Raw genomic sequence first — 56,868 nt, forward strand, 5'->3', positions numbered from 1 at the left:
GCCAGCTTGACGTCGATGGGGAACGGGAAGATGTGGTCGACGCCGGCCTGGATGCCCACGATGGCCCGGCCGTCCTCGGCCTTCTGCGTCGGGATGGTGATCTGCCGCGCGCCCGTCGCGGGCTTCTTGCCCTGCTTCTCCGCCGCGGCCGCGTCCTTGGCGGGGATGATCGTGAAGACGGCCTTCTCGCCCGGCTTGTGCTTCGTGACGAGCTTGGCGACGTCGCCGCTCCGCTTGACCGCGGTGCCGTCCACGGCCCTGATCACGTCACCGGCGTGCAGCAGTCCGTCGGCCGGCTTGTCCTTGACGACGGAGGCGACCACGGTCTGGGTGGCGACCGGGATGTGCAGCTGGCCCAGCGCGGCGGTCTTGGCGCTCTCCTGGGACTGGGTGAACTCCTCGGCGTTCTCCTGGTCGGCCTGCTCGGCCGTCTGCCCCTCGGGGTAGAGCGTCTTGTGCGGGACCACGGCGTTGTCGTGGTCGAGCCAGCCGTAGACCGCCTCCAGGAGGTTCATCCGGTAGTCGGGGCCGGTGACGCGGACCGTGGTCATGTTGAGGTGACCGGTCGTCGGGTACGTCTTGCGCCCGGAGATCTGCAGCACTGCTTCGCCGTTGTGCTCACCGAGCGTGTTGACCGTCGGGCCGGGCGACATCTCGGCGTACGGCACGGGGATCAGCACTCCCGCGCAGAGCAGCGCGATCAGCATCAGGATCGAGGCGAGCAGCGTCGCGGTGCGGCGTGGCATGGAACGACAGTACGGGACGAGTATGACAACCGGCCCGCGGGGCCGTCCGCACGAGGTCGAACGCGCGTCCGCACGCGGGGGCGCCGGGCGCGGCGGCGCTTGCTACTGCGTACGGGTGAGCGGTCTCAGGCCGAGTCCGAGGCGGCCGGGGCGGGGTCCGGAACGGAATGCTGCTTCTCCATCGCGTCGCGGAACCGGGCGTAGCCGGCGAGTTCCGCGACGTCCCCGGTCTTGCGGTTCCGCAGGGCCCAGCTGCTCCACACCGCGGCGACCAGCCCGGCACCCACCGGAATCAGCAACCAGAGGAGCGCACCCATCAGCGACCTCCCTACCCCTTGTACGACCGCAATCGACGAATAAGCAGATTAACCATCTGCCAGGTCAACGCTCACGCGAGGGGGCCGGTTACGCAACCGGAACCCCCGCGCTCTCAAGAAGCGCCTACCCGCCCTGCCGCCACCCGACCCCACCCCAGAAGACAGCGCGCTACGCGCCGACCCGCCCTCCCGTCACCCGACCTCCACCCCCAGAAGACGGCGCTACGCGCCGACCCGCCCTCCCGTCACCCGACCTCCACCCCCAGAAGACGGCGCGCTACGCGCCGACCCATTCCTGGGTTCCATCCGCGAACGTCTGGTGTTTCCAGATGGGCACCTCGTGCTTGAGGTCGTCGATCAGCTTGCGGCAGGCGTCGAAGGCCTCGCCGCGGTGCGGGCAGGACACCGCGACGACCACCGCCAGGTCCCCGATCCGCAGATCTCCCACCCGGTGGACGGCGGCCAGCGCCCGTACGGGGAAGTCGGCGATCACCTTCTCGGCGATCCGGCGCATCTCCGCCTCGGCCGTCGGGTGCGCGGAGTAGCCCAGGGCGTCGACGTCGGCGCCGTTGTCGTGCGAGCGGACCGTGCCGACGAACAGGGCGGTCCCGCCGGCCGCCGCATCGCCCACGGCGGCGAACACCTCGTCCACGGACAGCGGGGTGTCGCGGATCGCCAGGAGCCGGATCGGGTCCGCCGCGGCGCGCTCACCGGGGTGGTCGCGGCCGGGCGTCGAGGAAGAGGGCGTGCCAGACATACCCCCATCGTGCCGTACCCGGGGAGCGCCGGGGAATGGCCGGATCCGCCGGGCGTCCCGGCACCGGTATGGAGACTCCTCCAGTACGCGTCCCGGGCGCCCCCGTCAGATACGGCGGCGGGCCTTGCGGGCGCGCCGTACCAGCGCGGCGGTGCCCAGCAGGGCGACGGTGGCGCCGGCCGCGCCCGCGGCGGTGGCGTCCTTGCGGCCCAGCCGGCGGCCGGCGACGGTGTGCCGTCCCGCCACCTCTTCGAGGAGCTCGGCGAGCACCTGCTCGTTCGTCCACTTCGGCCGCCAGCCCGCCTCGTGCAGCCGGCTGCCGCTGACCACCCAGGGGTGCATGGTGTACGCGAGGTCCCCGGCGGGCGACGGCGTCAGCCCGATCCGGTGCAGACGGGCCGCCGCGCCCAGCGCCACGGAGGACGGCAGCTCCATCCGCCGGATACCGGAGAGCTCCTCGACCTCCTCCTGCTCCAGCCAGCCGTCGCAGCCCACCGCCAGCTCGCCGTCGACCTTCTCCAGCGCGGCGTGCTCCAGCGCGCTGACCAGGTCCTCGACATGGCAGAACTGCCAGGCGGGCCGCGATCCGGCGACGACCAGGAGGCGGGGCGATTCGAAGTACCGGGTCAGCGCGGTGTCGGTGCCGCCCACCAGGACAGCGGGGCGCAGCACGGTGACGTTCAGGCCGGGGTGGGCGCGGGGTGCGCGGCGGGCCAGGTGCTCGATCTCCAGGAGGTCGCCGACGCCGGTGGCGTCCGCGGTGGCCCGCAGCTCGGCGTCCTCGGCCAGCGGCACGTCGTTGTCGGGCAGCGCCCCGTAGACCATGGCGGAGGTGCACAGCACCACCCGGTGGATGCCGGCGGCCGCGGCGGCGGTGAGCACGGTCTGGGTGCCGCGCACGTTGTAGGCGGTGCGGGCGGTGGCGTCGGTCTCCAGGTCGAGGTCGAGCGCCAGGTGGACGACGACGTCCGCGCCGCGCAGTTTGTCCGCGATGGCCGGATCGCGCACGTCCAGTACGTGCCACTGCGCCTCGGCGATGTCGCCGCGCCGCTCGTCGATCGCCACCACCCCCTTGACCTCGTCGGACGCGACGAGGGCGCGGGTGAGCAGCGCGCCGACCCCGGACGCGGCTCCGGTGACGGCGACGACGGGTCGGCGCAGTGGCCGGTCCGCGGCGCCGCCGGAGGCGTCGTCCGTCGTCTCGGTCGGGGCGGCAGCGTTTCGCGCTGCGCGAACGGTCGGATCTGGGGAACTCACCGGGCGTCTCCAGCGGTTGTCTTCAGTGCGGGCACGTACTGACGCGTCCGCACCAGGTGGCGTCCATCCTGCCCCAGCCACCGGGACGGCGAAGCACCGAGCCCCGAAGCGGTCCGGGTGTCTACGCTGGAGGTGATGTCGGGCAGTCGCCGTCGGCCACCTGGTCGGCGGCCCTACGAGCCGAGGAAACCCGTGAGTGACACCCCATTCGGATTCGGCCTTCCGCCGGAGGAGCCGGAGGACGGCGACAACGGCAAGCAGAAGGGCGGCCAGGGAGGTAGCCAGGGCCCCGCGAACCCGTTCGGGTTCGGCGGCGGGAGCGGCGGCGCGGACAATCCGTTCGCGGCGCTCTTCGGCGGCATGGGCGGTCCCGGCGGCGAGATGAACCCCGGCGATCTGGGCGCCGCCTTCCAGCGCCTGGGCCAGATGCTCTCCTACGAGGGCGGCCCGGTGAACTGGGACATGGCCAAGGACATCGCGCGCCAGACGGTCGCGCAGGGCGCCGAGGACGGCAGCAAGGACGCGAGCGTCGCGCCGGGCGAGCGGAGTGCCGTCCAGGACGCCGTGCGGCTGGCCGACCTGTGGCTGGACGGTGTGACGTCCCTGCCGTCCGGCTCCGCCTCCGTGGTGGCCTGGAGCCGCGCCGAGTGGGTCGAGGAGACCCTGCCGGTGTGGAAGGACCTGGTCAACCCGCTCGCCGAGCGCGTCGGGTCGGCGATGGGCGAGGTGCTGCCCGGCGAGATGCAGGCCATGGCGGGCCCGCTGCTCGGGATGATGCGCTCCATGGGCGGCGCGATGTTCGGCACCCAGATCGGGCAGGCGCTGGGTGTCCTGGCGAGCGAGGTCGTCGGTTCCACGGACATCGGCCTGCCGCTGGGCCCGGCCGGCAGGGCGGCGCTGTTGCCGAAGAACGTCGCCTCCTTCGGCGAGGGCCTCGGCGTGGCCGAGGAGGAGGTGCGGCTCTACCTGGCCCTGCGGGAGGCCGCCCATCAGCGGCTCTTCGCGCATGTGCCGTGGCTGCGCTCGCATCTCTTCGGTGCCGTCGAGGGCTACGCCCGCGGCATCAAGGTCGACACGACCAAGCTGGAGGACGTGGTCGGGCAGATCGACCCGCAGCACCCCGAGGAGCTGCAGAACGCCCTGCAGCAGGGCATGTTCCAGCCCGAGGACACCCCGGAGCAGAAGGCCGCGCTGGCGCGTCTGGAGACCGCGCTGGCGCTCGTCGAGGGCTGGGTGGACGCGGTGGTGCACGCCGCCGCCAAGCCGCATCTGCCGTCGGCGGACAAGCTCCGCGAGACCCTGCGTCGCCGCCGGGCCAGCGGTGGCCCCGCCGAGCAGACGTTCTCCACGCTGATCGGCCTGCAGTTGCGTCCGCGCCGGCTGCGGGACGCCTCGCGGCTGTGGGCGTCGCTCACCGACGCCCGGGGCCTCGACGGCCGGGACAGCCTGTGGGAGCACCCGGACATGCTGCCGACGGCGGCCGACCTCGACGACCCGGACGGCTTCGTCCACCACGAGCAGATGGACTTCTCCGAGCTCGACAAGATGCTCGGCGAGGCCGCCGGCGGCGGGAAGACCGAACCGGGCGCCGCCCCCAAGGAGGGCGACGGTCCGGACGCCGCCCCCGGTGAGGGCAAGGGTGACGGCGACCGGTGAGCCTGCACGAGGACGCGGCGCGGGTGCTCAAGGAGTGGCCCGCGCCCTCGCTGGATCAGGAGCAGCTGCGGCTGGACTACCTCGACCACCTCGCCGCCCATCCGGACGGCATGTGGAAGCCCTGCAAGGACGGACACCTCACCGCGAGTGCGCTGGTGATCGACCCGGTGGGCGGCCGGGTGCTGCTCACGCTCCACCGCAAGCTGGAGATGTGGCTGCAGATGGGCGGCCACTGCGAGCCGGAGGACGCCTCGCTGGCGGACGCGGCGCTGCGTGAGGCGCGGGAGGAGTCCGGGATCGCCCGCGGACTGACCCTGCTGGCCGGCGGCCCCGTGCGACTGGACCGCCACCGGACGCCCTGCGCGGTGCATCTGGACGTCCAGTACGCGGCGCTGGCGCCCGAGGGCGCGGTGGCCGAGATCAGTGACGAGTCGCTGGACCTGCGGTGGTTCGGCTACGACGAGGTGCCGGCCGTGGCCGACACGTCGGTGGTGCGCCTGGTGGAGCGCACCCGCGCCCTGCTCTGACGGGCCGTCAAGGTCCGTCACGGCCGACGCCCGCCCCCTTTGGAGGGACGGGCGTCGGACCGGCGTGGCACGGGCGTCAGTTGGTGAAGATGTTGCCCTGGTTGGCGCCCCGGGCGCCCTGCTGGCCCATCCCGAACTGGGCGGCCAGGCCGGAGCCGATGACGGCGTTCTGCGGCGGCAGCAGCTCGCTGGGCTGGACCAGCGCGTACCCCTGCCCGAGGAAGCTCAGCTCCCAGCCCTCGCCGGTGTTGCCGCGCCGCCGCCAGACACCCGAGGAGTGCGTCTGCGCCTGCATCTGGACGCGCAGCGACGCGGACCAGGCGACCACCGCGTCGGCGTCGGCATTGACGTACTTGTCGGGCGTGACCTGCAGCATCAGCGGCTGGCCGGAGGTCATCAGGGCGACCTTGCCCTGTCCGGTGATGTTGAGCTGGTACTTGCCGGTGCCCGAGATGCCGTACTGGCTGTCGACCGAGACGACCTCCCAGTGGAGGCCGGAGTCCAGCGCCAGGACGTAGGCGCTGTCGACGGTCAGGCCGTCGTGGTCGACGTCGACGACGTGCACGTACTGGGCGAGGTTGGCCAGATAGACGGTGCCCTGCCCGGAGACCCGCATCAGGTCGAGGCCCTCGCCGGAGTAGGCGCGGGCCCGCTGCTGGCCGGGCGTGGTGTAGTTGACGTCGAATTCCAGCAGCCCCTGATAGGCGACCATGCTGCCCTTACGGGCGAGGACGTCGTCGTGGCCCGTCAGGGCGACCCGCAGCAGCTGGCTGTTCTGCAGGGCGTAGCGGTCCTGGGTCTGTGCCTCGGTGAAGGCGAAAAGCGGACTCTGCATGGCGTGTTCGGTCCTCCCCCTCAGCCCCGGGCCCGGAGCCGGTCGGTGCTGTCCTCGCTGGGCTGGACGACGACGAACCCCTGGCCGGAGAAGCCGAGTTGGTACGCCTCGCCGCTGCCGCGGCCGATCATCGAGGACGCCTTGAAGCTGCGCTTGCCCTTCATCTTCAGGTGGGTCGACCAGGCGACCAGGGCGTCCGGGTCGACGTAGGTCTCGTCCTCGCCGCGGCCGCAGTCGACGACGACCGGCGTGCCCCGGGAGGTCAGCGCGACCCAGCCGGTGCCGGAGATCCCGACGTTGAACAGGCCCTGGCCGGCGAACTTCGCCATGCCCTTGACGCGCTGCACGCCCCACTGGAGGCTCGCGTCGAAGGCCAGGAGATTGGTGCCGTTGACGGAGAGCGCATCGCCGTCGAGGTTGATGCAGACCACGTCGGCGCCGTAGTCGGCGAGGTAGAGCAGACCGTCGCCGGAGCACTTCATCAGGGGCGCGCCCTCGCCGGTGAGCCACTGGGAGGCCATCTGGCGGACGGCGGGCGGGTTGGGCTCGTACTGGACGAAGCCCTCGTAGGCGATCATCGAGCCGGTGCGGGCGAAGACGTCCTGGCCGCTCTGCATGGCGATCTTCACCATGGAGCTGCCGTGGTTCTCCATCCGGGCGGCGGGCGGGGTCGGGACGTGGCCCGACAGCTGCTGCTGGTTCATGACGTGCGGGCTCCCTCAGACCTCGTAGGGCTGGACGACGATGAAATTGCCGGGCGCACCGCGGAACTGGAGGTTCACGGTCTCACCGGAGTGCCCCGGATAGGCGTGCCGGCGCAGGCTCACCTGACTGGAGATGATCACCTGGGAGCCGGCGGACCAGGCCACGACGGCGTTGGCGTCGGCGAAGGTGGTCGGGGTGACCGGCAGCACGACGGGCGTTCCCTGGGTGGTGACGACGAGGGTGCCGGTGCCCTGGAACTGCATGGTGAACAGGGCGCCGCCGGGGATGCCGTGGCCCTCGATCCGGCGGACCTCGTACTGCAGCGACTCGTCGAAGGCGAGGACGGACTCGGCGGACACGCAGATCGCGTCGCCCTGCAGCTCGATGGGGTGGACATGGGCGCTGTTCTCCGCGAAGAACACCTGGCCCTGGCCGGTGCAGCGCATCAGCTGCATCTCCTGGCCGGTGGCGTTGCCGACGATCCGGCCGCGGAAGCCGGCGCCCTTGTAGCTGAAGTCGACCTTGCCCTGGTAGAGCACCATGCTGCCCTGGCGGGCGAGCACCGGCTGGCCGTCGACACCGAGGTCGGCGCGGATCAGCTTGCCGTTCTGCGGCGTCCAGCGCTGCCCGGTGGGGGCTTCCTTGTACTTCTCCAGTACGACGCCGAGGCCGGGGCCGCCGCCCTGGGGGACTGCGGGTGCCTGCCCGCCGCCGTACGGGGCGCCCGCAGGCTGCGCTCCCGGCTGGCCGTAGGGAGCGGGCTGCCCCGGGAACTGGTCCTGGCCGCCGTACGGGGGCGCCGGCGGGGCCGGCTGGCCGGGGAAGCCGGCGGACGGCGGCTGCGGCGGGCCGTACGGGTTCTGGCCGGGCGCCGGCTGGCCGTAGGGGGCGGGGGGCGGCGCGGGCACGCCGGGCGGCACTCCCGGTCCTGCGGGCCCGGCGAGCGGTGCGGCGATCGTGGGCGCGCTGTGGACCTGCGGCGTCGCGGGCTGTGGGGCCGCGGGCTGCGGGTTCGGCGGCGCGGGGGCCGGCTGCGGGGCGGGGGCTGCGCCCTGGGGCGGGCCGAAGGACGGCGCGGGCTGTTCGGGCACGGGGGCCGCGGCCGGTGCGCCGAAGGACGGCGCCGGGGTGGCGGGCCCGGACGGCGGGGCGAAGCCGGGCACCTCCTGCGCCGGCGCGGCCGCCCCGGCCTGCTGGGCCTCGGCCTCCTCGGCGACCTCGCCGCCGAAGTTCTTCAGCAGCGCCTCCAGCCCGCCGTCGAAGCCCTGGCCGACCGCGGCGAACCGCCACACGTCCTTGAGGTAGAAGTCGCCGAGCATGACGGCGCGTTCGGTGCTGAACTCGCTGCCCGTGAAGGAGTAGCGGGCGACCTCCTCGCCGCCGGCCACGATCCGGAGGTAGCCGGGGCCGATCTGGGAGACCTGGCCCGGGCCGTCGAGCGCGGCGGTGAACGACAACTTCCGGATGTGCGACGGGATCTTGTCGAGGGTGACCCGGAAGGACTCGTTGTCGCCGGCCTGCGCGCCGAGCAGCTGGATGGCCTCCTCGGGCGATTTCGGCTGGTTGAAGAAGACGAAGTACCGGTCGTCGGAGAGCCGTTCGTCGGCGTCCAGGCCGAAACAGCTGATGTCGAAGGTCAGGCCGGGACCGCCGATCTGCACGCCGACGTACAGGTCCGTCCCCGCCGTGAGATCACCGATCCTGGCCTTGTGGCCCCGCTGGAATTCCCTGGCCATACGTAACGCCCGTCCCCCGCTCCCGCAGTGAGTTCCTGGGCGGTCAAGGCTAACCGCTGGCGGTGACAGCGGGCGATGCCGGGGCACGCGCGGCTTCCGGCCCGTCCGGGCACGCTATTCCCGGCGGGCCGCGGGCAGATGGGGCAGCCGATCGGCCGCAACCACCCCTTCGAGATAGCCGCGGGCCCGTTCCGTACGGGGATAGGGCTCCAGCAGCCGCCAGAACTCCGGGCCGTGGCCGGGCACGAGCAGATGCGCGAGCTCGTGCAGCAGGACGTAGTCGATGACGTACTCCGGCATGCCCTGGAGGCGGTGCGACAGGCGGATGCTGCCCTCCGCCGGGGTGCACGATCCCCAGCGGGTGTTCTGGTTGGTCACCCAGCGCACCGACACCGGCCGGGCGCGGCCGCCGAGGAACTGCTCCGACAGCCGCCCGGCGCGCTCGGCCAGCTCCCCGTCGCCGAGCATCCGCTTGCTCTCCTGGGCGGCGAGCCTGTCCAGCATCACCGTCACCCAGCGCTGCTCCTCGGCCTCGGACATCCGGGCCGGGATCAGCACGACGGTGCGGTCGCCCTCGCGGTACGCGGAGACCGTCCGCCGCCGCCGTGAACTGCGGCGCACCTCGACGGCGCTGGTGCCCGAACTGCGGGCCTTCTGGGTCGGGGAAGCCCCGCGCGAGGCGTCAGCGGCGCGGCGCAGGGGCGTCTCCCCAAGGCCGTGGGCGGAAGGGTCGGCGGGCACGCGCCCGACGTTACCCGCTGGCCCGGCGGGAAGTCCCGACCCGCGGTCGGTTCGCCGCCGAACCACTCCATGGCGGGCACAGCTCGTATGACAAATCCTTCCCCGGCCTGTGGATAACTTCGGCCCCGATCCGCGACAGGGCGCATGCTGAAGGCCGGACGACGAAGGACGGGGGCGGATGACATGCATCCGATGCTCAAGCCCGCGCTGCGGCGCGGCTGGCGGGACAGGGAAACGGTGCGGTTCGGCGTGGCGCCGGCCCATGCGATGGTGCTGGGGCCGCTCGACACGGCCACCGGCAGCTTCCTCACCCTGATCGACGGCACCCGCACCATGCAGCAACTCATCGACGAGGCCGCGTTACTGGACCTGCCACCGGATCATGTGCGGGGAGTGGTCGGGCGCCTCGGCGCGGCCGGGCTGCTGGAGGCGCCCACCGCGGGCGGCCCGGCGGCCGATGCCGTACGCGCCGACCGGCCCGCCCATGAGCAGCTGCGGGCCGACCTGGCCTCCCTCTCGGTGCAGCACCGGGAGCCGGCCGGCGCCCTGGGGCGGATGGGGGCGCGTCGGGCGGTCCGGGCGCGGATCAAGGGGCTGGGGAAGGTGGGCGCGCTGGTGGCCGCGCAGCTCGCGGCCGCCGGCATCGGCCGGGTCGAGGTGTTCGACGGCGGCAAGGTCGCGCCGTGGGACGTGACACCCGGCGGCCTTACCGCCGAGCGGATCGGTGAACCGCGCAAGGAGGCCGCGGAGCGGCTGGTCCACCACGCCTCCCCCTGGAGCCGCCGCCAGCGGCCCGCGGGGGTGCCGGTCAGCGAATCCGGCGAACCCGGTCTGTCGCTGGTGGTGCTCGCCCCGCGCGACGGGCTCGGCGCCTACGCCCCCGACCCCGTACTGTCCGAGCCGCTGCTGAGCGCCGGCATCCCGCACCTTTACGCCGGCGTGATCGAGGGCACGGGTGTGGTGGGCCCGCTGGTGCTGCCCGGCGGCACGGCCTGCGCCCGCTGCGACGAACTGCGCCGCACGGACGCGGAACCGGCCTGGCCGCGGCTGCTGGCCCAGTGGCGGTCGGGCCGTGCCGCCCCCGCGGTGCCGGCCTGCGACACCGCGCTGGCCACCACGGTCGCGGGCCTCGCCGCCGTCCAGGCGCTGGCGTTCCTCGACGGGGAACTCCCGCCGTGCACGGGGGCGCGGATGGAGCTGGCGCTGCCGTGTGCGGGCGTGCGCACGGTGCGGATCGAGCCGCATCCGGAGTGCGGCTGCGGGGCCGCCGCTTCGCTGTGTGCGGCAGGCGCCTCGGATCCTCGGCCATGACACGCCACAATGACGGGGTAACCCCGGTTGGGGGACAGTGTGAGTTGGAGGGGCGCATGTCTGATCTTCCCCGCAAGGCGGTCACCCGCACCGCCAAGCTGGCCGCGCTGCCACTGGGGTTCGCCGGCCGCGCCACCTGGGGCCTGGGCAAACGGATCGGCGGCAGATCCGCCGAGATCGTCGGCCGGGAGCTCCAACAGCGCACCGCGGAACAGCTCTTCAAGGTCCTCGGTGAGCTGAAGGGCGGGGCGATGAAGTTCGGGCAGGCCCTGTCCGTGTTCGAGTCGGCCCTCCCCGAGGAGATCGCCGGCCCGTACCGCGCCGCCCTGACGAAGCTTCAGGAAGCGGCCCCGCCGATGCCGACGAGCACGGTCCACGCCGTACTGGCGGAACGGCTCGGCGAGGACTGGCGCGAGCTGTTCGAGGAGTTCGAGGACAAACCCGCCGCGGCGGCCTCCATCGGCCAGGTGCACCGCGCGGTCTGGCACGACGGCCGCGAGGTGGCCGTCAAGGTGCAGTACCCCGGCGCCGGAAAAGCGCTGCTGTCGGACCTGGCGCAGCTGAGCCGGTTCGCCCGGCTGCTGGGCCCGCTCGTGCCCGGTATGGACATCAAGCCCCTGATCAGCGAGTTGCGCGACCGGGTCTCCGAGGAGCTGGACTACTCCCTGGAGGCGGACGCCCAGCGGGCCCATGCCGAGGAGTTCGCCGACGATCCGGACGTGTTCGTGCCGGCCGTGGTGCACCAGCGCGACCAAGTGCTGGTGACGGAGTGGATGGACGGCGTGCCGCTGTCCGAGGTGATCGCGGACGGCACGGACGAGCAGCGGGACCGCGCCGGCCAGTTGCTGGCCCGCTTCCTGTTCTCCGGCCCGGCCCGCACCGGACTTCTGCACGCCGACCCGCACCCGGGCAACTTCCGGCTGCTGGCCGGCGACTCCCCCGACTCCCCAGCCGAGGAATGGCGGCTGGGCGTACTGGACTTCGGCACCGTCGACCGACTGCCCGACGGACTGCCGGCCACGATCGGCGCGTCGCTGCGGATGACCCTGGACGGCGAGGCGGACGCGGTCTACCAGCTGCTGTGCGAGGAGGGCTTCGTCAAGGAGTCCATCGAGCTGGACCCCGACGCGGTGCTGGAGTATCTGCTGCCGATCATCGAGCCCGCGCAGGTCGACGCGTTCACCTTCACCCGCAGCTGGATGCGCCAGCAGGCCGCCCGGGTCGGCGATCCGCGCTCCCCCGCCTACCAGTTGGGCAAGCAGCTCAACCTGCCGCCCGCGTACCTGCTGATCCACCGTGTGACCTTGAGCACCATCGGCGTGCTGTGCCAGCTCGGCGCGACCGTACGGCTGCGGGACGAGCTGGAGGCATGGATGCCCGGCTTCGTCCCCGAGCACGAGCCCGCCGGCCGCGACCTCACCGGCAACGACCACGGCCCGGACGAGGACCCGGACGGCCCCGGTACGGGCATCGACGAGGAGGCCGCCCAAGAGACCACCGCCTGAGCTCCCGCCTGCCGTACCTCACCACCAGCTGGAATCCAGGCGTCCCTCGATGGCCCGGATGTTCTCCCGGGCACAGCGGTCGCAGAAGTAACGGCGCTCGCCGTTCTCGACGGAGCAGGTCCAGGTCGGCGGTGTGCCCTCGGCGACGGCGCCGCAGCCGGCACACACCGTCGTCCCGTCGGCCAACTGCGCCTCATGATGCGTCCTCTGGTTCACCATCCGACGATATCCCCGTCAACCCGGTGAACCGGGGCGCAACGCACCACGGGGCCCGCCCTGTCGGACGGACCCCGTGGAAGGTGGTGTCAGCGCCGCCCAATGCCGGGGGCACGGACCGCCCACCGCCCTACTGCATCACGGCCATGGCCAGCGCCCGGCGGGCACGGAGCGACGCCCGCTCGGCACGCCGCTGCATCCGCCGCGCGGCGGCGAGCCGGTGCCCCCTGCGTTCGGACTCGGCCTCCCGCAGGCGTTCATGCATATGCGCACGAGCCAGGGCTTCTGGGATGAGTTGCATGGCGAAGTTCCTGTTCTGACGCGACTCGATCGCGTCGGCGTTCACGGGGACGGGCGTGTCGGTGAAGGTCGGGTTCATCGTGAGGTCCTGCTTCTTGGGATCCCGTGTGAGGGGACGGTCGATCGTTCCTGCGCCGGTGGTGTTCATGCCGCAACCGGGTTCTTGCGCGGACGGCCACGCGGACGCTTCCGCGGCACGACAACGCCCTGGACGAAGAGCTCGCCACCCCAGACACCCCAGGGCTCACGGCGGTCCTTGGCGCCGGCGAGGCAGGCCTCCCGCACCGGACAGGACTGGCACAGCGTCTTGGCGTACTCGACGTCGGCCGGGGACTCCGCGAAGAAGACCTCCGGGTCGTAGGTACGGCACGGCACGGCGGCGCCGAGGCGGTCGATCTCGTCGTCGAGCTCGGTGAGGGGCAGCAAGGAGTTCTCCTGGGGGTCGGGCGGAGGGATCAGGTCGGTGGCTACGGACGGGGTGTGCGTCTTGAGTTGCACGGTGTGTGTTCCTCGTCTGTTGTGGCCCGCTGGTGGCGGGCATGTGGGGCAAACAAAAGGGCCGCGGATCCCGGTGTGGGTTCCGCGGCCCTGGAAGGTGCCGACCTGATCTGCCGATCAGGCTGGATCTCTCCAGGGTTCGAGGCCGCGGTAGGCCCACATCTCATGCTGCTTCTGGTACTGCTCCCGGGATTCGGCACCGTTGGCCGCCGCCGCGAAGGCAAAGGCATTCGCCTCGGCCGCCACTGCCACTGCCGCAGGTGCCCCGGTCGGTCGCGCGGTGCGCTCACTGCGCGTCAGCACAGCGAGGGACTCGGGGCGCGCGACCTCGGTACCGGAAAGGCGGCCGAAGCCGGACAGACCGGTGCCACGGAGCGAGGAGCCGAGCGTGCAGGTGGCGACGACCGAGCGATCGGTCATTTTGTTCGTCTCGATGAAGCTGATCACTGGGCTCGCCTCCTCTCGGCGTCTCGGTGGAACGGAAAAACCCGTTCCAGGGTGTTCAAGTACAGCACGGATCCATCGGATCTCGGAAGTTCCGTTGTCTCCGTTGCTCACGCAGGCTATGGGGCTGCGCTCCGCGCGCGCAAACTATTTTTCCGACGAGTTTTCCGCGCCGCCTCCGGACCCCTCGCCCGAGGTTCCCGTGAGCTCCTCGCCGGCGCAGATTGCCAGCACGTCGCTGCCGTACCGGTCGAACTTGCGCCGCCCCACACCTGAGATGACCGCAAGCTCCGATTCGGTTCCCGGCACCGCCTCGGCGATGGCCATCAGCGTCTTGTCCGTGAAGATGCAGTAGGCCGGCTGCCGGGACCGGGAAGCCTGCTCCGCCCGCCACGCGTGCAGCCGCTCGTACAGCGCCTCGTCCAGCTCCGACGGGCAGTCCTCACACCGCATCAGCTTCATCTCGCCGGCATCCGTCAGCGTGCGGTTGCACACCCGGCACCGGGCCGGACGACGGTGCCGGGGACGCTGCGGCGCCGCGGCCGCCGCCCCACCACGCTCCACACCGCGCAGCACCGCGCCCTGCGTACGACGCCCGCCCACCGCCCCGGAGCCCGGCCGCAGCCCGGTCAGAAAGCGGCTGGCACTGCGGGACACCCGGCCGCCCGGGGACCGCGCCAGCGACCACGACAGCGCCAGATGACACCGCGCACGGGTGACGCCCACATAGAGCAGCCGGCGTTCCTCCTCTATCTGCTCGTCCGTCCGGGCGTACGTGATCGGCATCATGCCCTCGGTCAGCCCCACCAGGAACACGGCGTCCCACTCCAGACCCTTCGCGGCATGCAGCGAGGCCAGCGTCACCCCCTCGACCGTCGGCGCGTGCTGCGCGTTGGCCCGCTCGTCCAGCTCGGCGACGAAATCCGCCAGCGAGGCCCCGGGCCGCGCACGGGCGAACTCCTCGGCGAGCCGCACCAGGGCGGCCAGCGACTCCCAGCGGTCCCGCGCCGCCCCCGAACCGGCCGGCGGTTCGCCCGTCCAGCCCATGTCGCTGAGCACCGCCCGCACCTCCGAGGGCAGGTCCGACGCATCGTCGAGCAGCGTGTCGTTGGCCCCGAAACGGGCGGCGCCGCGCAGTTTGATCCCGGCCTCGCGCACCTCCGGCCGCTCGAAGAACCGCTCGGCCCCCCGCAGCTGGTACGGCACACCGACATCGGCCAGCGCCTGCTCGTAGACCTCCGACTGGGCGTTGACCCGGAAGAGCACCGCGATCTCACTGGCCGGCACCCCCGACGCGATCAGGTCCCGGATCCGGCGGGCGGTGCCCTCGGCCTCCGCGGGCTCGTCGGCGTACTCCGTGTAGACCGGCTCCGGGCCGGACTCGCGCTGCGAGACCAGCTCCAAGCGGTGCTCGGCCGCGCGCCCCTTGGCCTGCGAGAGCAGACCGTTGGCCAGGTGCACCACCTGCGGGGTGGAGCGGTAGTCGCGGACCAGCCGGACGACGGTGGCGTGCGGATGGCGGGTGCGGAAGTTCAGGAGGTAATCGGGGGTGGCGCCGGTGAAGCTGTAGATCGTCTGGCTGGCGTCACCGACCACGCACAGACTGTCCCGGTCCCCCAGCCACAGATCCAGCAGCCGCTGCTGGAGCGGGCTGACGTCCTGATACTCGTCGACGACGAAGTGCTGGTACTGGGCACGGACCTGCTCGGCGATGTCGTGCCGGTCCTGCAGCACGCCGACCGTGAGCAACAGCACATCCTCGAAGTCGATGGCACCCCGGTCGCGCTTGAGCTGCTCGTAGGTGGCGTAGATCTGCCCCGTCTCGGCCGGGTCGCGCGGCGCCTCCCGGCCCGCCTTGACGACCGCGGCCGGATAGTCCGCCGGCACGGTCTGGGTGACCTTGGACCACTCGATCTCGGCCGTGACATCGCGCAGCTCATTGCGGTCCAGCCGGACCCGGCAGCGCGCACCCGCCTCGGCGACGAGCTGCGCCTTCCGCTCCAGCAGCCGCGGCAGCTCGCCGCCCACCGCCTTCGGCCAGAAGAACTGCAGCTGGCGCAGCGCCGCGGAGTGGAACGTCCGGGCCTGGACCCCGCCCGCCCCGAGCTGCCGCAGCCGGCCGCGCATCTCGCCGGCCGCGCGCGCGGTGAACGTGACGGCGAGCACACTCGCGGGCTGCAGGATCCCGGCCCGCACCCCGTACGCGATCCGGTGGGTGATCGCCCGCGTCTTGCCCGTCCCGGCACCGGCCAGCACGCACACCGGACCGTGCAGCGCCGTCGCTACCTCCCGCTGCTCGGGGTCGAGCCCGTCCAGCACCCCGTCGGCCGAGTCCGGGGCCGACGGGAAGAGAGAGGAGTCCGTTGCTGCTGTCACCCCGCCATGCTGCCAGGTCCACGGTGACGGCTGGGAAGCCTGTCCACAGCCCCGCCCCTGCGGTCGTACCCGTCACAGGCTCTGTGGACAGCCGGCGACGCGTGCGGACGATGAGTGCTTTGCTTGATCCAACGGCCGAACCGAGCAGGCGCGGGGAGGGCGGGGCGGGGCCGCCGGAGCTGGGGCTGGGGTGTGGATTGCTGGGGGTGGGGTGCTGGGTTCTGGGTGCCGGGTGCTGGGGGGTGAGGTAGTAGCGGGGTGTGGGCGCGGCTGGGGGGGAGGGGAGGGGGGGTGGGGGCGGCCCCCCGAAGGGGGCCCGGCGAAGTCTCCGTGGTTGCCGCCACCCCATGCCTTGTGATCCATCGCCGCCGCGCAAGAACTGCTCCGGGGAGGGGAGGGACGGGCGGGAAGGAGGGCCGGGGGGCCGACCCCGGCGGGGCCCCGCTGAAGTCTCCGGGAATTGCCCGACCGTCCCGTGCGTTGTGTCCGATGGCCGCGCCGAGTGGGCGGTACGAGAGACACGACTGACGAAGGAGCGCGGGGCGCATGGCGGGCACTGTGACGATGTACAGCACGACCTGGTGCGGTTACTGCCGTCGGCTGAAGAGCCAGATGGACCGTGAGGGAATCGCGTACACCGAGATCAACATCGAGCAGGACCCGGAGTCCGCGGCGTTCGTGGAGAAGGCCAACGGCGGCAACCAGACGGTGCCGACTGTGCTCTTTGCCGACGGGACGACGCTGACCAACCCCTCCCTGGCGCAGGTCAAGCAGAAGGTGGGCGTCGCCTGAGACAGGCCACCTACCGGCCGCGCCTGATGCAGGACGCCTACCGGTCGCGTGCGGGTCGCCTGCGGCCCGCACCTCGGGTCCCGTGAGGGCCTGCCCCCCCAGTGAGGGCCTGCCCCATAAAGGCCTGCCCCGCGGGGGCCTGCCCCATAAGGGCCTGCCTCGTGGGGGGCCTGCCCCATACGTGTATTGCTGAGGGCCGCCGGTCCGTTCCGTCGCGCAGTGACGGGACGGGGCGGCGGCCCTTTCCTGTGCGTGGGAGGCGTGCCTCGCTCGGCTCAGCCCGTCACGGCTTGGGCAGCGGCTTGCCGTACCAGAGCTCGATCAGGCGGGCGGCGATGGAGATGCCGTAGGGCGGCAGGACCTCGCCGGATTCGAAGGCGGCACGGAGGTCCTCGCGGGAGAACCAGCGGGCTTCTTCGATCTCCTCTCCGTCCACCTGGATCTCGGACGAGGTGGCGCGGGCCATGAAGCCCAGCATCAGGCTGGAGGGGAAGGGCCAGGGCTGGCTGGCGACGTATTCGACGTCGCCGACGACGACGCCGGCCTCCTCGTAGACCTCGCGGGCCACGGACTGCTCGACGGACTCGCCCGGCTCGACGAAGCCGGCGAGGGTGGAGAAGCGGCCCTCGGGCCAGTGGACCTGGCGGCCGAGCAGGGCGCGGTCGTCCTCGTCGGTGACGAGCATGATCACGGCCGGGTCGGTACGGGGGTAGTGCTCGGCGCCGCAGGCCGGGCAGCGGCGGATGTGGCCGGCGGCCGCGATCACCGTGCGTTCGCCGCAGCGGGAGCAGAAGCGGTGCAGCCGCTGCCAGTTCTCCAGGGCGACGGCGTGGACGAGCAGGCCGGCGTCCCGGGGTGAGAGGAGCAGGCCCGCCTCGCGCAGGCCGGCCGGGCGCGCGGACTGGTCGATGCGGCCGGGGAGGGTGTCCTTCTGGAGGGCGAAGTAGCTGATGCCCTCGTCGTCGGTGCCGAGGTAGTAGCGGTGGGCCTCGGTCAGCGGCGCCTCGAAGGACGGCGTCATGATCAGTTCGGTGCGGCCGTCGGGGGTGTCGTCGATCAGTGCCTGGCCGCCGGACACCACGAAGACGCGCGTCGTCGGGTGGCTCCAGGCCGCCGCCAGCCATGCCTCGTCGAGACGGTGGTGGGCGGAGCGGTCGATGCCGCTCGGCGCGCTGAACGTGATCGGCCGGTCGGCGGTGTGGTCGGTCCAGGTGGTCACTGCTGTTTCCAACTCCCCCTGTGGCGTGGGTGATTGCTGCGTACGGGCGCGGAACGGGACGGCGGGCGCGGTGCGGTCAGGTCCGCTGCCAGTTCTCCGCCAGGTCGCCCCACAGGTGGGCGGCGGTTTCGACGCCCTTCATCAGCAGGTCGAGTTCGACCTTTTCGTTCGGTGCGTGCCAGCCGTCGGAGGGGACGGAGATGCCGAGGAAGAGGACCGGGACGCCGAGGACGTCCTGGAGGTCGGCGGCCGGGCCGGAGCCGCCCTCGCGGGTGAAGCGGATCTTCTGGCCGAAGGCGCGTCCCATGGCGCGGACGACGGACTGGAGCGCGGGGTGGTCGAGCGGGGTGAGGCAGGGGCGGGTGGCGCCCCAGAAGGTGATCGTGTGCCGGATGCCGGGCGGGAGCTGTGCGGCGACCCAGTCGCGTACGGCCTGCTGGACGGCGGCCGGGTCCTGGCCGGCGACCAGCCGGAAGGAGAGCTTCAGCTGGGCGGTGGACGGCACGATGGTCTTGCCGCCGGGGCCCTGGTAGCCGCCGCCGATGCCGTTGACCTCGGCGGTGGGGCGGGCCCAGAGGCGCTCCAGGGTGGTGGTGCCGGCCTCGCCGAGGGTGGCGTGGGAGTGTGCGGTGCGCAGCCACTCCTCCTCGTCGAAGGGCAGCTCGGCGAAGAGTTGCCGTTCGCGGTCGGTGAGTTCGATCACGCCGTCGTAGAAGCCGGGGACGGCGACCCGGCGGTCGGCGTCGTGGAGTGCGGCGGCCAGCCGGGCGGCCTCGGTGGCGGGGTTGGGCACCGCGCCACCGAAGGATCCGGAGTGGATGTCCTGGTCGGGGCCGTACAGATCGATCTGACAGTCCGTCAGTCCGCGCATGCCGGTGCAGACGGTGGGGGTGTCCCTGGACCACATGCCGGTGTCGGAGACGATCACGGCGTCGCAGGCGAGGCGGTCGGCGTGCTTCTCGATCAGGGCGGGGAAGTTCGGGGAGCCGGACTCCTCCTCACCCTCGATGAGCAGTTTGAGGTTGACGGCGGGGGCGGTGCGGCCGGTGGCGGCGAGGTGGGCGCGGACGCCGAGGGTGTGGAAGAACACCTGGCCCTTGTCGTCGGCGGCGCCGCGGGCGTAGAGCCTGCCGTCGAGGATCTGCGGCTCGAAGGGGTCGGTGTGCCAGCCGTCCTCGCGGGCGGCGGGCTGCACGTCGTGGTGGCCGTAGACGAGCACGGTGGGCGCGGACGGGTCGCCGGAGGGCCATTCGGCGAAGACGGCGGGCAGGCCGTCGCCCTCGGTCTCCCAGATCTCGGTGGTCGGGAAGCCGGTGTCGGTGAGCTTGGCGGCGAGCCATTCGGCGCTGCGGCGTACGTCGGGGGCGCGGTCCGGGTCGGCGGACACGGAGGGGATGCGCAGCCACTCGGCGAGGTCGCCGAGGAAGGCGTCGCGGTGGCTGTCGAGGTACGCGCGGACGGCGCTGTCCGGGGTGGTGCTCATACGACCGAGCCTATCGGCCTTCCGGGGGAGGCCGGTCGTCGGTCTCGCCCAGCAGGATGCGTTCGAGTCCGGCGCGGCCGGGGAGGCGGGTGGGCCGGACGAGCTCGCCGGTGCGGACGTAGAGGAAGGCGGCGCCGACGGCGGACGGGGGCAGGCCGTGCCGTTCGGCCCAGGCGAGGCGGTAGATGGCGAGCTGGAGGGGGTCGGCGGTCTGGGTGCGGCCGGTCTTCCAGTCGATGATCTCGTAGCGGTCGCCGTCGGGGCCGCGCTCCTTGTAGACGGCGTCGATCCGGCCGCGGATCACCCGTCCGGCGAGGATCAGCTGGAACGGCGCCTCGACGCGGTGGGGGGTGCGGTGGGCGTAGGGGGTACGGGCGAACGCCTCCTTGAGGGTTTCCAGGTCGTGTTCGTCGGTGATCCGGTCGGCGGCGGGGTCGTCGGCGCCCGGCAGTTCGTCGGGGCCGAGCAGCGGGAGGGCCAGCTCTTCGAAGCGGGACTCGACCCAGGCGTGGAAGCGGGTGCCGCGGCGGGCACCGGGCTGGGGCGGGCGCGGCATGGGGCGGGCCAGCTCGCGGGCGAAGCCGTCCGGGTCGGCGGCGAGGCGGAGCAGCTGGGTGGCGCTGAGTGCGGCGGGCAGCGGGACCTCGCGGACGGTGGCGCGGGAGCGGCGCAGCTCGCCGGCGAGCGCCTCCAGGTCGCGGTCCCAGGAAGCGAGGATGCGGCGCTCCTCGGGGAGCAGCGGGTCCGGGCCGGTGCCGGCGATACGGGGCCGCGGGATCGCGACGGGCGCACCGGGTGCGCCGGGTGCATCGTCGTACGGGCCCGCCTCCGGATGCCGGCCATCCGGGGGCGCGCCCGCGTCCGGCTCCTCGAACGGCTCGCCTTCCCCGTACGGGTCCCCTTCCCCGTACGGGCCCCCTTCCCCGTACGGGTCCCCTTCCCCGAACGGCTCGCCTTCGCCGTACGGGGCCCCGTCCTCGAAGGGGTCCGCCTCGGGCCGGCCGTACGCGTACGCCTCGTCGTCCTCCGGGATGCCGTACGGGTCGGCCTCCCACTCCTCCTCCGGCGGGGCCGGCGGCCACTCCGGGTCGTACGCGGGAGAGGGCGCGCTGACGGAGGCGGAGGCGGAGGCGGACGAAGAGACGGTGGAAGAGGAAGCGGAAGGCGTGGTGGCGGGCGGCCGGGCGGTCTGGTGGCGGGTCAGGTGGGCGCGGACCGCGGCCGCTGCGGTGCGGCGGCGGGCCAGGGCGGCGGGGTCGAGCGGGAGGGGCCAGGCCTGTTCGGCGGCGGCCTCGGCGAGGGTGGGGTTCTCGGCGCCCTCCTCGGGCGGGTCGGCCCAGTGCTCGATCTCGCCGTGGCCGGCCTCGCAGTGCTCGCGCAGCGCGTCCAGGAAGGCGGACGGGCCGCGCGGCCGCTTCTGGTGGGGGCCCCACCAGTGGCCGGAGCCGAGCAGCAGGGAGCGGGGGCGGGTGAAGGTGACGTAGCCGAGGCGGAGTTCCTCGGTCTGCTGGTGGTGCTTCATCGCCTCCTTGAAGTCCTTGATGCCGCGGGCGGCCCATTCCTCGACGTCGGGGAGGGTGGCGGCGTCGCCGCGGAGGGCGTGCGGCAGGACCTTGGCGCGGCTGGTCCAGGACTCGCGGGACTGTTCGCTGGGGAACTGCTTGGCGACGAGGCCGGGGACGGCGACGACGTCCCATTCGAGGCCCTTGGACTTGTGGGCGGTGAGCACCTTGACGGTGTTGTCGCCGCCGGGGAGGGAGCTGTCGAGGCCCTTCTCGTACTGGACGGCGGTACGCAGGAAGCCGAGGAAGGCGAGCAGGGTGGCTTCGCCGTCGAGGGATTCGCCGCCCTGTTTGGCGGCGAATCCGGCGGCGATGTCGAGGAAGGTGCCGAGGGTTTCGCGGCGGCGGGCGGCGAGGGCGTGCGGGGACGCGGAGAGCTCGACTTCGAGGCCGGTGGTGGCGAGCACCCGGTGGAGCACGTCCATGAGCGGGTCGGCCAGGGAGCGCCGGAGGTCGCGGAGCTCCGTGGCGAGGTGGGCGAAGCGCACCCGCGCCTCGGGGGAGAACGGCAGGCCGTCGTCGGGGCCGTCGGCCTCCAGGAAGGTGTCGAGGGCGTCGGCGAGGGAGAGGGTCTCGGCGGGGTCGGTGCCTTCGACGGCTTCGGCGAGGCGTTGTGCGGGGTCGTCGGACGGTGCGCCGTGGTGGACGAGGGTGCGGGCGCGGCGGCCGAGGAGGGCGAGGTCGCGGGGGCCGATCCGCCAGCGGGGGCCGATCAGGAGGCGGACGAGTGAGGCGTTGGCGGTCGGGTCCTGGAGCACTTCGCAGACGGCGACGAGGTCGGCGATCTCGGGGAGGTGCAGGAGTCCGGAGAGGCCGACGACCTCGACGGGGATGTCGCGGGCGACGAGTTCGCCCTGGATGTGGGCGAAGTCCCCGGCGGTGCGGCACAGGACGGCGATCTCGCCGGGCGGGGTGCCGGTGCGGACGAGGTGGGCGAGGGAGTCGGCGAGCCAGCGGAGTTCTTCGGCGTGGGTGGGCAGCAGGGCGCAGCGGACGGTGCCGTCGCGTTCGGCGCCGGGGGCGGGGCGGAGCGCTTCGACGCCTTCGTGCATGCGGCGGAGCGGGGCGGCGAGGCCGTTGGCGAGGTCGAGGAGGCGGCCGCCGCTGCGGCGGTTCTCGCTGAGCGCGTACCGGCGGGCGGGGGTGCCGTCCGCGAAGGGGAAGTGGGCGGGGAAGTCGTCGAGGTTGGCGACGGAGGCGCCGCGCCAGCCGTAGATGGCCTGGCAGGGGTCGCCGACGGCGGTGACGGCGTGCCCGGTGGGCGTGCCGTTCGCGGCGCCGAAGAGGCCGGAGAGCAGCAGCCGCTGGGCGACGGAGGTGTCCTGGTACTCGTCGAGCAGGACGACCCGGAATTCGTCGCGCAGGATCCGGCCCACCTCGGGGCGGGTGGTGGCGAGGGTGGCGGAGTGGGCGATCTGATCGCCGAAGTCGAGCAGGTCGCGGCGGCGCTTCTCGCTGCGGTAGGCGGCGACGAGGTCGAGGAGCTCCAGGCGGGCGCGGGCGGTCTCGGGGACCTTGCGCAGATCGGCGTTGCTGAGCTTGACCCCGTCGAGGGCGGCGAGCAGGCCGGTGTCGTACGCGCGGAGCTCGGCCGGGTCCACGAGGTGCTCGGCGAGCTCGGCGTCCAGGGCGAGGAGGTCCTCCACGAGGGTGGGCAGGGAGGTGGTGAGCGCCGGGTAGGGCCCGGGGGCGGTGCGCAGGGTACGGGCGGCGAGCTGGAAGCGGGTGGCGTCGGCGAGCAGCCGGGCGCTGGGTTCCAGGCCGATGCGCAGGCCGTGGTCCTTGAGGAGCTGGCCGGCGAAGGCGTGGTAGGTGGAGATGCGGGGTTCGCCGACGACGGCCTCGGCGCTGACCGGCACGGGCTCCGGGTCGGTCACCCCGGCCCTGACGAGAGCGGCGCGGACCCGCTCGGCCAGCTCACCGGCGGCCTTGTTGGTGAAGGTCAGCCCGAGGACCTGCTCGGGGGCGACCTGCCCGGTGCCGACCAGCCACACCACCCGCGCAGCCATCACCGTGGTCTTGCCGGACCCGGCCCCGGCCACGATGACCTGCGGCGCGGGCGGCGCGGTGATGCACGCCGTCTGCTCCGGGGTGAACGGAATCCCGAGCAGCTCCTTGAGCTGCTCGGGGTCGGTGATACGTGGTGCCACGGTTAGACGGTATCCGCCCGCACTGACAATCCGCTGGGCTTGGCTGCTCCCCCACGTACCCGGCCGTCCGCCGCGGGGCGTGATCGCCGTGGCGCTGTGCGGTGCCCCGTACGTACCTGTCTGCGGCGCCGCGGGGCGGCCGCGTACGTGCGGGGTCATTCCACGACGTGGCGTCCCTCCGGCCGTGCGCTGCAGGACGCGCGGAAGGCGCAATGCGTACAGTGCGTGCCCGTGGCCGGCGTGAAGCGTTCCTCCAGGACGCGGCCGGCGGCGGTGGCGAGGAGGTCGCCGACCCAGTCGCCGTCCGGCGGTGGCTGGGTCTGTACGGCGGGCAGCGCGTCGCCGCCCTCCTTGTGGGGGGCGCCGATGCGCAGGTGGACCAGTTCGGCGCCGCCCGGTTCGGGGGTGCGGCCGTCGAAGGCCTCGTCGACCGCGCCTTCGCGGACGGCGAGCTGGTAGACGGCGAGCTGCGGGTGGCGGGCGACCTCGGGCCCGGTCGGTTTCTGCTTGCCGGTCTTGAAGTCGACGACGTAGGCCCTGCCCTGTTCGTCCTTGGCGACGTGGTCCATGCTGCCGCGGATGCGGACCTCGTAGGTGCCGGCCCGGAGGGTGACGTCGAAGGGGTGCTCGGTGGCGACGGTGTCGCGGCCGAGGGTGTCGCGTTCCATGACGTGCCAGCGCAGGAAGCGTTCGAGGGCGGCGCGGGCCTGGTCCTTTTCCTGTCGGGACTTCCAGGGGGCGTCGAAGGCGAGCGCGTCCCATACGGAGTCCAGGCGTTCCATGAGGACGGTGAGGTCGGCGGGGGTGCGTCCGGAGGCGACCTCGTCGGCGAGGACGTGGACGACGTTGCCGAAGCCCTGGGCGGCGGTGGCGGGGCTGTCCGCCTTGACCTCGCGGCCGAGGAACCACTGGAGGGCGCACGTATTGGCGAGCTGGTCGAGGGCGCTGCCGGAGAGGACGACGGGGTGGTCGCGGTCGCGCAGCGGGACCCGGCTGTGGGTGGGGTCGTTCATACCCCACCAGGTGTCGGGGTGGGCGGCGGGCACCAGGGGGCGGTGGTCGTCGTCGTGCAGCGCGGCGAGCCGGGCGAGCCGCTGGGCGGCGGCGTCGCGCAGGGCGGGGCTCGCCGAGGGGTCGACGGTGGTGGCGCGGAGTTCGGCGACCAGCGCGGCGACCGAGAGGGGGCGGCGGGGGCGGCCGGTGACGTCCTGGGGGGTGACGCCGAGTTCGGTGAGGAACCGGGAGGGCTGGTCGCCGTCGTCGGCGGCGGCCTTGACGGCGGTGACGACGAGGCGGTCGCGGGCGCGGGTGGCGGCCACGTAGAACAGCCGGCGTTCCTCGGCGAGCAGGGCGCCCGGGGTGAGGGGTTCGGCCAGGCCGTCGCGGCCGATCCGGTCGGCTTCCAGGAGGGAGCCGCGGCGGCGCAGGTCGGGCCAGAGTCCTTCCTGGACGCCGGCGACGACGACCAGCCGCCATTCCAGGCCCTTGGCGCGGTGGGCGGTCATCAGCCGGACGGCGTCGGGGCGGACGGTGCGGCGGGTGAGGGTGTCGGCGGCGATGTCCTGGGCGTCGAGTTCCTCCAGGAAGTTGAGGGCGCCGCGGCCGCCGGTGCGTTCCTCGGCGCGGGCGGCGGTCTCGAAGAGGGCGACGACGGCGTCGAGGTCGCGGTCGGCGTTGCGGCCGGCGGCGCCGCCGCGCCGGGCGGCGCGTTCCAGGCGCTGCGGCCAAGGGGTGCCGTCCCACAGTTCCCACAGGGCCTGTTCGGCGGTGCCGCCGCCGGCGAGGAGTTCGCGGGCCTTGCGCAGCAGCAGGCCGAGCCGCTGGGCGCCGCGGGCGTAGCCGGGGTCGTGGGCGACCAGGCGCTGGGGTTCGGCGAGGGCCCGGGCGATCAGTTCGTCGGAGGGCGGCGGCAGGGCCGCGCCGGCGGCGCGTTCCTCCTCGCGCAGGGCGCGGCCCAGGCGGCGCAGGTCGGCGGAGTCCATGCCGCCCAGGGGGGAGGCGAGCAGGTCGAGGGCGGTCTCGGCGTCGAGCCGGCCCGGGGCGGTGGCGTCCGCGGTGTCCGGTTCCGGGCCGAGGGCGGCGCGGGCGGCGGCGCGGAGGGCGGTGAGCAGGGGGGCGACGGCGGGTTCGTGGCGCAGCGGGAGTTCGTCGCCGTCGATGTCGAGGGGGACGCCGGCGGAGGTGAGGGCGCGGCGGACGGCGGGGATGGAGCGCCCGCCGGCGCGGACGAGGACGGCCATGTCGCGCCAGGGCACGCCGTCCTCCAGGTGGGCGCGGCGCAGGATGTCGGCGACGTGGTCCAGTTCGGCGCCGGGGGTGGGGTAGGTGTACGCCTCGACGCGGCCGCCGTCCCGTACGGGCGTGGGTTCGCGGTGGGCGCGGACCTTGGCGGCGGGGAGGCGGGTGAGCGGCATCCGGTGGGTGAGCTGGCGGGTGGCGGCGAGCAGGGCGGCGCCGGAGCGGCGGGAGGTGCCGAGGACGGCGACGGGGGCGGGGGTGCCGTCGCCGCGGCGGAAGGTGTCGGGGAAGTCGAGGATGCCGTTGACGTCCGAGCCGCGGAAGGCGTAGATCGACTGGTCGGGGTCTCCGAAGGCGACGAGGGTGCGGCCGGGGGTGCCGGGGGCGGCGGCCGCGCCGTGGTTGCCGGCGAGCGCGCGGAGCAGCCGTACCTGGGCGGCGTCGGTGTCCTGGTACTCGTCGACGTAGACGGCGTCGTAGGCGGCGCCCAGTTCGGCGGCGACGTCGGGGCGTTCGGCCAGCAGCACGGCGCGGTGCACGAGTTCGGCGTAGTCGAGGACGCCCTGGCCGTCGAGGACGTCGAGGTATTCGGCGAGGAAGCCGGCGGCGGCGTGCCAGTCGGGGCGTCCGGTGCGGCGGGCGAAGGCGCCGAGGGCGTCCGGGCCCAGGCCGAGTTCGCGGCTGCGGGCGAGCACGGCGCGGACCTCGTCGGCGAAGCCGCGGGTGGTCAGGCAGGCGCGGAGGTCGTCGGGCCAGCTGATGGCGGCCCGGCCCTCGCCGGCGAGGTCGGCCTGGCCCTGGAGGAGTTCGCGGACGACGAGGTCCTGTTCGGGGCCGGACAGCAGCCGCAGGGGGTCGGCGAAGAGGTCGGCGTCCTGGTGGGCGCGGACCAGGGCGTAGCAGAAGGAGTGGAAGGTGGTGGCCTGGGGGATGCCGGCCGGTGCGGGCGGTGTCCCCGGGGCATCGCCGTGTTTCCCGGGGCGGCGGCGGGGCTCCTCCAGGGCGCGCAGGCGGAGCGCGAGGCGGTCGCGGAGGTCGACGGCGGCCTTGCGGCTGAAGGTGAGGACGAGGATCCGCTCGGGGGCGCCGCCGTCCCGGATCCGGCGGGCGACGGCTTCGACGAGGGTGGTGGTCTTGCCGGTGCCCGGCCCGGCGAGGACCAGCAGCGGGCCGTCGCGGTGGTCAACCACGGTGCGCTGGGCTGCGTCCAAGGTGGGAGGGTCCACCCGTTCCGGCGGCGTGCGGACCAGTCGGTACGCGCCGGAGGCGTCCTGCCGCGCCGCCCGGCGGGGCTGCGTCGGCGGGACGGCCGAGAAGGAGGAGCTCACGTGGATCGCCGGTCCTGAGGAGGGTGCTGGTCGTGGTGCGGATGCGGTGCGGGTCGCGCCGCGGTGCGGGGTGCCGGGGTGGCCGGGTGCCGGGCGGCGGGGCCGTGGTGGCGGCCGGCGCCGGGACGGCAGTGCCCGACGCTACGCCAGGGGGCGCCCGGCCCGCGGACCGGTCCGCGGGCCGGGCGCGGCCGCGGCCGGTGCCGGGCGGCTCAGTCGTCCCATGCGTCGTCCCGGTCGTGGTCCCGGTCGTCCGGCCGGCCGTCCCAGCGGGCGCGCCGCATGTCGAGCTTGGGTATGTGGTCGTCCGCCGCCCGCGACGCCTCGCGCAGGGGGGTGCCCTCGTCGCGGTAGTGGGCCAGGGCGCGCAGTTCGCTGCCGGGCAGCAGCCGCCCGTCGGCGCGCACCACCCGCCACCAGGGGACCGCGCCGCCGTAGAGCGCCATCGCCCTGCCGACCTGCCGTGGGCCTCCCTCGTCGAGATACTCCGCGACATCGCCGTACGTCATGACCCGGCCGGCCGGGATCAGCTCGGCGACGGAGAGCACCCGCTCGGCATAGGCGGGCAGCTCCCCGGCGTCGGCGCCGGGCGCCGTGTCTCCGGTACCACTCATTCGGTCCATCCTGCCGCACGGCACCGACAATGGGAGCGGACGCACGCTCCACCACCCTTCGGAACACCGGCGGCGGCCGCCACCGGACCCGGCGCGGTGGCAGAGGTTCCGCTTCCCGTCACCCCGAAATACACCCTGATGCCCCCCTCCACCGGTCGGTCGTGCCACCATCTTCCGGACGGTGACTGGTGATACGAGATCAAGAAGAGACAGCCGAGCAGCAGGGCGCGGCGCCTCCACGGGAGGCGGGCGCCCCTGAAGCGCTGCCCGTCGAGGGGAAGCACCAACGGGGGCCGGCCACGGCTTCCGCTACCGAAAAGGCGAGCACGATCAAGAAGGCCGAACGACCGGGGGCGTCCCAGAGGCCGGAAGGGCCCGAGGAGCCCGCACCACGCACGGGGCATGAGGAGGAGCGGAAGAGCGACCGGCAACACCAGCAGGCCGAGGACGACGCGCACGTCGAGCACGGCAAGGGCGCCGAGCCGGGCCCGGCCGCGGTCCGCGGCGCGTCCCGGACGGGTTCGCACCGCGACGGTACGGCCGCCGACGGGAGCGGCGAGTTCCCCGTCGACCGGGTCTCCGGCGACGAGCCGCTGCTGCCCGCCCGGGTGCACCGGCCCGTCGACCTGCTGCGACTGCTGCTCGGTATGGCCGGCATCGCTCTGGTCCTCGGCCTGGCCACGTTCGCGCACGGCACCACCGCGGGCCTGGCCCGGGACATCGGCAGCGGCGCGCGGGCCACTCCCCCGCTGCTGATCAATCTGGCGGGGCTGACCGCCAGTGTCGCGGTGCTGATCGTGCCGGTGGCGTTCGCGGTCGAGCGGCTGGTCAAGCGGGACGGGCTGCGGATCGCGGACGGCGTGCTCGCCGCCGTTCTGGCGCACGGGGTGTCGCTCGCCACCGACCTGTGGGTGGCCGAGTCCGCCCCGGCCTCCATCAGGGTGGCGCTGACCCAGCCGCTGGCGAACGGCTCGCTCTCCGCGCCGGTGCACAGCTATCTGGCGCCGGTGATCGCCTACATGACGGCGGTGGGCATGTCCCGGCGGCCGCGCTGGCGGGTCGCGATGTGGGGCGTGCTGCTGCTGGACGCGTTCGCGGTGCTGGTCGGCCGCTACACCACCCCGTTCGCGATCATCACGACGGTGCTGATCGGCTGGACCGTGGCGTTCGGCACGCTCTACGCCGTCGGCTCCCCCAACGTCCGGCCCACCGGGCAGAACCTCCTCGCCGGGCTGCGCCGGGTCGGCTTCCGCCCGATCAGCGCGATGCGCGCGGAGGACACCGGCAACGCCGAGCCCCACGAGAACAACGAGCCCGCCGACCGCGGCCGCCGCTACCTCGTCACCCTGGAGGACGGCCCGCCGATCGACGTCACCGTGGTCGACCGCGAGCAGCAGGCCCAGGGCTTCTTCTACCGGGTCTGGCGCCGGCTGTCGCTGCGCGGCGGCATCAACCAGCGCCGCAGTCTGCAGTCGCTGCGCCAGGCCCTGGAGCAGGAGGCGCTGCTGGCGTACGCCGCGATCGCGGCCGGCGCCAACGCCCCCAAGCTGATCGCCACCTCCGAGCTCGGCCCGGACGCGGTGATGCTGGTCTACGAGCACATCGGGGGCCGCACCTTCGACTCGCTGGCCGACGAGGAGATCACCGATGCGCTGATGCACAGCGCCTGGCGGCAGGTCGAGGCGCTGCAGTCGCGGCGGATCGCGCACCGGCGGCTGGTCGGTGACGCCCTGCTGGTGGATCGTTCCGGCAACATCGTGCTGACCGAGCTGCGCGGCGGGGAGATCGCGGCCGGTGACCTCGTGCTGCGGATGGACATCGCGCAGCTGCTGGTCACGCTGGGTCTGCGGGTCGGCGCCGAACGGGCGGTGGCGGCGGCCGTCGAGGTGCTCGGCCCGGACGCGGTCGCCGACAGCCTGCCGCTGCTCCAGCCGATCGCGCTGAGCCGCACCACCCGGGCCACCCTGCGCCAGCTGGCCCGGGAACGCGCCAAGCGGGAGCGGGAGGCGGTGCTGGCGGCGTCGCAGGCCGCCAAGGAGGCGCGGGAGGCCCGGGAGGCGGCGCCGAAGGACCGCCGGACGCTGCGGGCCGAGCGGCACGCGGAGAAGAACGCCGAGAAGCGGGCCCTGGACGAGGCCACGGAGGAGGCCCGCGAGGAGGACCTGCTGGCCCAGATCCGCCGCCAGGTGCTGCTGATCCGGCCCACCGCGGTGATCGAGCCGGCGAAGCTGGAGCGGCTCAGCCCGCGGATCCTCATCAGCTGGATCGCCGGTGCGTTCGCGGTGTACCTGCTGCTGTCCCAGCTCACCAACTTCAACCTCGGTGACGTGGTCAGCGAGGCCCAGTGGGTGTGGGTGCTGGTGGCGATGTTCTTCTCGGCGACGACCTACATCGCGGCGGCGATGAGCCTGCTGGGGTTCGTCACGGAGAAGGTGTCGTTCGTCCGGACCGTGATCGCGCAGATCGCCGGCAACTTCGTGAAGCTGGTGGCGCCCGCGGCGATCGGCGGGGCGGCGCTCAACACCCGCTTCCTGCAGCGGGCCGGAGTCCGGCCCGGTCTGGCGGTGGCGAGCGTGGGCGCGTGCCAGCTGTTCGGGCTGGGCAGTCACATCCTGCTGCTGCTGGCCTTCGGCTATCTGACCGGCACCGAGCAGACCCAGGACATCTCGCCGTCCCGTACAGTCATCGCCGGGCTGCTGACCGTGGCCGTGCTGGTGCTGGTCGTGACGGCCGTGCCGGTGCTGCGGAAGTTCGTCTCGACGCGGGTGCGGTCGCTGTTCGCCGGTGTGGTGCCGCGGATGCTGGACATCCTGCAGCGGCCCCGGAAGCTGGTCACCGGCATCGGCGGGATGCTGCTGCTGACGGCGGCGAACGTGATGTGCCTGGACGCGTCGATCCGGGCGTTCGGCGGCGGCGACAAGATCAGTTACGCGAGCATCGCGGTCGCCTTCCTCGCCGGCAACGCACTGGGCTCGGCCGCGCCGACGCCGGGCGGTGTGGGCGCCGTCGAAGGTGCGCTGATCACCGCGCTGACCATCGCCGGGCTGCCCGGCGACACCGCGTTCCCGGCGGTGCTGCTGTTCCGGCTGATGGTCTTCTGGCTGCCGGTCCTGCCGGGCTGGCTGGCCTTCACGTATCTGACGCGCAAGGGCGAGATCTGAGCCGCCCGGGAGTCGCCCGGGCGGCCGGGCGGCCGGGCGGCCGAGCAGCACGAAGGCGCCGGTCCGTGGCGTACGGACCGGCGCCTTTGGCGTTGGCTACGGCGCGGTGATCAGTAGACCGGCTTCTCCGGCTCGACGGTGTTGACCCAGCCGATGACGCCGCCGCCGACGTGGACCGCGTCGGCGAAGCCCGCGGACTTCAGGACGGCCAGCACCTCAGCGGAGCGGACGCCCGTCTTGCAGTGCAGGACGATCTTCTTGTCCTGGGGGAGGTCCTGGAGGGCGGTGCCCATCAGGAACTCGTTCTTCGGGACCAGGCGGGCGCCGGGGATCGAGACGATCTCGAACTCGTTGGGCTCGCGGACGTCGATGATGTCGATCTTCTCGTCGGCGTCGATCCACTCCTTGAGCTGCTGCGGAGTGATCGTCGAGCCGGCCGCGGCCTCCTGGGCCTCCTCGGAGACGACGCCGCAGAACGCCTCGTAGTCGATGAGCTCGGTGACCGTCGGGTTCTCGCCGCAGACCGCGCAGTCGGGGTCCTTGCGGACCTTGACCTGACGGTACGTCATCTCCAGGGCGTCGTAGATCATCAGGCGGCCGACGAGCGGATCGCCGATGCCCGCGAGCAGCTTGATGGCCTCGTTGACCTGGATGGAGCCGATGGAGGCGCACAGCACACCGAGGACGCCGCCCTCGGCGCAGGAGGGCACCATGCCCGGCGGCGGGGGCTCCGGGTACAGGCAGCGGTAGCAGGGGCCGTGCTCCGACCAGAAGACCGAGGCCTGGCCGTCGAAGCGGTAGATCGAGCCCCAGACGTACGGCTTGCCCAGCAGCACGCAGGCGTCGTTGACCAGGTAGCGGGTGGCGAAGTTGTCGGTGCCGTCCACGATCAGGTCGTACTGGGCGAAGAGCTCCATGACGTTCGTGGAGTCGAGGCGCTCTTCGTGGAGGTTGACCGTGACGTACGGGTTGATGCCCAGCACCGTGTCCTTGGCGGACGCGGCCTTGGAGCGGCCGATGTCCGCCTGGCTGTGGATGATCTGGCGCTGCAGGTTCGACTCGTCGACCTCGTCGAACTCCACGATGCCGAGGGTGCCGACGCCGGCCGCGGCCAGGTACATCAGCGCGGGCGAGCCCAGACCGCCGGCGCCGACACAGAGCACCTTGGCGTTCTTCAGCCGCTTCTGCCCGTCCATTCCGACATCGGGAATGATCAGGTGGCGGGAGTACCTGCGGACCTCGTCGACGGTGAGCTCCGAAGCGGGCTCGACCAGGGGTGGCAGCGACACGGATGACCTCAACAAGGGGGTTGGTCGGTATCTGAGGACTGGTTGTCTTCCCGTAACACTGCCACGCCCTTCTTCATTCCGAGACACCCGGTCCGATGCGCGAGACGAATTCGTCCCAGTAGCCGGGCAGCGACTCCCAGGCACTTCCGACGGCGTCCGCGGCCCCGGCCCGGCGGTCGGTGAGGTACACGGTGCCCGCCCCTTGCCAGCGGGCGATCCGCAGCGCCTCGTCCAGATGCGTGCGCGGCACGCTGTGCACCAGGTGGCAGAACCGCTCCGGAGGGTGGTCGGCGGTCCACTCCGCCACCTGTGACCAGCGGTAATCGGCCCACCGGCCGGCGAAGGTGACGAGTTGGTCGGCGGATTCGGCGTAGCCGGGGTGCGGGTGGCTGCCGTGCCCGAGGACGAGGTGGCCGTCCGGGCACAGGCCGCGCAGGGCTGCGGCGATCCGCCGGGTGGCGGGCAGCAGGGTCCGGTCCGTGGGGGTGCGGTCCAGCCAGAAGCCGTCGACGCGGTACCACTCCAGGTAGCGCTGGGCGTCGGAGAGCAGTTCGCCGAAGGGGCGGGCGCCCTGGCCGAGGTCGAGGTGTCCCAGTACTCGGACACCCGTCTCACGCAGACGGGCGGCGGCCGGTGCGCAGTGCGGGTCGCGGCGGGCGCCGGGCCCGTTGGCCACGTCGAGCACCGCCCAGTGCACCAGGCCCGGCCCGCAGCGGAGCAGTCCGGCCCATTCGGCGGACGCGAGCAGCGGATGGGCGAAGCCGGGCACGCCCAGGCCGAGCGGGGCGGCGCCGGTCGGGGCGCGGGTGGGGCCCGCGGGGGTCGTCAGATGCGACACGCGGCCTCCATCCAGATGTCCGCGAGGGACTCCTCCAGGACGATCCGGGGGCGCCAGCCGAGCCGGTCGCGGGCGGTGCGGACGTCGGCCTGCTGCCAGGTGCCGCAGCCGTCCGGATACGGGTAGGTGGTGGGCGGCGAACCGACCGGGTGGTCGCCGGCCGGCGCGGGGATGACGAGGCGGGCCGGCGGGGAGTCGAGTTCGTGCAGTGCGCCGCCGAAGCCGGCGACCCGGGCGAGGACCGAGGCGGCCTCGCGCAGCCGTACCGCGCGGCCGGTCCCGATGTTGACCACGCCCTGCGCGGCGGACAGCGAGGCGGCGTGCACCGCGCGGGCGACGTCCCGGACGTCGACGAAGTCCCGCTGCACGCCGAGCCCGCCGAGCTTGAGTTCGTTGTCGCCGGACTGCATGGCGCGGCGCATGGCCTCGGCGAGCCGGCCGAGCGGGGAGCCGGCCGGGGTGCCGGGGCCGACCGGAGAGAAGACCCGGAGCACGACCGCGTCGAGGCCGGAGCCCAGCACGAGTTCGGTGGCGGCCAGTTTGCTGACGCCGTACGGCCCGCCGGGGCGCGGCACGGCGTCCTCGGCGGTCGACGAGCCGGGCTGCGAGGGCCCGTACTCGGAGGCGCAGCCGAGGTGGACCAGGCGGGCGCCGCAGCCGCTGCGGCGCAGCGATTCGCAGATGGTGGCGACCGCGACGGTGTTGTGCCGGGTCAGCTCGCGGGCGCCGCCGCGGGTGGCGCCGGCGCAGTTGATGACCACGCCGGGGTGGACCGCGTCGAGGAAGCGGGTGAGCGCCCCGGGGCTGCCGGTGGCCAGGTCGAAGCGGACGTCGGCGTCGTCGCCCCGGCCGAGCGCGGTGAGCTGGACGGCGGGGTCGGCGAGCAGGCGGTCGGCGACGTAGCGGCCGAGGTAGCCGTTGGCGCCGATGAGCAGCACCCTCATCGTGCGACCTCCCGGTGCCGTCGGGCTTCGGTCGGCTGGACGTTCATGTGTCGTGCTCCTAAGGAGGGTGGTGGGAAGTTCCTGCGCTCCGGCCGGGGGGTCGGCGTCCGTCGTGGGGACGGGGGCCGCGTGGGGGGCGTGCTCCGCGGCGGGCGGGCCGCAGCGGCCGGAGGGGATGCCGAAGAGGCCGTTACGGGGGGCCTCTGGGGCGGTGGTGCGTGGTGCGGGTGCCCGGGTGGGGCGGCGTGGGGGTGCGGGCCGAAGGCCGTCGGAAGGGTCACGGACGAGTCGCCTTCGGGGTGGCGGTGGGGGCGGGTGAGTGCGCACAGGCGCCGGTGAGCGCCCGCAGGCCGTACGTGAGCAGGCCGAGGGCGGCGACGGTGCAGGCCAGGGCGGGGACCGCGGCCGGCCCGACGGCGGCGGCCAGCGCCTCTACCGGGGCGTCGAGCGGGGGAGCGCCGGGCAGCCGGGCGATCAGGACGAGGGCGGGGCCGAGCGTCTCCAGGGCGGCGGCCGAGGCCAGTCCGACCGCGGCCGCCCCGGGGAAGCCGTGGACGGTGAGCAGCCGGGCGAGGAAGAGCAGCAGTCCGAGGGCGAGGACGGCCACCGCGGGGAGCGCGCCGCCGGCACTCCCGCCGAGGACCGCCCGGGCGCCGAGGAGGAGGGCCGTCAGCGCGCCCAGGAAGAGCAGGGCGGTGCCGAGCAGCAGCGGCCGGATCCGGGCGGCGAACTCGCCCAGGCCGCGGCTGGCGGCCAGGGCCCGGCGACCGCGTACGGCGAACCAGCGGGCGCAGCCGGCCGCGGGCAGTACGGCGAGGGTGAGTGCGACGGCGGTGGCGGGGGCGGGGTGGGGGTGGGCGGCCGGCAGATCGGGGCCGCCGGCCGGCAGTTGGCCGAGCAGCCAGTCACCGGCGAGCGCGTAGCCGACGGTCCAGCAGGTCCACAGGGCGGCGGAGCGGGGGCCGGTGCCGCGGTGGCGGGGGCGCAGCGGCCCGGAGCGTACGGCCAGCCGGACGGCGAGGGCGGTCAGCACCAGCCCCGTGACGCCAACTCCCGTACGGGTCATGGGGGTTGCTGCACGGTCGACGGAGGCGAGGGCGGCGAGGGTGGCGACGCAGAGGGCTCCGGGGAGGAGGTGCAGGGCGGCGCCGCAGCGTCCCCCCCACCCCCGGACCCACCCCCCTCCCCCTCCTCCCCCGAAGGGGGAGGAGGGGGAGGGGGCGGGGGAGAAGCTCCGCGGCCGGCCGGCACCCACCGGATACCCCCGCCCCACCGCCCCCTCGGCGTACCCCCGCCCCACCCCCCGCTCCCCCGGCGTGCCGTCCGGCGCGGGCCCTGCCGGGCTCGTGCCCGGTCGGAGCCCCGTTCCTCCGGCTGCGGGTTCCGCGCGCGGTACGCGGGCGTAGAGCTCCTCGGCGAGGGAGAAGACGTCCCGGTGGCGGAAGCGGGCGGCGGTGCGGTCGGTGACGCCGTGGGCCTCCAGGCCGGCGGCGATCTCCAGCGGGTCGACGGCGTGGGCGCAGAGGGCGTGGTGACGGTGCATCAGGGCGCGTACGGGGTCGGCGGGGCCGCGGCGGGCGGCGGCGCCCTTGCGGGGTGGGGGGACGGGTACCGCGGGGGCGCCCGCCGCCCCGTTCCGGAGGGCCCCGGCGGTACCCCGGTCCGGTGCGGTCATCGCCCGGTCGGATGCGCTCTTCTCCCGGTCCGGTGCGGTCATCGTTCGTCCCCCCTCACTGGGGCCGCCGGCGGACGGGTGCCGCCTACGGAACGGACGCCGGCGGCGTGCTCCCGGGAGGGGCGGCCGCGGCGGCGGAGGCCGTCCCGGTTACCGGCGTGGGCCACATCAGCCATGCCCGTCACCAGGGCCACACCCACCACTCCCATCGCGCACATCACGTCCAGCACACCTGTCACCACTACCGACACCCCTCTCCTCTCCGTCACGCCCACCGCGGCTGCCTCTCGCCCCCTTGGCCCGTAGGCCGCTTCACCCTCCGCCCTTGTCGCCTCATGGCACTGCCCAGCTCGGCGTCCGGCCGGCCGGGGCGGGGCCGGGCCGGGCGACCGCGCCGGTGGTGGCCCAGCGGCCGGGAACATGGGATTCGGCGGGGCGGGCGAACGGCTGCGGTACGCCGCGCGCGTCCCGGTCCCGGGCGCCGGGCGGGCGGGCCGGGGCGTGGGAGATCAGCTCCAGGTAGATGCCACGAAATGCCGCGGTGTTCTGCTCGACGGTGAACAGTTCGAGCGCCCGGGCCCGGGCGGCCGCGCCCAGTCGCGCCCTGCGGTCCGGGTCGCCGAGCAGCGCGCCGCAGGCCTCGGCGAGCGCGCGGGGGTTGCGCGGCGGGACCACGAGCCCGGTGCCGCCGATGACTTCGCAGACCGCACCGGCGTCGGTCGACACCGTGGCACGGCCGCAGAACATCGCCTCCACCAGGGAGCGCGGGAAGCCCTCGACGACGCTGGAGAGCACCACTACGGAGGCGGAGGCATAGGCGTCCGCCGGGGTGGGCGCGTCGGGGCCGCCGATCTCCTCGAAGCTGACCGGGTTCTCGCCGACGGTGACGGCGTCGGCGGCCTCGTCGGGGAACAACTGGGCGGCCAGCGCCCGGCAGTGGGCGAGGTAGCCGGCCGCCCGGGGGTCCCGGCCGAGTCCGCCGATGATCCGCAGCGTGGCCCGGGGTTCGGCCCGGTGGACCTCGGCGAAGGCGTGCAGCAGCGCGACGAGGTCCTTGGCGGGCTCGATCGCGCCGACCCACACCAGGGTCTTGGAGTCGTCGGCCGGGGCGTCCGCGACGGCGGCGAACGGCGCGGCGTCCATGCCCGGGTAGACCGTGCGCAGCCGGTCCCGGGCCGCGCCGCAGCGCTCCTGCCAGCGCCGGGCGTGGATGTTGCCGGGGGTGATCAGGGCGGCCTGGGCGTAGGTCTCGGCGGTCAGTGCGCCCTGGAACGCGGCGAGCAGGGCGCGCACCGGGGCGCTCAGCGGCGCTGCGGCGCGTGCGAGGTAGTGCTCGCGCAGCCGTACGCCGTACTCGGTGACCAGGAGCGGTGTACCGAAGAAGTGTTTGGCCAGCAGGCCGGGGAGGGCGGCCGCGCCTCCGGAGGTGGCGTGGCAGAGGTCGGCGCCGTCGAGGCCGGGAACGTCCCCGGCGCCGTACCAGTCCAGCGAGAGCGGGCGCAGCGTGCGTTCGAGCCGGTCGGCGACCGTCAGCAGGTCGTTGACCTGGGCGCCGCGTGCGGCGGGCAGCGCGCGGGGGCCGTGGCAGGCCGATTCCAGTCGGCGTACGGCGTCCTCGGAGCGCAGCAGTGCGGGCAGTCCGCCGTCGTCACGGGCCTGTTCGGCGAGGCCGTACAGACCGCTGGCGAAACGGTCCGCCTTCCTGGTCAGGGCGTGGTCGGGGGGTGCGGACGAGCCGTCGGGCGACGGTGCCGCGGCGTCCGGTGTCGGGGTCGAGGCGAAGGCGGCCACGAGGTCGCCGAAGTGCTCGGCGAAGCGGCGCCGGGCCCGCCGTCCGGGGGTGCGGCCGCGGCGCTCGTCCGCGGCCCGGTGGTGCCCCGCGGGGAAGTCGCCCCAGAGGGGGGCGTCATGCACCCGTGTGACGTGCCCGGGCAGGGCGGGGCGGCCGCGTTCCCGGCGGGGGTCGGTGCGCAGGGCGTAGATCGCGAGGTCGTGGCCGGTGAGCCCGTGTACGAGCCGGTCGCACCACGCGTACGACTCACCCGGCGCGTACGGGTAGCCACCCTCGGTGAGGAGTCCAATGCGCACGGCGGCACTCCCGTCCTCCCATGTCGGCTTTCCCTGATGCGACGGCCGCACGGCCGTCCGCCTGCAGGAAGACGCTATGCAAAAGGGCCGGTGGCGCGATGGACGGTTGTCCGTCGCGCCACCGGAAGGGGTGAAAGCACGTAACTTTCCGCCTCTTGGGGCGTTTCGACGGGCTATGTGATCACCACGCCGCCGCCCGCAGTACCCGGCGGTCCGCCGCGACCTGCGGGTCGATGACCGGTAGGGCCGCCAACCACCCCTGGGCATAGGGGCGTTGGGCGCCTCGCACCCGGCGTCGGCCGGGCCCGATGAGAGACGCCTCGCCCCGGACCCGCCGGCGGCGCACCCCCGGCCGGTCCGCCCACCGGCTCAGCGCGCGGTGGGATACGGCCAGGAGTTGGGCCGGCAGGTCACGCCGTCCGTGGTCAGGAACTTCGTCTGCTGCATCATCACCGGCGCGAGCGCGCCCTGCCGGGTGCAGGCCTCGTGGTTGTGCCCGAGCCGGTGGCCGACCTCGTGGTTGATCAGCATCTGGCGGTAGGCGTGCATCTTGTCGCGCCCGTAGGTCTTCGCGCCCTGCGCCCACCGATAGGCGTTGATCATGACCCGGTCGGTGGCCGCCGAGTCGCAGGAGACGTTCTCCTCGTACGTGTCCAGACCGGACTTGGCGCACCACTTCGCGGTGGTGCCCGGGCTCGCCAGGGTGATCACGAAGTCGGCCGGACCGGAGGCCACGCGCTGGAAGGTCCGCTGTCCGCCGTGCGCCCAACTCCGGTCGTCGTTGAGGGTCTTGTGCACCGCCTCGGCGAACAGCGCGCCGTCCAGCGGCAGCCCTTCCTCGATGTCGACGCGGTAGCGCAGCACCTTGCCGCGGCCGGGCGCCTCGGCGTCCCCGCCGACCGGCTTGAAGCGGCCGCTCCCGGTGAGGTGCGCGTCCAGCGGGAAGGCCTGCGCCATCTGCTCGTCGTAGCCGGCGGGCTTGGCGTCCTGGGTGGGCCGGGAGTGCGAACGCGAGGCCTCGCCACCGGCCGCGTCGGTACGGTCGTTGCCGCTGCGCGGCTGTGGGTCGCCGCCGTCCTGGTGCTGCTCGGCGACCTGGCCGGCGATGACGACGGCGAGCACGGTGGTGACCGCGGCGGCCGCCGCGCCGGTGAACGTCCGGCCCTTACCGCCCTTCCGGGTGCCGTGACGCGGCTCGTCGAAGGCGGCGTCCCCGCTCTCCGGGAAGTCCTCGTCGGGGCCACGGTCCGCCGGCCCGGCGGGCTCCGGCACCCGCGCGCCCGCCGCGTCCGGCCGTCCGTACACCACGGATCCGACGGGCGTACGGACGGCGCCGGGCGCACCGGCCCGGAAGACATCGTCGTCGGCGCCGTCGGCACCGTCCGCGTCGAGAGCGCCGCCCGGGCCTCCCGGGCCGTCCGCGCGCCGGGGGAACGACCCCGCGTCGAAGGCGTCCAGGTACTCCCGCCGCGGGCCGGACCCGTTGCCCGGTACGGCCATCGGCGGCGCACCGGCCATCTCCGCGCGCGGCCGGGGAATGCGCGGCGCGGCCTGCCCGGGCGTCCCGGGCGCGGTCCGCCCGGGCGCCGCGCCGGGCGTCATCGGGGACGCCGGCACGCCCGGGAACGCGCCCCAGGCCCCGCCCGGTTCGCGCTGTTCGGGGTGGCCGCCGCGGACCGTGTCGCCCCCGGCCGGCTCGCGCCGGCGGCGCCCCGAGCCGGGGCCGGGAGCGGGTGTCGGGCCGGTCGGCGGGCCCTGGCCGGGCGGCACCGCGGACTGCGAGGGGGCTTCGGTCTCCGGCCGGTCTCGGCGGCTATGACGTCCCACGGGGCGTGTCAGCTCCTGCCCGGATCAGCGGTCACTTCGGTCATCACGGAATCGAGCATCTCGCGGACGGCGCGCGCCACCGCCTCCGGGTACTCCATCATCGCCACGTGCCCCGCCTCCGGCAGTGTCAGCAGCCGCGAACCGCGGAACGCCGCGGCCGCCCGCCGTGCCATCCGGAGGGAGACCAGGCGGTCGCGTCCACCGTAGACGAGAAGGGTGGGGGCGAGCACGCGTTCGGCCTGACGCCACAAATTGTGCTGCCCGCCGAGCGTGTACGCGTTCACCAGCGCACGCGTCGAACGCTCCATCACCTCCCAGAAATAAGGGAGTTCGAGCCGCCGGGCGTACTCCGCGGCCGCGGTGTCGAACCCTTCCGGGGTCACCCTTCCGGGATCGCCGTAGCAGAGCGACAGCACCTCGCGGGTGCGCTGCTCGGCGGTCCAGTCGCGGGTGAGCCGGGCGAAGAGGGTGGTGATGCCGGGGACGGCGAGCAGCGCGGTGGGCACCGCCGAGCGCTGCGGCCGCAGCTCGGGCAGGGCCGGCGAGATCAGCGTCAGGGTGCGGACCAGGTCCGGCCGGGCGGCCGCCACGCGGGTGGCCGTGGTGCCGCCCATGGAGTTGCCGATGAGGTGGACCGGGCCGCGGCCGGCCGCGTCGAGGTGCCGGATCACCGCGCGGGCCTGCGCGGAGACCGAGTAGTTGCCGTCGGCCGGCGGCGGGGAGTGCCCGAAGCCGGGCAGGTCGAGCGCCTCGCCGTCCAGCCGGTCGGTGAGCAGCGGCATCAGCTGCGACCAGTTCTGCGAGGAGCCGCCGAGGCCGTGGACGTAGAGGGCGGGCTCGCGCTCCGGGGCCGGCCCCGCCCCGTTGTCGCCCCGCGCTTCGGGCCGTCCCTCCGGCGCCCGTACGGTGAGCGTCAGGCCCGGCAGGGCCACGGTGCGCACCGTCTCCGCCGCACCGGGCCGACCGGGGCCGGCCGGGGGCACCGGGAGGGCGGTGGTCGCGGTGTCCGGCGACTCGGTCGAAGACATGGAGTCGATGTTACGAGACGATCACACCCCCGATCGTGTGTTCGCGGTCACACACCGCATCGCACGTTTGCGGCCACTCTCCTAGGCTCGTAGGCAAGGGCAGCCGCCCCGGTTCCCTGCTTTCATGCCAGGCACCAGCCGACGTAACGAGCACGCGAGGAAGCACCGAGAAAGGCAGCCATCATGCGTGTCGACCCGACAGACCCGGACACTTTCGTGGACGACGGCGACACCGCCGAATTCGACGTGGAGGCGCCGGAGGCGGACGCCGCGGAGCAGTACGCCGATCTCGCACCGGAGCGCGACGAGGCGCTGAACGGCATCGACCCGGCCGCCGCGAACGAGGCGGACCTCGCCGAACAGGCCCGGGTCGTCGAGCTCAACGAAGACGAATACCGATGACCTGGGGCGTTATGTCGCATTGGCGCGACGGCCCCGGAGAGAAATTCTCGGCCTGGACCGCGCACAGCCGGGTTACCCAAAAGTACGATGGCGGGCGCGGTGCACCACCTTGTACTGGCCGCGTAGGGAACGACTTCTGGGAGGCAGCGTGAGCGCCATCGAGCAGACCGAGGCGGCGCGCCCGCGGGGCACACGCCTGCCACGCCGCGCCCGGCGCAACCAGCTTCTGGGCGCTGCCCAGGAGGTTTTCGTCGCGCAGGGCTACCACGCCGCGGCCATGGACGACATCGCCGAACGGGCCGGCGTCAGCAAGCCGGTGCTCTACCAGCACTTCCCGGGGAAGCTGGAGCTCTACCTGGCGCTGCTGGACCAGCACTGCGAGGCGCTGCTGCACTCGGTGCGTTCGGCGCTGGCGTCGACCACCGACAACAAGCAGCGGGTCGCGGCGACGATGGACGCCTACTTCGCGTACGTCGAGGATCCGGGCGGCGCCTTCCGGCTGGTCTTCGAGTCGGACCTGACCAACGAGCCGGCGGTCCGCGAGCGGGTGGACAAGGTGTCGCTGGAGTGCGCCGAGGCCATAAGCGCGGTGATCGCCGAGGACACCGGCCTGTCGCAGGACGAGTCGATGCTGCTGGCGGTGGGCCTGGGCGGGGTCTCCCAGGTGGTGGCGCGCTACTGGCTCTCCTCCGGGAGCGCGGTCCCGCGGGACACCGCGGTGGCCCTGCTGACGTCGCTCGCCTGGAAGGGCATCGCCGGCTTCCCGCTGCACGGCAGCGACACGCACTGACCCTGTTCGCTGCGGGCGTGCTCCACGGCGTCCTGTCCGTCCCCGTACCGGGCTAATGTGTGCTGCGTACGGCGCGGATGGCCGCGCATCCTCCCCCAGCGGGTGCTGGGGGACCCCAGACCGTCGGAGGGACAAAGCCGTGGAGGTCAAGATCGGCGTGCAGCACGCACCCCGGGAGATCGTTCTGGAGAGCGGGCAGTCTGCCGAAGAGGTCGAGCGGACGGTGGCCGAGGCGCTGGCCGGCAAGTCGGAGCTGCTGAAGCTGGCGGACGAACACGGCCGCAAGATCCTGGTCCCGGCGGACCGGGTGGCCTATGTGGAGATCGGCGAGCCGGCCGGCCGCAAGGTCGGGTTCGGCGCGCTCTGATCGACGGGCGCCGCGCGGCGCCCGCGGAGAACGAGGGCGGCGGCCCGGGGGACGCGTTCCCCCGGGCCGCCGCCTTTTCCCGTTCGTCCTGGTCGGCGCCCGTCGTGGGTCGGCTGCGCTGATCGGGCAGCGGACCGGCGTGCCGAGGGTTGCTGCCGCCGCCCCTTGGGTACGACCGCCTACGACCGATTTGTTCGCCCGACGGACCGGCGCACCCCGCCACCGGCGCGGTGCCCGAAGTTCGCACGGAACGCGGGAGGGAAGAGCATGATCTTCGAAGCGCTCGGAGCCTTGGCCATCGGCCTCGCCATCGCGGTCGTCGCCATGCGACGGCTGCCCGACCGCTTCCCCTCGCCCGGTCTCACCCTGGCGACCGGCCCGGTCGCCGCCCTGCTCGGCGCGGTGCTGACCCGCTCGATTCTCGGTCCCGGGCACCCCGTCCAGGTGATGCTCGCCGCGGTCGCCGTGGGCGCCGCGCTGCTCTCGGTCCTGGTGCGCCCGCCGCGCAGCCGTCTTCGGCGGCCGGCGGCGACGTTGAAGGGGCACCGGACGGCCTGAAGCGCCCGGCACCCCTCCTTCGCACGCGGTGCGTCAGGCCGCCAGGCCCAGCGCCGCCATCCGCTTGGTGTGCGCCTCGGTGATCCGGGAGAACATCCGGCCCACCTCGGCCAGGTCGAAGCCGTCGGCGACCCCGCCCACCAGCATCGTGGAGAGCGCATCGCGGTCCGCGACGACCCGCTGGGCCTGCGAGAGCGCCTCGCCCATCAGCCGGCGGGCCCACAGCGCGAGCCGGCCGCCGACCCGCGGCTCGGCCTCGATGGCCGCCCGCACCTTCTCCACGGCGAAGGACGCGTGCCCGGTGTCGTCCAGCACGGCCAGCACCAGGTCGCGGGTGTCGGCGTCCAGCCTTGCCGCGACCTCGCGGTAGAAGTCGCTGGCGATCGAGTCGCCCACGTACGCCTTGACCAGGCCCTCCAGCCAGTCCGACGGCGCGGTCTGGCGGTGGAACTCGTCCAGGGCGGCGGCGAACGGCTCCATCGCCTCGTTCGGCTCGGCCTCGATCTGCGCCAGCCGCTCCCGCAGCCGCTCGAAGTGGTGGAACTCGGCCGAGGCCATCTTGGCCAGTTCGGCCTTGTCGTCCATCGTCGGCGCGAGCTTGGCGTCCTCCGCCAGGCGCTCGAAGGCGGACAGCTCGCCGTACGCGAGCGCGCCGAGCAGATCGATCACGGCGGCCCGGTAGTGCGGGTCGGCGGATGCCTGCGCCCAGTTCTGGGCGGCGATCCCGGTGTGTTCTTGCGCGTCAGCCGCGGCGTTGTCAGGCGTTCCCATGGCGGCACAATAGCCCGCGCGGCGGCCCGGGGAAGGCCCTGGTCAGCCAGTTCCGTTCACCCGTCCGATCGGGCCGCCGGACCGGCGCGGGGACGGTGCGCGGGGACGTGACGTATTCCTCACTCATACAAGCCTTCGGATGGGGGCGCCGTATCCGGGGTACAGTGGTATTGGACCTGCCGAGTATCGGTGGGTCGTTCCACGAAGCGGATGCCCGGTCGGTGGCCCGATCGGCTCCAAACCGACCGCCCTCCCCCGCGGCGCGTACGAGACGTACGCACAGCAGGAGGCACACCGCTCGCGGCAGGAGCGCCTGAGCGTTGGCAGTGGTCCCGCGCCACCGGCCCCATCCGGGCCGGCCCCGTACGAAGCCGTGCGACGGTGCGGTACGACCCCCTTCGCCGCCTCACGCCGCGTCTCACAGAAGAGGCAAGATTCTGTCTACGTTCCGAGACCTCGGGATTTTCCCCGAGACCGCTGAGGCCCTGGAAGCCGTCGGCATCGTTTCCCCGTTTCCCATCCAGGAGCTGACGCTCCCCGTCGCCCTCTCCGGCAACGACGTCATCGGCCAGGCCAAGACCGGCACCGGCAAGACCCTGGGCTTCGGACTTCCGCTCATCGAGCGGGTCACCGTCCCGGTGGACGTCGAGGCGGGCCGGGCGCAGCCCGAGCAGCTGACCGAGGCGCCGCAGGCCCTCGTCGTCGTCCCCACCCGTGAGCTGTGCCAGCAGGTCACCAACGACCTGCTCACGGCCGGCAAGGTCCGCAACGTCCGGGTGCTGGCGATCTACGGCGGCCGGGCCTACGAGCCCCAGGTCGAGGCGCTGAAGAAGGGCGTCGACGTGGTCGTCGGCACGCCCGGCCGGCTGCTGGACCTCGCGGGCCAGAAGAAGCTGAACCTCTCGCAGGTGCGCACCCTCGTCCTGGACGAGGCCGACGAGATGCTCGACCTGGGCTTCCTGCCGGACGTCGAGAAGATCATCCAGCTGCTGCCGGCCAAGCGGCAGACCATGCTGTTCTCCGCGACCATGCCCGGCCAGGTCATCTCGCTGGCCCGCCGCTACATGTCGCAGCCGACCCACATCCGTGCCACCGCGCCGGACGACGAGGGCGCGACGGTCGCCAACATCACCCAGCACGTCTACCGCGCGCACTCCATGGACAAGCCGGAGATGGTCGCGCGGATACTGCAGGCCGAGGGCCGGGGCCTGGCGATGCTGTTCTGCCGGACCAAGCGGACCGCCGCCGACATCGCCGACCAGCTCTCCCGGCGCGGCTTCGCGTCCGGCGCGGTCCACGGCGACCTCGGCCAGGGCGCCCGCGAGCAGGCGCTGCGCGCCTTCCGCAACGGCAAGGTCGACGTCCTGGTCTGCACCGACGTCGCCGCCCGCGGTATCGACGTCGAGGGCGTGACCCACGTCATCAACTACCAGTCGCCCGAGGACGAGAAGACCTACCTGCACCGCATCGGCCGCACCGGCCGGGCGGGCGCCAAGGGCACCGCGATCACCCTCGTCGACTGGGACGACATCCCGCGCTGGAAGCTGATCAACAAGGCGCTGGACCTGCCGTTCGACGAGCCGGAGGAGACCTACTCCACCTCGCCGCACCTCTACGAGCAGCTCAACATCCCCGAGGGCACCAAGGGCGTGCTGCCGCGCGCCGAGCGCACCCGGGCCGGGCTCGCCGCGGAAGAGGTCGAGGACCTGGGCGAGACCGGCGGCCGCGGCCGCGGCTCCCGCCGGGGCGCGGCCGTCGAGGAGGAGCGTCCGCAGCGCACCCGTACGCCGCGGCAGCGCCGCCGTACCCGCGGCGGCGCGCCGGTGGACGGCCCGGCTGCTTCCGAGGCGAAGGCGACCGGGTCGCTCGATGCCGCCGAGGGCACCGCGGCGGCCGGTGAGGAGTCCGCGGGACCGCGGCAGCCGCGCCGGCGCCGGCGTACCCGCGGCGGGCAGTCCGCGGCGATCCCGGTGGCGGGCGCCGCCCCGGCGCAGGCCACGGAGACCGCCGACGTGGTGGCCGAGGCCGCCCCGGCCGTCGACGCGGCCGAGGTGACCGAGGCCCCGGCCAAGCCGAAGCGGACCCGGACCCGGCCCCGCAAGGCCGTCGCGGCCGAGCCGGCCGCCACCGAGGCCGCCGAGGCCGCGGTGGACACCGCCGAGGGCACCGACGAGGCGCCGGTCAAGCCCAAGCGGACGCGCACCCGCAAGGCCGCCGCCGCCAAGCCGGCCACCACCGAAGCGGCCGAGGCCGCCGTGGACACCGCCGAAGGCACCGACGAGGCCCCGGCCAAGCCCAAGCGCACCCGCACCCGCAAGACCGCCGCCGCCAAGCCGGCCACCACCGAAGCCGCCGAGGCCGCCGTGGACACCGCCGAAGGCACCGACGAGGCCCCGGCCAAGCCCAAGCGCACCCGCACCCGCAAGACCGCCGCCGCCGAGCCGGCCACCACCGAGGCCCCCGTGGCCGCGGAGGCCGCCGACGAGGCCCCGGCCAAGCCCAAGCGGACGCGCAAGACGACGGCGAAGACCGCTGCCGCCAAGAAGACCGCGGCCGCGGCCCCCGCCGCCGCGGACGGCGAGGAGGCTCCGGCCAAGCCGAAGCGGACCCGGACCCGTAAGGCCGCGGCCGCCCAGCCGGCCGACTGACGCCGTAAGCCCGACCGGCCCGATCGACCGGACGACCCGGCCCCGCTCCCCGCGGGTGCCGGGTCGTTCGGCGTCCCGGCCCGGTTTTCCCACCCGGCCCGGTTAACCTCACCCCATGAGCAGGCCGCCCACCCTCACGCTGCCCCCGTGCGCCCGCGCGTACCGACTCGACACCGACCGCGGCGAGTTCGCCGTGCACGACGCCCGGCCGGACGGTGCGCCGATCGGGACCGCGCTGCTGGTGCCCGGTTTCACCGGCAGCAAGGAGGACTTCATCGCCTTGCTGGCACCGCTCGCCGCTGCCGGGTTCCGGGCGGTCGCGGTGGACGGCCGCGGTCAGCACGAGTCCCCCGGCCCGCGTGACGAACGGGCTTACGCCCAGCGGGAGTTGGCGCTCGACGTACTGGCCCAGGCGCGGGCCGTGCAGCACGCCGGGAACGGTCCGCTGCATCTGCTCGGGCATTCGCTGGGCGGGCTGATCACCCGGGCCGCGGTGCTGCTCGACGCCGCCCCGTTCCGTTCGCTCACCGTGCTCAGCTCCGGCCCGGGGGCCATCGAGACGTCCCAGCAGGCCCGGGTGCGGATGCTGATCGACGCGCTCGGCTCGCTCGGCATGGAGGACGTCTGGCGGGCGATGCGCGAGCTGGACCCGCCGGAGGCGGCGGTCGCGGAGACCCCGCCGGAGATCGGCGCGTTCCTGCACCGACGCTGGCTGAACACCGTCCCCGAGCAGCTGATGGCGACCGGCCGGCAGATGCTGGCGGAGCCCGACCGGGTGGCGCAGCTGGCCCGTACCGGGCTTCCCGTGCACGTCGTCTCCGGGGCGCTGGACTACGCCTGGCCGGTGCCGTCGATGGACGACATGGCGCGCCGGCTGTCCGCCCGGCGCACCGTCATCGAGGGCGCCGAGCACTCCCCCAACGTCGAACGCCCGGAGAAGACCGCGGAGGCGCTGACCGGGTTCTGGAGCGGGGTGGGGTAGCGCCCGGGCCGGGCGGCACGCGGGCCGTGCGTCCGGGCCTCCCGTACGGGCCGGGCCGGCCGGCGCCGGCGTCCGGCCGCGGCGTCCGGCCGTGGCATCCGGCGGGGTGTCGTCGGGACAGCGCCGGACGGTTCGGCGAGCATCGGAAGGAAGCGGGCGGGCCCGGGCGGCCCGTCCGGCACCGGCTGCCGACGAAGGGCCCGACATGACCGAGAACCCCCAGGACGACCCGCACGGCATCGCGCTCAACCGCACCTTCGACGCCCGTCGCGACCTGGTCTTCGAGGCCTGGACCACGCCCGCGCACTTCGCGTACTGGTTCGGCGGGGAGCTGACGGTGCCGGTCGAGCGGATGACGATGGACGTCCGGCCGGGCGGGTCCTGGAGTCTGGTCATGCACTCCCCGGACGGCAGCGAGCTGCCGTTCTCCGGGGTGTACCGGGAGGTCGTACCGCCGGAGCGGCTGGAGTTCACGCTCAACGACGCCTATGCCCCGAGCGGTTCGGAGGGCGAGCTGATCAGGGTCACGCTGAGCGAGTTCGGGGACCGGACGGAGATGGCCTTCCGGCAGCTCGGCGGCAATCTCACGCCGGAGCAGTACCAGCAGGCGCAGGCGGGCTGGACCAGCTTCTTCGACCGGCTCGCGGGGCTCCTCGCCCGGGCCTGAGCGGGCCCGGGGATTCCCCTAGAGCTGTCCCTGGACGTGCTCCCAGAAGCCGTCCCGCAGCACCCGGCGCAGGTCGGCGTGGCCGCGCAGCGAGTGGTGCAGCAGCGCCTCGGCGGCGGTCAGCAGCTCCTGGTCGACGGGGCCGGGGAGGTACGGGTGTCCGGGCAGCAGTCCGGCCGCCCATTCCCGGCCGCGTTCCGAGAGCCACTGGGCGGCGACCCGGGCCCCGACGAAGCGGACCTCCTCCCGGCCGGGCGCCGGGAGCTCGCCGCCGGCCTGCTCGATGCCGTCGATGCCGGTCCGCCGGGTGACGTAGGGCTTGCAGAAGTCCAGGTCGAAGACGCGGGTGCTGTCGGCCTCCCACAGCAGCGGTTCGGCCTGGTTGCGGCCGGCCGGCGCCTCGATGCCCCACAGGTGGACCCGGGCGCCGTAGCCCTGGGCGGCCTCGACCGCGGAGACCAGGTCCTCGTCGCCGCCGATGAGCACCGCGTCGGTGATCGCACGGTGCCGGGCCAGCGACTCCAGGTCCGAGCGGATCAGGGAATCAACGCCCTTCTGCTGGTTGTTGGCGTTGAGGTTGCCGAGCCTGACCTTCACGTCCGGCAGCTCGGCGATCCGCTGCTGCTCGGGGGTGTGGAGGCGGCGGCGGGCGCCGTCGTACCAGTACACCCGCAGCAGCCGGCTGTCCGTGTAGAGCGTGCGGGCCCGTTCGATGAAGGCTTCGATGATTCCTTCGGCGTCGAGCTCGAAGCCCTTGCGGTCCTCGGTGCCGGCGACGAGCTTCCCCGCGGCGGCGTAGACGTACCCCGCGTCGACGAAGGCGGCGTGCACCGAGGGGGTCGTGCCGACCTTGGTGAGGACCCGGGCGAGCAGCTCGTTCGTGCGCGCCATTCCGGCGGCGAGCGCGGCGAGGTCGGTGGGGCCCGGGGGCTGGAGGTCGTTCATACCGGACCCATTGTCCGGGCCTCCGCTCGGCGGGCACAACCGCTCTACCTGCGAGTATTTAGACCGTCGAAAAATTTCTTTAGCGTAGGGAATGATTGCAGGGTGCGGGTCGTTGTACCTGTACGGAGCGGCGGGCGACGAGGCCCGGCGATCCAAATCACTCACGTTCTCCGCAGGAGGATTCCGACGAAGGGAGAAGCCTGATGCGCTTCGAGATCATGCGCCTGGACGATGTCGACGGCACCGCCGTGGACAGCACCGTCGTGGACGCCGCCTCCGTCAACCGGATCGTGCAGCAGGCCGCCGCAACCGGCCAGCGCATCTACATCCGCCCGGCCGACACCGTCGCCCGTTGATCCCTGGCCGCCGACCGGCCACCGACACCGCACCGCCCCCGTACGGAACATGCCGTACGGGGGCGGTGCCGTACGGGGCGGTGCCGTACGGGGACGCTGCCGTCTCGTAGCTCACGCCGCCTGGATGACCTGCAGCACACCGTTGATGATCTGCTGCACGGCCAGCGCGGAGAGCATCATGCCCGCCAGCCGGGTCACCAGGACCACCCCGCCGTCCTTGATCACGCGGATGATCACCAGCGAGAACCGCATCACCAGATACAGCACCACATGGATCGCCGCGATCGCCGCCCAGACCGACACCTGGTCGGCGAACCCGTGCGCGTGCTGCACCGCGAGGATCACCGACACGATCGCACCGGGCCCGGCCAGCAGCGGCATGCCCAGCGGCACCAGCGCCACGTTGACGTCCTTGGTCTGGGTCGGCTCCTCCGACTTCCCGGTCAGCAGGTCCAGCGCGACCAGCAGGAGCAGCAGTCCGCCCGCGATCATCAGCGCGGGCGTCGAGATGTGCAGCCGGCCCAGGATCTGCCGGCCGAAGAGCCCGAAGACGGCGATCACGCAGAACGCGACGGTGGCGGCCTGCCAGGCCATCCGGCGCTGGACCTTGGCCGGCCGGCCGGAGGTGAGGGCGAGGAAGATCGGGGTGATCCCCGGCGGGTCCATGATCACGAAAAGCGTGACGAAAAGGGTGCTGAAGACGGCGACGTCGAACATGGTGCTGGCCTTGCGAGAGGTGGTACGGACGAGCGGAACGGGGCGGTCAGGGGCCGGCGCGTGGCGTGCTCGGGCCTGTGACCAGACAGAAGGAAGGGCGGGCGGAAGAGGGGGGAGGGAGGGGCCAAAGGCCGCGCGGCGGGCGCGGACCGGCGGGCGGCGCGGCGGCGCGCGGTCGGTGCGCGCGGCGGCCGGTGGCCCGCGGCGGGGGGTCAGCCGCCCGCGCCGGGGACGGGGAAGGCGCCGGTGGCGCGGCGCACGATCTCCCCGTAGATCTCCGGGTCGGTGGTGCAGTCACCGAGCCGGCAGGTCTTGCGGCTGCCGTGGTAGTCGCTGGAGCCGGTGGTCAGCAGGCCCAGATCGGCGGCCATCCCGCGCAGCCGGGCGCGGGTCGGCGCGTCATGGTCCATGTGGTCGACCTCGATGCCGTCCAGGCCGGCCGCGGCGAGCTCGGCGATCGCGCTCTCCGGTACGCACCTGCCGCGCTTGACGGCCAGCGGGTGCGCGAAGACGGTGACCCCGCCCGCGGCCTTGACCAGCCGGATCGCGTCGAACGGGTCGAGCTCGTGCTTCTCCACGTACGCCGGGCCGTCGCTGGCGAGCCAGGACGCGAAGGCCTCGTCGACCGAGCCGACCACGCCCAGCTCCATGAGGGCGGTGGCGATGTGCGGCCGGCCCACGGCGCCGTCGCCGGCGATCCGGGCGACCTGCTCCCAGGTGACCGGGATGCCGTGCTCGCGCAGCTTGCCGACCATGGCCCGGGCCCGCGGCACCCGGTCGTCGCGGACCAGCTCCCGCTCGCGGGCGAGTTCGGGCTCCTCGGGGTCGAAGAGGTAGGCGAGCATGTGGAGGCTCACCCCGTCGATCCGGCAGGAGAGTTCGGCGCCGGTGACCAGCGTCAGCCCCTCGGGCAGCGCGGCCCGCGCCTCGGCGTGGCCGGCGACGGTGTCGTGGTCGGTCAGCGCGACGACGTCCAGCCCGGCGGCCGCGGCGCCGCGCACCAGCTCGGCCGGGGTGTCCGTACCGTCGGAAGCCGTGGAGTGGGTGTGCAGATCGATGCGCACGACGCGGACTCCAGACTGCTGCGGGACGGACGGGGGACCTCAGAAGGATAACCGGGCCGCCGGACGCCCCGGGCCCGCCCGCCGGGCGGCACCCTCCCCGGCCGGCCCGCCGGGGTCAGCCCAGGATGCGCGGGGAGAGCGCCCCGCACGGCAGCAGGTCCACCTCGGCGCCGGCCTCGCGCAGGTCCGTCAGCACGAGCTCGTCGTACATCAGCAGCCCGGACTGCTCGGGCCAGGCGATCGCCCACAGCCACAGCCCGCGGGCCTCGCCGGCGAAGACCGCGCGGTCCGGCGGCGCACCGTCGACCTGCCAGAGCGGGGTGGGGCGGCCGGCGGCCAGCACCTTCCCGTGCGGGTGTGTGTCGAGGGACATGTGGGGGCCGGGGTCGGGGCCGTCGATGCCGGCGTAGCGCGCACCGAGTCCGACGCCCAGTTCCTCGGCGATCAGGAGGAGTTCACCGGGTCCGCCGAGCGGTCCGGGGCCCGAGCAGGCCACCGCGGTCGCCCGGCCGCCGCTGCGGTCGTCGCCCGCGCAGGCCACGCCGGTGAACAGCCAGCCGACCGGCAGCGGCCAGGGCATCCAGACGGGGACCTGTGCGCGGTGCACGACGACGCCGAGCGCCTCGACGCTCGGCGGAACGACCGGCTGGAGCGGATGCACGGTGCCGTGCACGGCGCACTGCCAGGTGTCGGAGAAGAGACCGGGCGCCCGTACCCGGCCTCCGCACTTCGGGCAACTGGGTTCGCCCCTCATAAGGACCAACGGTCCTCCAGGCCCGCCGCCGCGTCAAGGACGATCACCCGACCGATGTGCGCGGAATCACTTACCAGGCCCCGCACTTGAGCGTTCCGGCGCCGCGCGCCCCCGACCCGGAAAACTAGTTGCCTCTTGCACCCTTTAGCCCCTCTAACTTAATATGTGTAAACGGCAACAACCTCCGGCGACGGGAAGGGGAACCGCGGCATGAGCGGCACCACGAGCAGCGGTCACGGCGGCGGCACGACGGCCGATCCGTTCGACGACGGCGGCACCTCCCTGCTGCGCCAGCCGAAGGCCGTCTGGGCCACGGCCGGCGCCTCCGTCGTGGCCTTCATGGGCATCGGCCTGGTCGACCCGATCCTGCCCTCGATCGCCCAGGGCCTGCACGCCTCCCACAGCCAGGTCTCCCTGCTGTTCACCTCGTACTTCCTGATCACCGCCGTCGCGATGCTGCTCACCGGCTTCGTCTCCAGCCGGATCGGCGGCCGCAAGACCCTGCTGCTCGGCCTCGCCTTCGTGGTGGTCTTCGCGGGCCTCGCCGGTACGTCGGACACCGTCGGCCGGCTCGTCGGGTTCCGGGCCGGCTGGGGCCTCGGCAACGCGCTCTTCGTCTCCACCGCCCTCGCCGTGATCGTCGGCGCCGCGGCCGGCGGCAGCGCGGCGGCGATCCTGCTCTACGAGTCCGCGCTCGGCCTCGGCATGGCCTGCGGCCCGCTGCTCGGCGCGGCCCTGGGCAACCTCAGCTGGCGCTACCCCTTCTTCGGCACGGCCACGCTGATGGCGATCGGCTTCCTGTGCATCACGGCGTTCCTGAAGGAGCAGCCGAGGCCCGCCCGGAAGACCTCGGTCCTGGACCCGATCAAGGCACTCGGCCACGGCGGCCTGGCCTCGGCCGCGGTATCCGCCTTCTTCTACAACTACACGTTCTTCACCGTGCTGGCCTTCACGCCGTTCGTGCTGGACATGACGCCGTACCGCTCGGGCGCGGTGTTCTTCGCCTGGGGCGTGCTGCTCGCGGTCTTCTCGGTGATCGTGGCCCCGCCCATGCAGGCGCGGTTCGGCTCGCTGAAGGTGCTCGGCGGCTCGCTGGTGCTGCTCGCCGTGGACGTGCTCGTCCTCGGCTACGGCGACCACACCGCGGCCGTCGTCTGCACGGTCCTGTCCGGCGCCTTCATCGGCGTGAACAACACCGTCTACACCGAGCTGGCCCTCGGCGTGTCGGACGCCCCGCGCCCGGTGGCCAGCGCCGGCTACAACTTCGTCCGCTGGTTCGCGGCCGCGGCGGCGCCCTACCTCGCACCGAAGATCGAGGAGTGGACCGACGTCCACATCCCGTTCGTGGTCGCCGCGGTCACCGCGGTGCTGGGCGCGGTGGTGGTCCTCGTACGGCGACGGGCCCTCAACTACGAGGCGACGGAGCACCAGCCGCAGCACGCGACCGAGGACGGCGTCACGGTCTTCACCAACTGACCTTTCCCGAGCGGCACTTGGTGAGCTCGCTCACTCCAGGGCAGTCGAACGGATCGGCCGATCCGGTCAGTCGAGCGGGACGGACTTACGGGTGGGATCCCGCAGGTCCGTCCCGTTCGTGAGCCAGCGCTCCTGGAGGGCCTCGGCACCGTGCACCCGCTTCCAGGCGGCCTCGTTCGGAGTCATCGGCAGCAGCGGCAGGAACCGTACGGGATCCATCGGAGCGTCCAGCTCCAGGTCCTCGATCAGCCCGCCCGACTCGGCGACCAGGACCGAGGTGAAGGGCGCGCCGGGCCACAGCGGCTCACCCACGTCCAGCGAAGCGCCCGGCGCCACCACGACGCCCTCGACCTGCGGGGACGCGGCGAGCACGGCGAGCGGACGGAGCACCTTGTCGGTGTCGGCACGGCCGGCCTTCACCGACAGCACCAGCTCGGCGCGCGGGCCCTTCAGGGGGTCCACGACCACGACGGAAGGGGGCGCGGCGAAGCCGCTCGGTGAGGGGCCGGCCGGGTCGGTCATCGGGTGGGCGGACATCCCGAGCGTGGCGTAGCGCACCACCCCGTCACCCACGAAGCGGAGCACCTCGATACGGTCGGTACCGAGGAAGGTGACGGCGGCGCGCGCGTCCGGCTCGCCCAGGCTCGTCCGCAGCCGGGCTTCGACCAGCTCAAGAACATCAGACATGCCGCGAGCATATGGCCGGTGCGCCGGCCGGCCGTCGTCCGTACGGTGACTGCGCCGCGCGGCAGCTTTGGTGTTCGTATGGAACAGGCAAAGCGGCACCCTCACGCGCCAGGCGGCTGATAGCCTTGCCGTCTGGTCAGGGAATGACGTTCGTCCCCCAACGGGGACCGGCCGGAGGAGGTGGGGCTGCGGTGGATCCGAGTCGACCGTGCAGTACCGATAGCTCTCCTGTCATCCCCCTCGCGCAGTCACTCTCCTGATCGAGAGCTTCCGTACCCTCGCCGCCGAGCGGCGAAACCGGGGAAGCGCCTTTGCGCCGGATGTAGATGACGGAAGAGCGCCTTCGCCTCTTTGTTCCGTGTTCTGCGAATCGCCGTCAGCATCCCGCACGGAGCGCCGCCCGCTTTGCGGACGTACCGCCGATGAAGCTGTGTACGTCCACGTTCCGGGCAGCGTTACGCCCCGCGCCCGCGCTGACGGCCGGCCCGTGAAGGAGCCCGCCCATGTCGATGATCCGTGACCTGCGCGCCGCCGTCCGCCCGTCCCGGCGCCGCGACGACGCCCCGTACCGTTCCGAGAGCACCACCCCGGCCTGCGCCAACAGCGCCATCGTCGACTGCGGTGTGTACCGCGAGGGCCGGCGGGTGAGCGACCACGTCACCCCGGCCGAGGCGATCGCGTCCGTACGCGCCGACGGCGGCTTCATCTGGGTCGGGCTGCACGAGCCCACCGAGGCCGAATTCGCCGGTATCGCCAAGGAGTTCGGGTTGCACCCGCTCGCCGTCGAGGACGCCGTGCACGCGCACCAGCGGCCCAAGCTGGAGCGCTACGACGACACGCTGTTCACCGTCTTCAAGACCGTCCACTACGTGGAGCACGCCGAGCTGACCGCCACCAGCGAGGTCGTGGAGACCGGCGAGGTGATGTGCTTCACCGGCCGGGACTTCATCGTGACCGTGCGGCACGGCGGCCAGGGCTCGCTGCGGGCGCTCCGGCACCGGCTGCAGGACGATCCGGATCTGCTGGCCAAGGGGCCGTCCGCGGTCCTGCACGCCATCGCCGACCAGGTGGTCGACGGCTACATGGCGGTGGCCGGCGCGGTCCAGGACGACATCGACGAGGTGGAGATCGACGTCTTCAGCTCGGGCACCAACGGCAAGGGCAACGGCACCAAGAGCGCCGCCAAGGGCGGCGACGCCGGGCGGATCTACCAACTCAAGCGCGAGGTACTGGAGTTCAAGCGCGCCGTGTCGCCGCTGCTGCGGCCGATGCAGCTGCTCAGCGAGCGGCCGATGCGGCTGGTCGACTCCGACATCCAGAAGTACTTCCGGGACGTCGCGGACCACCTCGCGCGGGTCAACGAGCAGGTGCTGTCCTTCGACGACCTGCTCAACTCGATCCTGCAGGCCAACCTCGCGCAGGCGGCGGTGGCGCAGAACGAGGACATGCGCAAGATCACGGCCTGGGCGGCGATCTTCGCGGTACCCACGATGATCGCCGGCATCTACGGCATGAACTTCAGCTACATGCCGGAGCTGAAGTGGAAGTACGGCTATCCGGCGGTCCTGGTCGTCACCGTGGCCATCTGCATCGGCATCCACCGCGGCTTCAAGCGCAACGGGTGGCTGTGAGGCTTGATGGGCGCGCGACGGTTCCGGCCGGGGGTCCGGGGGTTGCCCCCGGGAAGGCACAGCAAGCGCAACGGGTGGCTGTGAGTCCCGGCGGGCGCGCCCCGGGGGCCCGTCTCAGGGGCCGGGCGGCCCCCGGCGGGGTCGGGCCAGGCCATTAGGCTGAGCCGTATGACGGAGACCGTGTCGCAGGCCCTGCAGGATCGGGCGCTCATCGAGGAGGCCACGAAGAAGTCCGGCCTCATCTGGGTGCGGGGGACGACGGGCCCGGCCCGGGCGCTGTGGCACGTCTGGCACGAGGGCGCCGCCTGCCTCGTGGGCGACGGCAGCGGTGAGCAGCCGCTGGCGGACCTCGGGCTGACCGACGGCGGCCCGGCGACGGTCACCGTACGCAGCAAGGACAAGGGCGGCCGGCTGGTCGCCTGGCAGGCCAGGGTCGTCGAGGCCGCGCCGGAGAGCGACGCCTGGCGGTCCGCCGTCGAGGAGCTGAAGGGCAAACGGCTCAACGCACCGGACGCGGACACCCTCACCGAGCGCTGGGCGCGCGAGTGCCGGGTGCTGCGGCTGGAACCGGCCGGCGCGGAGGCCGTGCAGCGGCCCGGCCGGATGCCCGCGGACTCGCACGCCGCGCCGCCGCTGGCGAGCCCCGCGATCACCCGCCGGCCGATCCCGGCGGCGCTGCCGAAGCTGCTGCGCCGCGGCCGCAAGGGCTGATTGGACGCCCCGGGCGGCGGCCCGGGGCCGGACGCTCAGTGCGCGCCGGAGATCTGCGACCCGTAGTCGACGACCTGGTCCTTCGCCGGGGCCTTGAGGTCCACGCGGCTGTCCCAGTCGCCGAGCCGGACCACGCCCGTGCCGCCCGCGCGCTGCAGCCGCAGCGGGTACGGCGTGCCCTCCAGGGAGACGTCCAGGGTGCCGCCGGCGCCGGCGGCGGCGGCCAGCCGGACGGTGCGGACGCCGCCGACGCTGGAGCGGTCCTTGGCCGTCAGCTTGCCGCGCAGCCCGAGCAGGCTGGCGAGCAGGGTGTCCTTGTCGGTGAAGCCGCTGAACTTCTTGTAGACCGGGTCGGAGGCGGGCACCTTGACGTACTTGCCGCCGAGTTTCTGGGCCGCCCCGGACGCGCCGCTCTTCTCGCCCGCCCAGAAGGCCGCGTCCGCCTTCAGGTAGAGCGCGCTGCCGACCCGCAGCAGCTGGAAGGCGGCCGCCTTGGTGGTCAGTTCGCCCTTGGCACCGTGCTCGGCCAGGCTCATGTCGAGCTTGTACGTGAGGCCCTTGCTGACGACGTTGCCGGTGAGGTGGACCGTACCGGCGTGCTCGGCGGCGGCCCGGGTCCTGGCCTGGATCTTCGCCGGGGGCAGCTTCCCCACGCCGTTGGTGCCGGCGTCCGGGTCCTCGTCCGCACCGCAGCCGGCCAGCCCCGCGGCCAGTGCCGCGCAGACCGCCCCCGCGAGCGCGGCGCGCCCCGCACGGCGGGCTCCGGGCAGGCGTCGGGGGCGGGCCCCGGGGGGGATTGCGCTCACGTCGGCTCTGCCTCCTGATGCGGGTGACCTCGACAGCAGTACGGCAGCGTACCTGGGACGTACGGGCGCGTCGGAGGGATGCCTGGCGGTCACCCTACGGCGTCCTCCGCCGGGGCGGCGCGGCCCGGGGCGCGTTAGCCTGAACCCGGATTGATGCCTCGTTTCCGGCAAGAACGGGAGAGAAAGGGCGGCGCTCTGCATGGCAGTGGTGACTCCCCGGGTCTTCGTCTCCCACCTCTCCGGCAGCGCCGTCTTCGACCCGAACGGCGACCCGGTCGGCCGGCTGCGGGACCTCGTCGCGCTGCTGCGGGTCGGCGCCCGCCCGCCGCGGCTGCTCGGGCTGGTCGTCGAGGTGATCAGCCGGCGCCGGATC

The 56,868-nt window shown here is 73.6% G+C and carries 50 protein-coding genes (2 of these 50 only partly in view); 18 read left to right on the plus strand and 32 right to left on the minus strand.

All coding sequences use genetic code 11. The features are described 5' to 3' along the window. From AB0G35_RS10630 to AB0G35_RS10645, 4 genes are all read right to left on the minus strand, one after another. Window positions 1–746 carry the 5' portion of a PDZ domain-containing protein gene (locus tag AB0G35_RS10630; protein ID WP_360946895.1) on the minus strand. The gene continues 352 nt to the left of window position 1, outside the view, so 746 of the gene's 1,098 nt are visible here — the first part of the coding sequence; it begins with the start codon at window positions 744–746; its stop codon lies off the left edge, out of view. 125 nt (window positions 747–871) lie between these two features. Continuing rightward, window positions 872–1,063, minus strand: coding sequence for a hypothetical protein (locus tag AB0G35_RS10635; RefSeq protein ID WP_360946897.1), 192 nt, complete (start codon window positions 1,061–1,063; stop codon window positions 872–874). Window positions 1,064–1,340: 277 nt separating this feature from the next. After that, window positions 1,341–1,820: a molybdenum cofactor biosynthesis protein MoaE gene (locus AB0G35_RS10640; protein ID WP_360946899.1), complete on the minus strand. Its 480-nt coding sequence runs from the start codon at window positions 1,818–1,820 to the stop codon at window positions 1,341–1,343. 105 nt (window positions 1,821–1,925) lie between these two features. Further along, a complete protein-coding gene (locus AB0G35_RS10645) occupies window positions 1,926–3,077 on the minus strand; it encodes an SDR family oxidoreductase (RefSeq protein WP_360946901.1) in 1,152 nt (383 codons plus the stop codon). Between the two features lie 192 nt (window positions 3,078–3,269). Between AB0G35_RS10645 and AB0G35_RS10650 the strand changes: the two genes are divergently transcribed. Both AB0G35_RS10650 and AB0G35_RS10655 read left to right on the plus strand, forming a co-directional pair. Beyond that, a complete protein-coding gene (locus tag AB0G35_RS10650) occupies window positions 3,270–4,733 on the plus strand; it encodes a zinc-dependent metalloprotease (RefSeq protein WP_360946903.1) in 1,464 nt (487 codons plus the stop codon). Then, window positions 4,730–5,260, plus strand: coding sequence for an NUDIX hydrolase (locus AB0G35_RS10655; protein WP_360946905.1), 531 nt, complete (start codon window positions 4,730–4,732; stop codon window positions 5,258–5,260). Before AB0G35_RS10650 ends, AB0G35_RS10655 begins: the two co-directional genes overlap by 4 nt. A 76-nt stretch (window positions 5,261–5,336) precedes the next feature. Here AB0G35_RS10655 and AB0G35_RS10660 read toward each other — a convergent pair whose 3' ends face one another. The 4 genes from AB0G35_RS10660 to AB0G35_RS10675 all read right to left on the minus strand — a co-directional run bounded on the left by AB0G35_RS10660 (window position 5,337) and on the right by AB0G35_RS10675 (window position 9,277). Further along, window positions 5,337–6,095: an AIM24 family protein gene (locus AB0G35_RS10660; protein WP_360946907.1), complete on the minus strand. Its 759-nt coding sequence runs from the start codon at window positions 6,093–6,095 to the stop codon at window positions 5,337–5,339. 20 nt (window positions 6,096–6,115) lie between these two features. Beyond that, complete coding sequence (locus AB0G35_RS10665) at window positions 6,116–6,799, minus strand: AIM24 family protein (protein WP_360946909.1); 684 nt, start codon at window positions 6,797–6,799, stop codon at window positions 6,116–6,118. A gap of 15 nt (window positions 6,800–6,814) precedes the next feature. Next, entirely contained in the window at window positions 6,815–8,536 is a 1,722-nt protein-coding gene (locus AB0G35_RS10670) for a TerD family protein (protein WP_360946911.1), read from the minus strand. A gap of 114 nt (window positions 8,537–8,650) precedes the next feature. After that, on the minus strand, window positions 8,651–9,277 hold the full coding sequence (locus AB0G35_RS10675) for a M48 family metallopeptidase (RefSeq protein ID WP_360946913.1): 627 nt from the start codon (window positions 9,275–9,277) through the stop codon (window positions 8,651–8,653). Between the two features lie 183 nt (window positions 9,278–9,460). Between AB0G35_RS10675 and AB0G35_RS10680 the strand changes: the two genes are divergently transcribed. Beyond that, window positions 9,461–10,588: a ThiF family adenylyltransferase gene (locus tag AB0G35_RS10680; protein WP_360946915.1), complete on the plus strand. Its 1,128-nt coding sequence runs from the start codon at window positions 9,461–9,463 to the stop codon at window positions 10,586–10,588. 56 nt (window positions 10,589–10,644) lie between these two features. Next, a complete protein-coding gene (locus AB0G35_RS10685) occupies window positions 10,645–12,093 on the plus strand; it encodes an AarF/ABC1/UbiB kinase family protein (RefSeq protein WP_360946917.1) in 1,449 nt (482 codons plus the stop codon). An 18-nt stretch (window positions 12,094–12,111) separates the two neighbouring features. On the opposite strand, the gene AB0G35_RS10690 is transcribed toward AB0G35_RS10685, so the two are convergent. The 5 genes from AB0G35_RS10690 to AB0G35_RS10710 all read right to left on the minus strand — a co-directional run bounded on the left by AB0G35_RS10690 (window position 12,112) and on the right by AB0G35_RS10710 (window position 15,927). Next, window positions 12,112–12,312: a hypothetical protein gene (locus AB0G35_RS10690; protein WP_360946919.1), complete on the minus strand. Its 201-nt coding sequence runs from the start codon at window positions 12,310–12,312 to the stop codon at window positions 12,112–12,114. A gap of 127 nt (window positions 12,313–12,439) precedes the next feature. Then, window positions 12,440–12,757 (minus strand): hypothetical protein, encoded by a 318-nt coding sequence (locus AB0G35_RS10695; RefSeq protein WP_360946921.1) that lies wholly within the window; start codon window positions 12,755–12,757, stop codon window positions 12,440–12,442. Continuing rightward, window positions 12,754–13,107, minus strand: a complete 354-nt coding sequence (locus tag AB0G35_RS10700; protein ID WP_360946923.1) for a WhiB family transcriptional regulator — start codon at window positions 13,105–13,107, stop codon at window positions 12,754–12,756. The genes AB0G35_RS10695 and AB0G35_RS10700 overlap by 4 nt, the downstream gene beginning before the upstream one ends. 117 nt (window positions 13,108–13,224) lie before the next feature. Continuing rightward, on the minus strand, window positions 13,225–13,554 hold the full coding sequence (locus AB0G35_RS10705) for a hypothetical protein (protein ID WP_360946925.1): 330 nt from the start codon (window positions 13,552–13,554) through the stop codon (window positions 13,225–13,227). Between the two features lie 144 nt (window positions 13,555–13,698). Then, the gene (locus AB0G35_RS10710) at window positions 13,699–15,927 is read right to left on the minus strand and encodes an ATP-dependent DNA helicase UvrD2 (RefSeq protein WP_360946927.1); all 2,229 of its coding nucleotides are present in this window, start codon (window positions 15,925–15,927) and stop codon (window positions 13,699–13,701) included. Window positions 15,928–16,473: 546 nt separating this feature from the next. Between AB0G35_RS10710 and AB0G35_RS10715 the strand changes: the two genes are divergently transcribed. Beyond that, window positions 16,474–16,719 carry a mycoredoxin gene (locus AB0G35_RS10715; protein ID WP_030417138.1) on the plus strand — a complete coding sequence of 82 codons (246 nt, stop codon included), beginning with the start codon at window positions 16,474–16,476 and terminating at the stop codon, window positions 16,717–16,719. Between the two features lie 283 nt (window positions 16,720–17,002). Here AB0G35_RS10715 and nudC read toward each other — a convergent pair whose 3' ends face one another. From nudC to AB0G35_RS10740, 5 genes are all read right to left on the minus strand, one after another. Then, window positions 17,003–17,938 (minus strand): NAD(+) diphosphatase, encoded by a 936-nt coding sequence (gene nudC / locus AB0G35_RS10720; protein ID WP_360946929.1) that lies wholly within the window; start codon window positions 17,936–17,938, stop codon window positions 17,003–17,005. Between the two features lie 76 nt (window positions 17,939–18,014). Continuing rightward, window positions 18,015–19,421 carry a dipeptidase gene (locus AB0G35_RS10725; RefSeq protein WP_360946931.1) on the minus strand — a complete coding sequence of 469 codons (1,407 nt, stop codon included), beginning with the start codon at window positions 19,419–19,421 and terminating at the stop codon, window positions 18,015–18,017. A gap of 10 nt (window positions 19,422–19,431) precedes the next feature. Further along, a complete protein-coding gene (locus AB0G35_RS10730; RefSeq protein ID WP_360946933.1) occupies window positions 19,432–23,133 on the minus strand; it encodes an ATP-dependent DNA helicase in 3,702 nt (1,233 codons plus the stop codon). 155 nt (window positions 23,134–23,288) lie between these two features. Continuing rightward, window positions 23,289–26,699 (minus strand): ATP-dependent DNA helicase, encoded by a 3,411-nt coding sequence (locus AB0G35_RS10735; RefSeq protein WP_360946935.1) that lies wholly within the window; start codon window positions 26,697–26,699, stop codon window positions 23,289–23,291. Between the two features lie 212 nt (window positions 26,700–26,911). Further along, complete coding sequence (locus tag AB0G35_RS10740) at window positions 26,912–27,313, minus strand: MGMT family protein (protein ID WP_360946937.1); 402 nt, start codon at window positions 27,311–27,313, stop codon at window positions 26,912–26,914. Window positions 27,314–27,501: 188 nt separating this feature from the next. On the opposite strand from AB0G35_RS10740, the gene AB0G35_RS10745 reads away from it, so the two are divergent. Continuing rightward, the gene (locus AB0G35_RS10745; RefSeq protein ID WP_360946939.1) at window positions 27,502–30,474 is read left to right on the plus strand and encodes a flippase-like domain-containing protein; all 2,973 of its coding nucleotides are present in this window, start codon (window positions 27,502–27,504) and stop codon (window positions 30,472–30,474) included. Between the two features lie 110 nt (window positions 30,475–30,584). Here the strand turns inward: AB0G35_RS10745 and moeZ are convergent, their stop codons facing one another. The 7 genes from moeZ to AB0G35_RS10780 form a co-directional block, all read right to left on the minus strand. Then, window positions 30,585–31,763, minus strand: a complete 1,179-nt coding sequence (moeZ, locus tag AB0G35_RS10750; RefSeq protein ID WP_360946941.1) for an adenylyltransferase/sulfurtransferase MoeZ — start codon at window positions 31,761–31,763, stop codon at window positions 30,585–30,587. A 73-nt stretch (window positions 31,764–31,836) separates the two neighbouring features. Next, the gene (locus AB0G35_RS10755; protein ID WP_360946943.1) at window positions 31,837–32,601 is read right to left on the minus strand and encodes a spherulation-specific family 4 protein; all 765 of its coding nucleotides are present in this window, start codon (window positions 32,599–32,601) and stop codon (window positions 31,837–31,839) included. Continuing rightward, window positions 32,589–33,545 carry an NAD-dependent epimerase/dehydratase family protein gene (locus AB0G35_RS10760; protein WP_360946945.1) on the minus strand — a complete coding sequence of 319 codons (957 nt, stop codon included), beginning with the start codon at window positions 33,543–33,545 and terminating at the stop codon, window positions 32,589–32,591. Before AB0G35_RS10760 ends, AB0G35_RS10755 begins: the two co-directional genes overlap by 13 nt. A 277-nt stretch (window positions 33,546–33,822) precedes the next feature. Then, window positions 33,823–35,262: a hypothetical protein gene (locus AB0G35_RS10765; RefSeq protein ID WP_360946947.1), complete on the minus strand. Its 1,440-nt coding sequence runs from the start codon at window positions 35,260–35,262 to the stop codon at window positions 33,823–33,825. Window positions 35,263–35,553: 291 nt separating this feature from the next. Next, window positions 35,554–37,308, minus strand: a complete 1,755-nt coding sequence (locus AB0G35_RS10770) for a DUF3492 domain-containing protein (RefSeq protein ID WP_360946949.1) — start codon at window positions 37,306–37,308, stop codon at window positions 35,554–35,556. A gap of 369 nt (window positions 37,309–37,677) precedes the next feature. Further along, on the minus strand, window positions 37,678–39,135 hold the full coding sequence (locus AB0G35_RS10775) for a DUF3152 domain-containing protein (RefSeq protein WP_360946951.1): 1,458 nt from the start codon (window positions 39,133–39,135) through the stop codon (window positions 37,678–37,680). 8 nt (window positions 39,136–39,143) lie between these two features. Then, window positions 39,144–40,163, minus strand: a complete 1,020-nt coding sequence (locus AB0G35_RS10780; protein ID WP_360946953.1) for an alpha/beta hydrolase — start codon at window positions 40,161–40,163, stop codon at window positions 39,144–39,146. A gap of 183 nt (window positions 40,164–40,346) precedes the next feature. Here AB0G35_RS10780 and AB0G35_RS10785 point away from each other — a divergent pair, with 183 nt between their 5' ends. The 4 genes from AB0G35_RS10785 (at window position 40,347) to AB0G35_RS10800 (ending at window position 42,280) form a co-directional block, all read left to right on the plus strand. Then, complete coding sequence (locus AB0G35_RS10785; RefSeq protein WP_360946955.1) at window positions 40,347–40,565, plus strand: hypothetical protein; 219 nt, start codon at window positions 40,347–40,349, stop codon at window positions 40,563–40,565. Between the two features lie 148 nt (window positions 40,566–40,713). Next, window positions 40,714–41,355, plus strand: a complete 642-nt coding sequence (locus tag AB0G35_RS10790; protein ID WP_360946957.1) for a TetR/AcrR family transcriptional regulator — start codon at window positions 40,714–40,716, stop codon at window positions 41,353–41,355. A gap of 139 nt (window positions 41,356–41,494) precedes the next feature. Further along, window positions 41,495–41,722: a DUF3107 domain-containing protein gene (locus AB0G35_RS10795; RefSeq protein ID WP_360946959.1), complete on the plus strand. Its 228-nt coding sequence runs from the start codon at window positions 41,495–41,497 to the stop codon at window positions 41,720–41,722. Between the two features lie 267 nt (window positions 41,723–41,989). Continuing rightward, entirely contained in the window at window positions 41,990–42,280 is a 291-nt protein-coding gene (locus AB0G35_RS10800) for a hypothetical protein (RefSeq protein WP_360946961.1), read from the plus strand. 33 nt (window positions 42,281–42,313) lie between these two features. Here the strand turns inward: AB0G35_RS10800 and AB0G35_RS10805 are convergent, their stop codons facing one another. Beyond that, entirely contained in the window at window positions 42,314–43,051 is a 738-nt protein-coding gene (locus AB0G35_RS10805) for a ferritin-like fold-containing protein (protein ID WP_360946963.1), read from the minus strand. Window positions 43,052–43,485: 434 nt separating this feature from the next. Between AB0G35_RS10805 and AB0G35_RS10810 the strand changes: the two genes are divergently transcribed. The 3 genes from AB0G35_RS10810 (at window position 43,486) to AB0G35_RS10820 (ending at window position 47,348) form a co-directional block, all read left to right on the plus strand. After that, window positions 43,486–45,699: a DEAD/DEAH box helicase gene (locus AB0G35_RS10810; protein WP_360947136.1), complete on the plus strand. Its 2,214-nt coding sequence runs from the start codon at window positions 43,486–43,488 to the stop codon at window positions 45,697–45,699. Window positions 45,700–45,814: 115 nt separating this feature from the next. Beyond that, the gene (locus AB0G35_RS10815) at window positions 45,815–46,681 is read left to right on the plus strand and encodes an alpha/beta hydrolase (RefSeq protein WP_360946965.1); all 867 of its coding nucleotides are present in this window, start codon (window positions 45,815–45,817) and stop codon (window positions 46,679–46,681) included. A gap of 205 nt (window positions 46,682–46,886) precedes the next feature. Continuing rightward, window positions 46,887–47,348 (plus strand): SRPBCC domain-containing protein, encoded by a 462-nt coding sequence (locus AB0G35_RS10820; RefSeq protein ID WP_360946967.1) that lies wholly within the window; start codon window positions 46,887–46,889, stop codon window positions 47,346–47,348. Window positions 47,349–47,366: 18 nt separating this feature from the next. On the opposite strand, the gene AB0G35_RS10825 is transcribed toward AB0G35_RS10820, so the two are convergent. After that, entirely contained in the window at window positions 47,367–48,293 is a 927-nt protein-coding gene (locus AB0G35_RS10825; RefSeq protein WP_360946969.1) for an NYN domain-containing protein, read from the minus strand. Between the two features lie 203 nt (window positions 48,294–48,496). Between AB0G35_RS10825 and AB0G35_RS10830 the strand changes: the two genes are divergently transcribed. Continuing rightward, window positions 48,497–48,649 (plus strand): hypothetical protein, encoded by a 153-nt coding sequence (locus tag AB0G35_RS10830; RefSeq protein WP_199816409.1) that lies wholly within the window; start codon window positions 48,497–48,499, stop codon window positions 48,647–48,649. A 111-nt stretch (window positions 48,650–48,760) separates the two neighbouring features. Here AB0G35_RS10830 and AB0G35_RS10835 read toward each other — a convergent pair whose 3' ends face one another. The 3 genes from AB0G35_RS10835 to AB0G35_RS10845 all read right to left on the minus strand — a co-directional run bounded on the left by AB0G35_RS10835 (window position 48,761) and on the right by AB0G35_RS10845 (window position 51,184). Next, complete coding sequence (locus tag AB0G35_RS10835; RefSeq protein WP_360946971.1) at window positions 48,761–49,366, minus strand: MarC family protein; 606 nt, start codon at window positions 49,364–49,366, stop codon at window positions 48,761–48,763. 212 nt (window positions 49,367–49,578) lie between these two features. Next, window positions 49,579–50,430, minus strand: coding sequence for a PHP domain-containing protein (locus AB0G35_RS10840; protein WP_360946973.1), 852 nt, complete (start codon window positions 50,428–50,430; stop codon window positions 49,579–49,581). Window positions 50,431–50,545: 115 nt separating this feature from the next. Further along, the gene (locus AB0G35_RS10845) at window positions 50,546–51,184 is read right to left on the minus strand and encodes a DUF6758 family protein (protein ID WP_360946975.1); all 639 of its coding nucleotides are present in this window, start codon (window positions 51,182–51,184) and stop codon (window positions 50,546–50,548) included. Between the two features lie 210 nt (window positions 51,185–51,394). Here AB0G35_RS10845 and AB0G35_RS10850 point away from each other — a divergent pair, with 210 nt between their 5' ends. Next, entirely contained in the window at window positions 51,395–52,660 is a 1,266-nt protein-coding gene (locus tag AB0G35_RS10850) for an MFS transporter (RefSeq protein ID WP_360946977.1), read from the plus strand. A 66-nt stretch (window positions 52,661–52,726) separates the two neighbouring features. Here AB0G35_RS10850 and AB0G35_RS10855 read toward each other — a convergent pair whose 3' ends face one another. Further along, window positions 52,727–53,347, minus strand: a complete 621-nt coding sequence (locus AB0G35_RS10855; RefSeq protein WP_360946979.1) for a suppressor of fused domain protein — start codon at window positions 53,345–53,347, stop codon at window positions 52,727–52,729. Between the two features lie 503 nt (window positions 53,348–53,850). Here AB0G35_RS10855 and AB0G35_RS10860 point away from each other — a divergent pair. Then, window positions 53,851–54,978, plus strand: a complete 1,128-nt coding sequence (locus tag AB0G35_RS10860; RefSeq protein WP_360946981.1) for a magnesium and cobalt transport protein CorA — start codon at window positions 53,851–53,853, stop codon at window positions 54,976–54,978. A gap of 168 nt (window positions 54,979–55,146) precedes the next feature. Further along, window positions 55,147–55,689: a hypothetical protein gene (locus AB0G35_RS10865; RefSeq protein WP_360946983.1), complete on the plus strand. Its 543-nt coding sequence runs from the start codon at window positions 55,147–55,149 to the stop codon at window positions 55,687–55,689. A 35-nt stretch (window positions 55,690–55,724) separates the two neighbouring features. On the opposite strand, the gene AB0G35_RS10870 is transcribed toward AB0G35_RS10865, so the two are convergent. After that, window positions 55,725–56,495, minus strand: a complete 771-nt coding sequence (locus AB0G35_RS10870) for a hypothetical protein (protein ID WP_360946985.1) — start codon at window positions 56,493–56,495, stop codon at window positions 55,725–55,727. A gap of 199 nt (window positions 56,496–56,694) precedes the next feature. Here AB0G35_RS10870 and AB0G35_RS10875 point away from each other — a divergent pair, with 199 nt between their 5' ends. Further along, window positions 56,695–56,868, plus strand: the 5' end (the start) of a protein-coding gene (locus tag AB0G35_RS10875) for a CBS domain-containing protein (protein WP_360946987.1). Its footprint extends 1,140 nt past the window's final position; only the first 174 of its 1,314 coding nucleotides appear in the window; the start codon lies at window positions 56,695–56,697; its stop codon lies beyond the right edge, outside the window.

Origin of the sequence: Streptomyces sp. NPDC021749, from assembly GCF_040640655.1 — a bacterium.
Lineage (GTDB): Bacteria > Actinomycetota > Actinomycetes > Streptomycetales > Streptomycetaceae > Streptomyces.

What these genes read in the sequence shown, in the direction of transcription:
- AB0G35_RS10635 (WP_360946897.1), bottom strand. Translation starts at nt 1,063, where the DNA reads ATGGGTGCGCTCCTCTGGTTGCTGATTCCGGTGGGTGCCGGGCTGGTC.
- AB0G35_RS10640 (WP_360946899.1), bottom strand. Translation starts at nt 1,820, where the DNA reads ATGTCTGGCACGCCCTCTTCCTCGACGCCCGGCCGCGACCACCCCGGT.
- AB0G35_RS10660 (WP_360946907.1), bottom strand. Translation starts at nt 6,095, where the DNA reads ATGCAGAGTCCGCTTTTCGCCTTCACCGAGGCACAGACCCAGGACCGC.
- AB0G35_RS10665 (WP_360946909.1), bottom strand. Translation starts at nt 6,799, where the DNA reads ATGAACCAGCAGCAGCTGTCGGGCCACGTCCCGACCCCGCCCGCCGCC.
- AB0G35_RS10670 (WP_360946911.1), bottom strand. Translation starts at nt 8,536, where the DNA reads ATGGCCAGGGAATTCCAGCGGGGCCACAAGGCCAGGATCGGTGATCTC.
- AB0G35_RS10680 (WP_360946915.1), top strand. Translation starts at nt 9,461, where the DNA reads ATGCATCCGATGCTCAAGCCCGCGCTGCGGCGCGGCTGGCGGGACAGG.
- AB0G35_RS10685 (WP_360946917.1), top strand. Translation starts at nt 10,645, where the DNA reads ATGTCTGATCTTCCCCGCAAGGCGGTCACCCGCACCGCCAAGCTGGCC.
- AB0G35_RS10690 (WP_360946919.1), bottom strand. Translation starts at nt 12,312, where the DNA reads ATGGTGAACCAGAGGACGCATCATGAGGCGCAGTTGGCCGACGGGACG.
- AB0G35_RS10695 (WP_360946921.1), bottom strand. Translation starts at nt 12,757, where the DNA reads ATGAACACCACCGGCGCAGGAACGATCGACCGTCCCCTCACACGGGAT.
- AB0G35_RS10715 (WP_030417138.1), top strand. Translation starts at nt 16,474, where the DNA reads ATGGCGGGCACTGTGACGATGTACAGCACGACCTGGTGCGGTTACTGC.
- AB0G35_RS10725 (WP_360946931.1), bottom strand. Translation starts at nt 19,421, where the DNA reads ATGAGCACCACCCCGGACAGCGCCGTCCGCGCGTACCTCGACAGCCAC.
- AB0G35_RS10740 (WP_360946937.1), bottom strand. Translation starts at nt 27,313, where the DNA reads ATGAGTGGTACCGGAGACACGGCGCCCGGCGCCGACGCCGGGGAGCTG.
- AB0G35_RS10760 (WP_360946945.1), bottom strand. Translation starts at nt 33,545, where the DNA reads ATGAGGGTGCTGCTCATCGGCGCCAACGGCTACCTCGGCCGCTACGTC.
- AB0G35_RS10765 (WP_360946947.1), bottom strand. Translation starts at nt 35,262, where the DNA reads ATGACCGCACCGGACCGGGAGAAGAGCGCATCCGACCGGGCGATGACC.
- AB0G35_RS10780 (WP_360946953.1), bottom strand. Translation starts at nt 40,163, where the DNA reads ATGTCTTCGACCGAGTCGCCGGACACCGCGACCACCGCCCTCCCGGTG.
- AB0G35_RS10785 (WP_360946955.1), top strand. Translation starts at nt 40,347, where the DNA reads ATGCGTGTCGACCCGACAGACCCGGACACTTTCGTGGACGACGGCGAC.
- AB0G35_RS10800 (WP_360946961.1), top strand. Translation starts at nt 41,990, where the DNA reads ATGATCTTCGAAGCGCTCGGAGCCTTGGCCATCGGCCTCGCCATCGCG.
- AB0G35_RS10805 (WP_360946963.1), bottom strand. Translation starts at nt 43,051, where the DNA reads ATGGGAACGCCTGACAACGCCGCGGCTGACGCGCAAGAACACACCGGG.
- AB0G35_RS10815 (WP_360946965.1), top strand. Translation starts at nt 45,815, where the DNA reads ATGAGCAGGCCGCCCACCCTCACGCTGCCCCCGTGCGCCCGCGCGTAC.
- AB0G35_RS10820 (WP_360946967.1), top strand. Translation starts at nt 46,887, where the DNA reads ATGACCGAGAACCCCCAGGACGACCCGCACGGCATCGCGCTCAACCGC.
- AB0G35_RS10825 (WP_360946969.1), bottom strand. Translation starts at nt 48,293, where the DNA reads ATGAACGACCTCCAGCCCCCGGGCCCCACCGACCTCGCCGCGCTCGCC.
- AB0G35_RS10830 (WP_199816409.1), top strand. Translation starts at nt 48,497, where the DNA reads ATGCGCTTCGAGATCATGCGCCTGGACGATGTCGACGGCACCGCCGTG.
- AB0G35_RS10835 (WP_360946971.1), bottom strand. Translation starts at nt 49,366, where the DNA reads ATGTTCGACGTCGCCGTCTTCAGCACCCTTTTCGTCACGCTTTTCGTG.
- AB0G35_RS10845 (WP_360946975.1), bottom strand. Translation starts at nt 51,184, where the DNA reads ATGAGGGGCGAACCCAGTTGCCCGAAGTGCGGAGGCCGGGTACGGGCG.
- AB0G35_RS10850 (WP_360946977.1), top strand. Translation starts at nt 51,395, where the DNA reads ATGAGCGGCACCACGAGCAGCGGTCACGGCGGCGGCACGACGGCCGAT.
- AB0G35_RS10855 (WP_360946979.1), bottom strand. Translation starts at nt 53,347, where the DNA reads ATGTCTGATGTTCTTGAGCTGGTCGAAGCCCGGCTGCGGACGAGCCTG.
- AB0G35_RS10860 (WP_360946981.1), top strand. Translation starts at nt 53,851, where the DNA reads ATGTCGATGATCCGTGACCTGCGCGCCGCCGTCCGCCCGTCCCGGCGC.
- AB0G35_RS10865 (WP_360946983.1), top strand. Translation starts at nt 55,147, where the DNA reads ATGACGGAGACCGTGTCGCAGGCCCTGCAGGATCGGGCGCTCATCGAG.